General features: G+C 58.9%; 59 protein-coding genes, 2 tRNA genes and 2 pseudogenes (1 of these 63 cut by a window edge). 23 read left to right on the top strand and 40 right to left on the bottom strand.

Features of this window, described 5'->3' with window-relative positions; all coding sequences use genetic code 11:
* The 3 genes from CKW14_RS27840 to pdeM all read left to right on the top strand — a co-directional run.
* Nucleotides 1–703, top strand: the 3' portion of a protein-coding gene (locus CKW14_RS27840) for an ABC transporter ATP-binding protein (RefSeq protein WP_095049113.1). The gene continues 62 nt to the left of window position 1, outside the view; only the last 703 of its 765 coding nucleotides appear in the window; its start codon lies off the left edge, out of view; the stop codon is at nucleotides 701–703.
* A 178-nt stretch (nucleotides 704–881) separates the two neighbouring features.
* Nucleotides 882–3371, top strand: coding sequence for a ligase-associated DNA damage response DEXH box helicase (locus tag CKW14_RS27835; RefSeq protein WP_095126540.1), 2490 nt, complete (start codon nucleotides 882–884; stop codon nucleotides 3369–3371).
* Nucleotides 3368–4024, top strand: coding sequence for a ligase-associated DNA damage response endonuclease PdeM (gene pdeM / locus CKW14_RS27830; RefSeq protein ID WP_093436351.1), 657 nt, complete (start codon nucleotides 3368–3370; stop codon nucleotides 4022–4024). The genes CKW14_RS27835 and pdeM overlap by 4 nt, the downstream gene beginning before the upstream one ends.
* A gap of 46 nt (nucleotides 4025–4070) precedes the next feature.
* On the opposite strand, the gene CKW14_RS27825 is transcribed toward pdeM, so the two are convergent.
* Both CKW14_RS27825 and dcd read right to left on the bottom strand, forming a co-directional pair.
* Entirely contained in the window at nucleotides 4071–4280 is a 210-nt protein-coding gene (locus CKW14_RS27825) for a hypothetical protein (protein WP_007918615.1), read from the bottom strand.
* A gap of 107 nt (nucleotides 4281–4387) precedes the next feature.
* Nucleotides 4388–4954: a dCTP deaminase gene (gene dcd / locus CKW14_RS27820; protein ID WP_093436360.1), complete on the bottom strand. Its 567-nt coding sequence runs from the start codon at nucleotides 4952–4954 to the stop codon at nucleotides 4388–4390.
* Nucleotides 4955–5308: 354 nt separating this feature from the next.
* Between dcd and CKW14_RS27815 the strand changes: the two genes are divergently transcribed.
* The gene (locus CKW14_RS27815) at nucleotides 5309–5518 is read left to right on the top strand and encodes a cold-shock protein (protein ID WP_002554837.1); all 210 of its coding nucleotides are present in this window, start codon (nucleotides 5309–5311) and stop codon (nucleotides 5516–5518) included.
* Nucleotides 5519–5681: 163 nt separating this feature from the next.
* Here CKW14_RS27815 and CKW14_RS27810 read toward each other — a convergent pair whose 3' ends face one another.
* Nucleotides 5682–6689 carry a DUF481 domain-containing protein gene (locus CKW14_RS27810; protein WP_095049110.1) on the bottom strand — a complete coding sequence of 336 codons (1008 nt, stop codon included), beginning with the start codon at nucleotides 6687–6689 and terminating at the stop codon, nucleotides 5682–5684.
* 165 nt (nucleotides 6690–6854) lie between these two features.
* Between CKW14_RS27810 and CKW14_RS27805 the strand changes: the two genes are divergently transcribed.
* From CKW14_RS27805 to CKW14_RS27790, 4 genes are all read left to right on the top strand, one after another.
* Entirely contained in the window at nucleotides 6855–7208 is a 354-nt protein-coding gene (locus CKW14_RS27805) for an MGMT family protein (RefSeq protein WP_016985281.1), read from the top strand.
* A gap of 43 nt (nucleotides 7209–7251) precedes the next feature.
* Nucleotides 7252–8811 (top strand): AmpG family muropeptide MFS transporter, encoded by a 1560-nt coding sequence (locus tag CKW14_RS27800; RefSeq protein WP_095126539.1) that lies wholly within the window; start codon nucleotides 7252–7254, stop codon nucleotides 8809–8811.
* Between the two features lie 129 nt (nucleotides 8812–8940).
* Nucleotides 8941–10656, top strand: a complete 1716-nt coding sequence (locus tag CKW14_RS27795) for a proline--tRNA ligase (protein WP_093436373.1) — start codon at nucleotides 8941–8943, stop codon at nucleotides 10654–10656.
* Between the two features lie 17 nt (nucleotides 10657–10673).
* Nucleotides 10674–11627: a hypothetical protein gene (locus tag CKW14_RS27790; RefSeq protein ID WP_095126538.1), complete on the top strand. Its 954-nt coding sequence runs from the start codon at nucleotides 10674–10676 to the stop codon at nucleotides 11625–11627.
* 88 nt (nucleotides 11628–11715) lie between these two features.
* On the opposite strand, the gene dinB is transcribed toward CKW14_RS27790, so the two are convergent.
* Entirely contained in the window at nucleotides 11716–12777 is a 1062-nt protein-coding gene (gene dinB / locus CKW14_RS27785) for a DNA polymerase IV (protein ID WP_095049107.1), read from the bottom strand.
* Nucleotides 12778–13056: 279 nt separating this feature from the next.
* On the opposite strand from dinB, the gene CKW14_RS27780 reads away from it, so the two are divergent.
* From CKW14_RS27780 to CKW14_RS27755, 5 genes are all read left to right on the top strand, one after another.
* Nucleotides 13057–13133: transfer RNA gene (locus CKW14_RS27780), tRNA-Met, on the top strand.
* A gap of 222 nt (nucleotides 13134–13355) precedes the next feature.
* Nucleotides 13356–13432: transfer RNA gene (locus tag CKW14_RS27775), tRNA-Met, on the top strand.
* A 279-nt stretch (nucleotides 13433–13711) separates the two neighbouring features.
* Complete coding sequence (gene mprF / locus CKW14_RS27770; RefSeq protein WP_095049105.1) at nucleotides 13712–16351, top strand: bifunctional lysylphosphatidylglycerol flippase/synthetase MprF; 2640 nt, start codon at nucleotides 13712–13714, stop codon at nucleotides 16349–16351.
* Nucleotides 16351–17646 carry a virulence factor family protein gene (locus tag CKW14_RS27765; RefSeq protein ID WP_095126537.1) on the top strand — a complete coding sequence of 432 codons (1296 nt, stop codon included), beginning with the start codon at nucleotides 16351–16353 and terminating at the stop codon, nucleotides 17644–17646. Before mprF ends, CKW14_RS27765 begins: the two co-directional genes overlap by 1 nt.
* A gap of 731 nt (nucleotides 17647–18377) precedes the next feature.
* Nucleotides 18378–18689 (top strand): DUF3077 domain-containing protein, encoded by a 312-nt coding sequence (locus tag CKW14_RS27755; protein ID WP_176471351.1) that lies wholly within the window; start codon nucleotides 18378–18380, stop codon nucleotides 18687–18689.
* A gap of 162 nt (nucleotides 18690–18851) precedes the next feature.
* Here the strand turns inward: CKW14_RS27755 and CKW14_RS27750 are convergent, their stop codons facing one another.
* Nucleotides 18852–20753, bottom strand: a complete 1902-nt coding sequence (locus CKW14_RS27750; protein WP_095126536.1) for a potassium transporter Kup — start codon at nucleotides 20751–20753, stop codon at nucleotides 18852–18854.
* 290 nt (nucleotides 20754–21043) lie between these two features.
* Here CKW14_RS27750 and rimO point away from each other — a divergent pair, with 290 nt between their 5' ends.
* The 6 genes from rimO (at nucleotide 21044) to tsaA (ending at nucleotide 26504) form a co-directional block, all read left to right on the top strand.
* Nucleotides 21044–22381: a 30S ribosomal protein S12 methylthiotransferase RimO gene (gene rimO, locus CKW14_RS27745; RefSeq protein WP_095049100.1), complete on the top strand. Its 1338-nt coding sequence runs from the start codon at nucleotides 21044–21046 to the stop codon at nucleotides 22379–22381.
* Nucleotides 22382–22805: 424 nt separating this feature from the next.
* The gene (locus CKW14_RS27740) at nucleotides 22806–23279 is read left to right on the top strand and encodes a GNAT family N-acetyltransferase (RefSeq protein ID WP_095050448.1); all 474 of its coding nucleotides are present in this window, start codon (nucleotides 22806–22808) and stop codon (nucleotides 23277–23279) included.
* Nucleotides 23280–23468: 189 nt separating this feature from the next.
* Entirely contained in the window at nucleotides 23469–24179 is a 711-nt protein-coding gene (locus CKW14_RS27735; protein WP_095126535.1) for an rRNA pseudouridine synthase, read from the top strand.
* 72 nt (nucleotides 24180–24251) lie between these two features.
* Nucleotides 24252–24722 carry a DUF1456 family protein gene (locus CKW14_RS27730; RefSeq protein ID WP_095126534.1) on the top strand — a complete coding sequence of 157 codons (471 nt, stop codon included), beginning with the start codon at nucleotides 24252–24254 and terminating at the stop codon, nucleotides 24720–24722.
* A gap of 129 nt (nucleotides 24723–24851) precedes the next feature.
* Complete coding sequence (locus CKW14_RS27725) at nucleotides 24852–25622, top strand: SDR family oxidoreductase (protein WP_093436415.1); 771 nt, start codon at nucleotides 24852–24854, stop codon at nucleotides 25620–25622.
* Between the two features lie 183 nt (nucleotides 25623–25805).
* Entirely contained in the window at nucleotides 25806–26504 is a 699-nt protein-coding gene (gene tsaA, locus CKW14_RS27720) for a tRNA (N6-threonylcarbamoyladenosine(37)-N6)-methyltransferase TrmO (RefSeq protein WP_095050446.1), read from the top strand.
* A gap of 101 nt (nucleotides 26505–26605) precedes the next feature.
* Here tsaA and fpr read toward each other — a convergent pair whose 3' ends face one another.
* Complete coding sequence (fpr, locus tag CKW14_RS27715; protein ID WP_007908723.1) at nucleotides 26606–27385, bottom strand: ferredoxin-NADP reductase; 780 nt, start codon at nucleotides 27383–27385, stop codon at nucleotides 26606–26608.
* 133 nt (nucleotides 27386–27518) lie between these two features.
* Between fpr and CKW14_RS27710 the strand changes: the two genes are divergently transcribed.
* Nucleotides 27519–28445: a LysR family transcriptional regulator gene (locus CKW14_RS27710; RefSeq protein WP_095050445.1), complete on the top strand. Its 927-nt coding sequence runs from the start codon at nucleotides 27519–27521 to the stop codon at nucleotides 28443–28445.
* On the opposite strand, the gene CKW14_RS27705 is transcribed toward CKW14_RS27710, so the two are convergent.
* A complete protein-coding gene (locus CKW14_RS27705) occupies nucleotides 28442–28804 on the bottom strand; it encodes a diacylglycerol kinase (protein WP_003222276.1) in 363 nt (120 codons plus the stop codon). The two genes, CKW14_RS27710 and CKW14_RS27705, sit on opposite strands and share 4 nt — an antisense overlap.
* Nucleotides 28805–28878: 74 nt before the next feature.
* A complete protein-coding gene (gene erdR, locus CKW14_RS27700) occupies nucleotides 28879–29529 on the bottom strand; it encodes a response regulator transcription factor ErdR (RefSeq protein ID WP_095050444.1) in 651 nt (216 codons plus the stop codon).
* Between erdR and CKW14_RS30075 the strand changes: the two genes are divergently transcribed.
* Nucleotides 29522–29680 (top strand): hypothetical protein, encoded by a 159-nt coding sequence (locus CKW14_RS30075; RefSeq protein ID WP_156685511.1) that lies wholly within the window; start codon nucleotides 29522–29524, stop codon nucleotides 29678–29680. The two genes, erdR and CKW14_RS30075, sit on opposite strands and share 8 nt — an antisense overlap.
* 72 nt (nucleotides 29681–29752) lie before the next feature.
* Here the strand turns inward: CKW14_RS30075 and CKW14_RS27695 are convergent, their stop codons facing one another.
* Complete coding sequence (locus tag CKW14_RS27695; RefSeq protein WP_034154936.1) at nucleotides 29753–30499, bottom strand: tRNA-uridine aminocarboxypropyltransferase; 747 nt, start codon at nucleotides 30497–30499, stop codon at nucleotides 29753–29755.
* Nucleotides 30500–30688: 189 nt separating this feature from the next.
* On the opposite strand from CKW14_RS27695, the gene CKW14_RS27690 reads away from it, so the two are divergent.
* Nucleotides 30689–31114, top strand: coding sequence for a PA3611 family quorum-sensing-regulated virulence factor (locus tag CKW14_RS27690; protein ID WP_016985722.1), 426 nt, complete (start codon nucleotides 30689–30691; stop codon nucleotides 31112–31114).
* On the opposite strand, the gene CKW14_RS27685 is transcribed toward CKW14_RS27690, so the two are convergent.
* The gene (locus CKW14_RS27685; protein WP_077571372.1) at nucleotides 31115–31309 is read right to left on the bottom strand and encodes a hypothetical protein; all 195 of its coding nucleotides are present in this window, start codon (nucleotides 31307–31309) and stop codon (nucleotides 31115–31117) included. It lies immediately after the preceding gene.
* Between the two features lie 350 nt (nucleotides 31310–31659).
* Between CKW14_RS27685 and CKW14_RS27680 the strand changes: the two genes are divergently transcribed.
* Nucleotides 31660–32778, top strand: a complete 1119-nt coding sequence (locus CKW14_RS27680; RefSeq protein WP_095050443.1) for a TIGR00730 family Rossman fold protein — start codon at nucleotides 31660–31662, stop codon at nucleotides 32776–32778.
* A gap of 55 nt (nucleotides 32779–32833) precedes the next feature.
* Here the strand turns inward: CKW14_RS27680 and recX are convergent, their stop codons facing one another.
* From recX to CKW14_RS27530, 30 genes and pseudogenes are all read right to left on the bottom strand, one after another.
* Nucleotides 32834–33304, bottom strand: coding sequence for a recombination regulator RecX (gene recX / locus CKW14_RS27675; protein WP_095050442.1), 471 nt, complete (start codon nucleotides 33302–33304; stop codon nucleotides 32834–32836).
* Between the two features lie 8 nt (nucleotides 33305–33312).
* Nucleotides 33313–34368 carry a recombinase RecA gene (recA, locus tag CKW14_RS27670; protein WP_007908746.1) on the bottom strand — a complete coding sequence of 352 codons (1056 nt, stop codon included), beginning with the start codon at nucleotides 34366–34368 and terminating at the stop codon, nucleotides 33313–33315.
* A gap of 83 nt (nucleotides 34369–34451) precedes the next feature.
* Nucleotides 34452–34952, bottom strand: a complete 501-nt coding sequence (locus tag CKW14_RS27665) for a CinA family protein (RefSeq protein WP_095126533.1) — start codon at nucleotides 34950–34952, stop codon at nucleotides 34452–34454.
* Nucleotides 34953–35019: 67 nt separating this feature from the next.
* Nucleotides 35020–35538: a lysis system i-spanin subunit Rz gene (locus tag CKW14_RS27660; protein WP_095126532.1), complete on the bottom strand. Its 519-nt coding sequence runs from the start codon at nucleotides 35536–35538 to the stop codon at nucleotides 35020–35022.
* Nucleotides 35517–36083, bottom strand: a complete 567-nt coding sequence (locus tag CKW14_RS27655) for a glycoside hydrolase family 19 protein (protein WP_095126531.1) — start codon at nucleotides 36081–36083, stop codon at nucleotides 35517–35519. The genes CKW14_RS27660 and CKW14_RS27655 overlap by 22 nt, the downstream gene beginning before the upstream one ends.
* Before the next feature lie 36 nt (nucleotides 36084–36119).
* Complete coding sequence (locus tag CKW14_RS27650; protein ID WP_095050438.1) at nucleotides 36120–36338, bottom strand: hypothetical protein; 219 nt, start codon at nucleotides 36336–36338, stop codon at nucleotides 36120–36122.
* A 10-nt stretch (nucleotides 36339–36348) separates the two neighbouring features.
* Entirely contained in the window at nucleotides 36349–37551 is a 1203-nt protein-coding gene (locus CKW14_RS27645; RefSeq protein WP_095126530.1) for a carbohydrate-binding protein CenC, read from the bottom strand.
* A gap of 32 nt (nucleotides 37552–37583) precedes the next feature.
* Entirely contained in the window at nucleotides 37584–38015 is a 432-nt protein-coding gene (locus tag CKW14_RS27640; protein WP_095050436.1) for a phage tail assembly chaperone, read from the bottom strand.
* A gap of 2 nt (nucleotides 38016–38017) precedes the next feature.
* A complete protein-coding gene (locus CKW14_RS27635) occupies nucleotides 38018–38758 on the bottom strand; it encodes a hypothetical protein (protein ID WP_095050435.1) in 741 nt (246 codons plus the stop codon).
* A gap of 351 nt (nucleotides 38759–39109) precedes the next feature.
* A pseudogene (locus CKW14_RS30290) lies at nucleotides 39110–39239 on the bottom strand (phage tail protein); the annotation flags it as partial.
* A 175-nt stretch (nucleotides 39240–39414) separates the two neighbouring features.
* Entirely contained in the window at nucleotides 39415–39993 is a 579-nt protein-coding gene (locus tag CKW14_RS29860) for a phage tail assembly chaperone (RefSeq protein WP_141231839.1), read from the bottom strand.
* A gap of 8 nt (nucleotides 39994–40001) precedes the next feature.
* Nucleotides 40002–40724 carry a phage tail protein gene (locus tag CKW14_RS30095; RefSeq protein ID WP_218233222.1) on the bottom strand — a complete coding sequence of 241 codons (723 nt, stop codon included), beginning with the start codon at nucleotides 40722–40724 and terminating at the stop codon, nucleotides 40002–40004.
* Nucleotides 40725–40956: 232 nt separating this feature from the next.
* Nucleotides 40957–41556 carry a YmfQ family protein gene (locus CKW14_RS27615; protein WP_016985041.1) on the bottom strand — a complete coding sequence of 200 codons (600 nt, stop codon included), beginning with the start codon at nucleotides 41554–41556 and terminating at the stop codon, nucleotides 40957–40959.
* Nucleotides 41544–42590 (bottom strand): baseplate J/gp47 family protein, encoded by a 1047-nt coding sequence (locus CKW14_RS27610; RefSeq protein WP_093436475.1) that lies wholly within the window; start codon nucleotides 42588–42590, stop codon nucleotides 41544–41546. The genes CKW14_RS27615 and CKW14_RS27610 overlap by 13 nt, the downstream gene beginning before the upstream one ends.
* Complete coding sequence (locus CKW14_RS27605; RefSeq protein ID WP_093436478.1) at nucleotides 42580–42978, bottom strand: phage GP46 family protein; 399 nt, start codon at nucleotides 42976–42978, stop codon at nucleotides 42580–42582. Before CKW14_RS27605 ends, CKW14_RS27610 begins: the two co-directional genes overlap by 11 nt.
* Nucleotides 42978–43487, bottom strand: coding sequence for a phage baseplate assembly protein V (locus CKW14_RS27600; RefSeq protein WP_093436481.1), 510 nt, complete (start codon nucleotides 43485–43487; stop codon nucleotides 42978–42980). The genes CKW14_RS27605 and CKW14_RS27600 overlap by 1 nt, the downstream gene beginning before the upstream one ends.
* A 137-nt stretch (nucleotides 43488–43624) precedes the next feature.
* Nucleotides 43625–44674, bottom strand: a complete 1050-nt coding sequence (locus tag CKW14_RS27595; protein WP_095126529.1) for a phage baseplate assembly protein — start codon at nucleotides 44672–44674, stop codon at nucleotides 43625–43627.
* A 2-nt stretch (nucleotides 44675–44676) separates the two neighbouring features.
* Complete coding sequence (locus tag CKW14_RS27590; protein ID WP_095126528.1) at nucleotides 44677–45915, bottom strand: DNA circularization protein; 1239 nt, start codon at nucleotides 45913–45915, stop codon at nucleotides 44677–44679.
* The gene (locus CKW14_RS27585) at nucleotides 45902–47674 is read right to left on the bottom strand and encodes a phage tail protein (protein ID WP_095126527.1); all 1773 of its coding nucleotides are present in this window, start codon (nucleotides 47672–47674) and stop codon (nucleotides 45902–45904) included. The genes CKW14_RS27590 and CKW14_RS27585 overlap by 14 nt, the downstream gene beginning before the upstream one ends.
* Nucleotides 47675–47804: 130 nt before the next feature.
* Nucleotides 47805–48101 carry a phage tail assembly protein gene (locus CKW14_RS27580; RefSeq protein WP_095050430.1) on the bottom strand — a complete coding sequence of 99 codons (297 nt, stop codon included), beginning with the start codon at nucleotides 48099–48101 and terminating at the stop codon, nucleotides 47805–47807.
* Nucleotides 48098–48445: a phage tail tube protein gene (locus CKW14_RS27575; protein WP_007908779.1), complete on the bottom strand. Its 348-nt coding sequence runs from the start codon at nucleotides 48443–48445 to the stop codon at nucleotides 48098–48100. Before CKW14_RS27575 ends, CKW14_RS27580 begins: the two co-directional genes overlap by 4 nt.
* Before the next feature lie 67 nt (nucleotides 48446–48512).
* Entirely contained in the window at nucleotides 48513–50009 is a 1497-nt protein-coding gene (locus CKW14_RS27570) for a phage tail sheath subtilisin-like domain-containing protein (protein WP_095126526.1), read from the bottom strand.
* Nucleotides 50009–50188 (bottom strand): DUF2635 domain-containing protein, encoded by a 180-nt coding sequence (locus tag CKW14_RS27565; RefSeq protein ID WP_034154909.1) that lies wholly within the window; start codon nucleotides 50186–50188, stop codon nucleotides 50009–50011. The genes CKW14_RS27570 and CKW14_RS27565 overlap by 1 nt, the downstream gene beginning before the upstream one ends.
* Nucleotides 50185–50769, bottom strand: coding sequence for a hypothetical protein (locus tag CKW14_RS27560; RefSeq protein WP_095126525.1), 585 nt, complete (start codon nucleotides 50767–50769; stop codon nucleotides 50185–50187). Before CKW14_RS27560 ends, CKW14_RS27565 begins: the two co-directional genes overlap by 4 nt.
* Before the next feature lie 141 nt (nucleotides 50770–50910).
* Nucleotides 50911–51939 (bottom strand): phage tail protein, encoded by a 1029-nt coding sequence (locus CKW14_RS27555; RefSeq protein ID WP_095050427.1) that lies wholly within the window; start codon nucleotides 51937–51939, stop codon nucleotides 50911–50913.
* A 9-nt stretch (nucleotides 51940–51948) separates the two neighbouring features.
* Nucleotides 51949–52161 carry a tail protein X gene (locus CKW14_RS27550; protein WP_095050426.1) on the bottom strand — a complete coding sequence of 71 codons (213 nt, stop codon included), beginning with the start codon at nucleotides 52159–52161 and terminating at the stop codon, nucleotides 51949–51951.
* The gene (locus CKW14_RS27545) at nucleotides 52154–52537 is read right to left on the bottom strand and encodes a phage tail protein (RefSeq protein ID WP_095050425.1); all 384 of its coding nucleotides are present in this window, start codon (nucleotides 52535–52537) and stop codon (nucleotides 52154–52156) included. The genes CKW14_RS27550 and CKW14_RS27545 overlap by 8 nt, the downstream gene beginning before the upstream one ends.
* Nucleotides 52537–54750, bottom strand: coding sequence for a phage tail tape measure protein (locus CKW14_RS27540; protein ID WP_095126524.1), 2214 nt, complete (start codon nucleotides 54748–54750; stop codon nucleotides 52537–52539). The genes CKW14_RS27545 and CKW14_RS27540 overlap by 1 nt, the downstream gene beginning before the upstream one ends.
* 129 nt (nucleotides 54751–54879) lie before the next feature.
* Complete coding sequence (locus CKW14_RS27535; protein WP_095126523.1) at nucleotides 54880–55461, bottom strand: phage tail assembly protein; 582 nt, start codon at nucleotides 55459–55461, stop codon at nucleotides 54880–54882.
* Nucleotides 55462–55552: 91 nt separating this feature from the next.
* Nucleotides 55553–55648 (bottom strand): annotated as a pseudogene (locus CKW14_RS27530) (IS110 family transposase); the annotation flags it as partial.

The raw sequence follows: 55648 nt of genomic DNA, 5'->3' as shown, positions 1-55648 counted from the left end.
CGTTTCGCTCAAGGCCAAGACCGGCGACGTGATCAGCCTGATCGGCGCCAGCGGCTCGGGCAAAAGCACCTTTTTGCGCTGCATCAACTTTCTCGAACAACCTAACGATGGCGCCATGAGCCTCGATGGCCAGGCGATCCGCATGGTCACCGACCGCCACGGCATGCACGTCGCCGACGCCGATGAACTGCAGCGCCTGCGCACGCGGTTGGCGATGGTGTTCCAGCACTTCAACCTGTGGAGCCACATGACCGTGCTGGAAAACATCACCATGGCCCCGCGCCGGGTGCTGGGTTGCAGCAAACAGGAAGCCGACGAACGTGCGCGGCGTTATCTGGACAAGGTTGGCCTGCCGGCACGAGTGGCCGATCAATATCCGGCGTTTCTCTCAGGCGGTCAGCAACAGCGCGTGGCGATTGCCCGGGCGCTGGCGATGGAACCGGAGGTAATGCTGTTTGATGAACCGACCTCGGCGCTCGATCCGGAATTGGTGGGGGAAGTGTTGAAGGTGATTCAGGGGCTGGCTGAAGAAGGTCGGACCATGATCATGGTGACCCACGAAATGAGCTTCGCTCGTAAGGTTTCCAGCCAGGTGTTGTTCCTGCACCAAGGCTTGGTGGAAGAAGAAGGCGCCCCCGAAGAAGTGCTCGGCAACCCGAAAAGCGAACGCCTCAAGCAATTCCTCAGCGGTAACCTCAAGTAGCCCACGTTCCCCTGTAGGAGCTGCCGAAGGCTGCGATCTTTTGATCTTGTTTTGTAGAGATCAAGATCAAGATCAAAAGATCGCAGCCTTCGGCAGCTCCTACACGGTCACCCTGATTAAACCTTTCGCCAACTGATGTGGTCACTGGAAGAACACCTCCAGAGCGCGCGCAGCCCGCATGGCGAAATCTTCCGACCTTGCAACAACCTGGTTCAGCGCCCGCAACTGGAAGCCGTTCGCCTTTCAGAAACAGGTCTGGGCGGCGGTGAAAAACGGCCAATCCGGTCTGCTCCACGCCAGCACCGGCGCCGGTAAAACTTATGCGGTGTGGTTTGCCGCGCTCAATCGCTTCGCCAAACCCGCCGCTGTTGTTGAAACCCCACGCAAGCGCAAACCACCGGCCGAACCGCTGACCGTGCTGTGGATCACGCCCATGCGCGCCCTCGCCGCCGACACCGCTCGCGCCTTGCAAGCGCCGGTAGATGATTTGCAGATCCCATGGAGCATCGGCCTGCGCACCGGCGATACCAGCAGCAGCGAACGCGCCCGGCAGAGCCGGCGCCTGCCGACCACGCTGATCACCACCCCGGAAAGCCTGACCCTGCTGCTCGCCCGCGCCGATGCCCAAGTGGCGCTGGCGAGCCTACGCATGATCGTCGTCGATGAATGGCACGAACTGCTGGGCAACAAGCGCGGCGTGCAACTGCAACTGGCCCTCGCCCGCCTACGGCATTGGCAACCCGAACTGATCGTCTGGGGGGTGTCCGCCACTCTCGGTAATCAATCCCACGCCGAACAAGTGCTGATCCCACAGGGCGGCGGCGTCAGCATTCAGGGACAAAGCGAAAAAGCGCTGAAGGTCGACACTCTCCTCCCACCGGCCATCGAGCGTTTTCCATGGGCCGGACACATCGGCCTGAAGATGCTGCCGCAAGTGGTCGCCGAACTGGAGGCCTGCGCCAGCAGCTTGGTTTTCACCAATACCCGAGCGCAATCGGAAATCTGGTATCAGGCGCTGCTGGAGGCACGGCCGGACTGGGCCGGGTTGATCGCTTTGCATCACAGTTCGCTGTCTCGCGAGACTCGCGACTGGGTCGAGCAGGCCTTGAAAGACGGACAACTCAAAGCCGTGGTCTGCACCTCAAGCCTGGATCTGGGCGTGGATTTCCTGCCAGTCGAGCGCGTGCTGCAAATCGGTTCGGCCAAAGGTGTCGCGCGCCTGATGCAACGCGCCGGTCGTTCAGGCCACGCGCCGGGACGCACCTCGCGAGTAACGCTGGTGCCGACTCACAGCCTTGAGCTGATCGAAGCCGCTGCCGCCCGTGATGCCGTCGAACAACGGCGTATCGAACCACGCCAGTCACCGCACAAACCGCTGGATGTGCTGGTCCAGCATTTGGTCAGCATGGCCCTCGGCGGTGGATTTTTACCCGATGAGCTGTACGAAGAAGTCCGTGGCGCCTGGGCTTATCGTGACCTGACAGCTGCTGACTGGGCCTGGGCGCTGGCTTTCGTACGCCATGGCGGGATGTCTCTGACAGCCTATCCGGATTACCGCCGGGTCGAGCCAGACGAGCACGGCGTCTGGCGAGTGCCGGATGCGCGATTGGCGCGGCGCCATCGCATGAGCATCGGCACCATCGTCAGTGACGCGAGCATCCATCTGAAATTCTGGAGCAAGGGCGGCGGTGGCAAACAGTTGGGCAGTGTTGAGGAAGGTTTCATCGCGCGGCTTAAACCGGGTGACGGTTTTCTCTTCGCCGGGCGTTTGCTGGAGTTGGTGCGAGTGGAAAACATGACCGCTTACGTCAAACGCAGCACCGCGAAAAAAGCCGCCGTGCCGCGCTGGAATGGCGGGCGCATGCCGCTTTCCAATGAGCTCGCCGCCGCCGTCGTCAGTCGTTTCAGCGCGGCCGCGCAGGGTGAGTTTGTCGGGCCGGAAATGCACGCATTGCGGCCGTTACTGGAAACGCAGATGCGCTGGTCTGGACTGCCCACCACCGAAAACCTGTTGGCCGAGGTGCTGAAGTCCCGCGAAGGCTGGCACCTTTTCCTCTATCCCTTTGCCGGGCGCCAGGTGCATCTGGGACTGGCGAGCCTGTTGGCATGGCGCGTCAGTCAACAGCAGCCTGTGACGTTTTCCATCGCGGTGAACGATTACGGCCTGGAATTGCTCAGCGCCACGCCGATCGACTGGGCCGAGTATTTGAATGCCGATCTCTTCAATGCCGATGATTTATTAGCGGACGTTCTGGCCAGTCTGAACGCAGGCGAACTGGCCTTGCGCCGTTTTCGCGAGATCGCGCGGATTGCCGGGCTGGTCTTCGCCGGCTACCCCGGCGCACCGAAAAGCACCCGACAGGTGCAGGCGTCCAGCGGACTGTTTTTTGAAGTGTTCAAACAATACGACGCAGATAATCTGTTGCTGGCCCAGGCCGGGGAAGAAGTCCTGCGAGAAGAACTGGATATTCAGCGTCTGGAGCAGACATTGGACCGGATCAATCAGATGAAACTGGACGTGCATCAGGTTAACCGTCCTACACCACTGGGCTTCCCGCTGCTGGTGGAGCGCATGCGCGAAAGCATGAGTTCGGAAAAACTCGCTGATCGCATCAGGCGAATGGTTGGTGATCTGGAGAACAGCGCAGACAAGGATAAATCCTCATGAGTTCAGGCTACCCAGTACGCCTGGCCGGCGAAGAACTATGGCTTTTGCCGGAAAAAGCCCTGTACTGGCCCGCGCAACAGGTCCTGCTAATTGCCGATGTGCATTTCGGCAAAGCGGCGGCTTACCGTAGTCTGGGTCAACCGGTTCCGCACGGCACCACGGCGAGCAATATCGCAGTGATTGATCGGCTGCTGGCGAAGCTGCCCTGCCGGTTATTGATCTTTCTCGGTGACTTCCTCCACGGGCCCGGCTCTCATGCGCCAGGTACGCTGGACGCGCTGGCACAATGGCGCGCGCGCCACGCTGATCTGCCGATGACACTGATTCGCGGCAATCATGACAAACGCGCCGGTGATCCACCTGAATCGCTGAATATCCGGGTGGTGCCGGAACCGCTGCTGCTCGGGCCGTTCGCCTTGCAGCATGAGCCTGATCCGCACCCTGAAAGGCACGTGCTGGCGGGTCACGTACACCCGGTCTATCGGCTGCGCGGCAAGGGTCGGCAAAGCTTGCGACTGGCGTGTTTCAGGCTCGGCGAACGCCTCAGCCTGCTACCGGCATTCGGCGCCTTCACCGGCGGCTATGCGGTCGAGCGCGAAGAGAGTTGCAGGATTTTCGTCATCGGCGATAACGAAATATGGCCAGTCAGTTGAAGTCCTTGCAGACCTCATCTGACTGGCCATTGGTTTTCAATGCAGATCAGGCAACCGGTGCCGGTGGCGGCTCGTCCGGAAGCGTCGGTTCGCCAGGCTCGGTGGGTTGTTCGTTGGGGGTATCGGGATCGGGCTGTCCGGGAATTCCGCCGGCCATGCTCAGTGGCGGATGCGCCAACAAGGACCAGGCCAATACGCCAATCTGATTGGGCTCGAGCCTTGCCAGTTCGGCAGTGATTTGCGGATCGATCTTCATAGGGCACTCCTCGGCGAAGGCCCGTTTTGCCGAAAGCAAAAACGGGCAGTACACCCCATAGAGTGTCTGCCCGCCAAAGAATTCCCGCGATCTGTCGGATGGACCGATCAGGTGCGCGGCAAGGTCACGCCACGCTGGCCCTGGTACTTGCCACCGCGATCCTTGTAGGACACTTCACATTCCTCGTCGGATTCGAGGAACAGCATCTGCGCCACGCCTTCGTTGGCGTAGATTTTCGCCGGCAGGTTGGTGGTGTTGGAGAACTCCAGGGTCACGTGGCCTTCCCACTCAGGCTCAAGCGGCGTGACGTTTACGATGATGCCGCAACGCGCGTAGGTGCTTTTGCCCAGACAGATGGTCAGCACATTGCGCGGAATGCGGAAATATTCGACGGTGCTGGCCAGGGCGAAGGAGTTCGGCGGAATGATGCAAACGTCGCTGTGGACGTCGACGAAGCTGCCCGGATCGAAGTTTTTCGGGTCGACGATGGACGAGTTGATGTTGGTGAACACCTTGAAGTGATTGGTGCAGCGCACGTCGTAGCCGTAGCTCGACACACCGTAGGAGATCACTCGGCTGTCATCGCTGCCGCGCATCTGGCGCTCGACGAACGGCTCGATCATGCCCTGTTCCTGCGCCATGCGGCGAATCCACTTGTCCGATTTGATGCTCATGGCGGGGTGTCCTGAATAGCGAGGTGGAAAAATTCTGTCCGGCATCTTACCGGGCGCGCCGCCCGGTTCAAAGTGCGCGGTGCAATTCTCGCCGAACACCCATGAAATACGGGCTTTGGCGACGAACCGTCACACCGCCGATCCCGAAAACAGAGAAACCTTCGCAAGAAGCATTGGCACTTCTCGGAAACTGGGTTAAGGTGGCGTCACTGTGTTGCTTGTGTCACTGAGAATCTCTACACGATATGTTGAATTTCGATCCAACCATCTACAAGAATTTTTCCTGCTCTTTGCACTCAGTCTCGGCCAGGGTTCTTCCTGAGTCGCAGTTATCTTTGTTCAAGGAGTTACACCATGTCTAATCGCCAAACCGGTACCGTTAAGTGGTTCAACGATGAAAAAGGCTTCGGCTTCATCACTCCACAATCCGGTGACGACCTGTTCGTTCACTTCAAAGCTATCCAATCCGACGGCTTCAAAAGCCTGAAAGAAGGCCAACAGGTTTCTTTCATCGCTACCCGCGGTCAGAAAGGCATGCAAGCTGAAGAAGTACAAGTTATCTAACTTGTAGCTTCTTTAGAAAAGAGCCCCGCCCTTAAAAGCGGGGCTTTTTTGTGGGCGCCTCTTTTCCGGGCGTAAAAAAAGATCGCAGCCTTCGGCAGCTCCTACAGGATGTACATCAATTCTCTGTAGGAGCTGCCGAAGGCTGCGATTTTTTGTGGGTGCCTTACCAGGCCACGCCAAACCCGGCGGTATAACGGGTCTTGTTCAGATCGGCATCGTTGGTGCCGCTGATGATGTCGCGTTCAGCCTTGAGGTTGAGCGATGCCCAGTCGGTGACCTTGTAGCGCAGCCCCAATTCAGCATCCAGCGCGTAATCGGCGACACCGGACAGCGGCTTGCCCACTTCACCGTTGGTGAAGAACTCGACTTTCTTGCCGATCAGGTAACGGTTGTAATCCCACTTCATCGCGACAGAATAGAAGTTGTCCTTGCTGCCATCGCGATACTCGTAGTCGGTGCGGTTAAGCAGCGAGCCCAGCGAGAACGCGCCCAACTCGTCATCCCAGAACTGATAGCCGGGACCGGTACCGACCACACGCTGGCGTGCCAGCTCTTCGATGTGATCACGCTTGTAGTTCAGACGGCCCTGCCAAAACCATTTATCGGTCAGGAAGCGGTCGAGTGCGTACTCGGCGCGCCAGTTATTGGTAGTGGTCTCGTCGTCTTGCACTTCGCGGTTGTACTCACCTTCGGCGGTATGACGCCAGCGACCATGACGCGCCGTGGTCTTGAAGCCGACATCGTAGTCATCGGTGTCTTTCTCGGCGCGTTGATAATCCAGCGCCAGGTCGACATTGCCCTTCCACACCAGATCTTCGACCACCGGTTTCGGCTTGAGAATCTGCTGAATGCTCGCCAGCTCAACGGTTTTCGGCGCCTCACCATTGGCCAGGGTGACCTTGCCATCTTCGGCAGCCGTCAGCGACTTGGACACTTCACCGCTGTAGGCATCCTGCTTGACCAGCAAGTGCTGATCACTGTCCAGCGTCTTGACCTCTTTCCAGTCAATGGTGACCGCACCGGCGTATTTGGTCTGGATCAACAGCTTGCCGCCATCGAACACGGTGATGGTGCCGCTCAACTTGTCACCGTTCTTCAACCAGACGGTGTCGGCAAGCAGGGGCGTGGACGCACTGAAAACAGCAAGGCACAGCAGAGATCTGGACAACATAAGCAAATCGAAGGCTCAAGTTTGCGAAAAAAGGTCGGCATTATCCGTAGGAATAAGACCCTGACAAGGACTGACCGGACTATTTCCGATGAGTTCATTTCTCAATTGCGCGATCACCGATTACTCTGAAAGCCATCAAACTGTTCATGCTCAGGAACCGCGCACGTGAAAGACCCGCTCGACAGCGTTGAAAACGATGCGCAAATCCGACGCACGGCGCTCTACTCGACGCTCGCCCAAGTGCCCGAAGGCAAAGTCGTCAGCTATGGTCAGTTAGCTGAACTGGCCGGATTGGGGCGCGCCGCCCGCTGGGTCGGCCGCACCTTGAGTCAGTTACCCGGCGATACAAAGCTGCCCTGGCACCGCGTGCTGGGCGCCGGCGGTCGGATCAGCCTGCCGGTGGGCAGCCCGTCCGGCGATGAACAGCGGGCCCGATTGCGCATGGAAGGCATCACCGTCCTGAACAATCGTGTGGATATTCAGCGCCATGGCTGGCGTCCGGTAGAGCACAGCGGTTAGAGTGCGCGCTTTGTTTCCGCAATCTTGAGGCAGACTTCAGCCCATGCCCCGTAAAACCTGGCGCGCCGCGCTAGCCGCTTATGCCAGTCCTTCGACGCTCGTGCTGTTGTTGCTCGGTTTCGCCGCCGGCCTGCCGTACATGCTGGTGTTCTCTACGCTATCCGTCTGGCTGCGTGAAGCCGGTGTCGCCCGTGAAACCATCGGCTACGCCAGCCTGATCGGCCTGGCCTATGCGTTCAAATGGGTCTGGTCACCTTTACTCGACCAATGGCGCCTGCCGTTGCTGGGCAAACTTGGCCGTCGCCGTTCGTGGCTGGTGCTCTCACAAGCCCTGGTCATCCTCGGCTTGATCGGCATGGGTTTCTGCGACCCGCAAAAGCACCTGTCCTGGTTGATCGCCATTGCTGTTGTTGTCGCCTTCGCCTCCGCCACCCAAGACATCGCGGTCGACGCCTATCGCCTGGAAATCGCCGAAGACAACCGCCAGGCCGCCCTCGCCGCCAGCTATATGTCCGGGTATCGCGTGGCTGCACTGCTGGCCACTGCTGGTGCGCTGTTCTTCGCTGAGGGCTTCGGCTCCACTGGCTTCAACTATCAGCATTCGGCCTGGGCCGGCACCTACGCGCTGTTCGGTGCACTGATGATTCCCGCGCTGCTGACCACGCTGTTCATGCGCGAGCCGCCGGTGCCGCTACGCACTCAGTTACAGGCCGGGCGTTACACCTTCATGCACCAACTGATGTCGGTGTTTGTGCTCATCGTGTTGCTGGTCTCGGTACCGGCGATGTTCACCCAGCTCTACAACACTGATTTCGCCAGCGTACTGTTCGGCGGCATGAGCCCGCTCGACCTGCTGCTCGAAGACCGCGCGTTCCTGCGTGCCATTCTGTATACGCTGCTGACCGGTCTGTGCCTGTCGACCATGGGCCGTCGCGGCCTCGCCCCGGTGCTGACGCCGGTCAACGACTTCATTCTGCGCTATCGCTGGCAGGCACTGCTGTTGCTCGGCCTGATCGCCACCTATCGAATGTCGGACACGGTGATGGGCGTCATGGCCAACGTGTTCTACATCGATCAGGGTTTTACCAAGGATCAGATTGCCAGTGTCAGCAAGATCTTCGGCCTGATCATGACGCTGGTCGGCGCCGGCATGGGCGGCCTGCTGATCGTGCGCTTCGGCATTCTGCCGATCCTGTTCATCGGCGGCGCGGCCTCGGCAGCCACCAACCTGCTGTTCGTCATGCTCGCTGACATGGGTCCGAACCTGCAGATGCTGATGGTGACCATTTCCCTCGATAACTTCAGCTCCGGCCTGGCGACGTCGGCGTTCGTTGCCTACCTGTCGAGCCTGACCAACCTGAAGTTCTCGGCCACGCAATACGCGCTGCTCAGCTCGATCATGCTGCTGTTGCCGCGCCTGATGGGCGGGTATTCCGGTGTCTTGGTGGAAAAGTTCGGCTATCACAGCTTCTTCCTGATCACCGCTCTGCTCGGCGTGCCGACGCTGATTCTGATCGCGTTGCACTGGTTCCAGGAAAGCCGCCGCGAAGGCCCGACGCCAACGCCCGAGCCTGTGCCGACGCCGGTCGCAGAAGAATCGTAAGACGTTTCGGCAACGGCGGGAGGAATCTCGCCGTCGTGCCTCCCCACTGACCTCACGCCTGTACGTCGGCAAATCTCGCCGGTACACTGCGGAGTCATTTCCAGTCATAGCAACCGACAACGGCCAACCATGCGCACCAGTCAATTTTTGCTCGCCACACAGAAAGAAACGCCTTCCGACGCGGTCGTGATCAGCCACCAGCTGATGCTGCGCGCCGGCATGATCCGCAAACTCGCCTCGGGCCTGTACACCTGGCTGCCCATGGGCCTGCGAGTCATGCGCAAGGTTGAAGCCATCGTTCGCGAAGAGATGAACGCTGCCGGTTCTCTGGAAGTGTTGATGCCGAGCACCCAACCGGCCGAGCTGTGGCAGGAATCGGGGCGCTGGGAAGAGTACGGCCCTGAGCTGCTGCGCATCAAAGACCGCCACGGTCGCGACTTCTGCGCGGGCCCGACCCACGAAGAAGTGATCACCGATCTGATGCGCAACGAGTTGAGCAGCTACAAACAGTTGCCGATCAACCTGTACCAGATCCAGACCAAATTCCGTGACGAAATCCGCCCACGCTTCGGTTTGATGCGTGGCCGTGAATTCATCATGAAAGATGCTTACTCGTTCCACGCTGATCAGGCATCGCTGCAGGTCACCTATGACCGCATGCACCAAGCGTACTGCAACGTGTTTACCCGCTTGGGCCTGAAATTCCGTCCGGTTGAAGCCGACAACGGTTCGATCGGTGGTGCCGGTTCGCACGAATTCCACGTACTGGCCGAATCCGGCGAAGACGACATCGTCTTCAGCAACGGCTCCGACTACGCGGCGAACATCGAAAAAGCCGAAGCCGTGCCACGCGAAACTTCGCGCCCTGCTCCGACCGAAGAGCTGCGCCTGGTCGATACGCCAGACACCAAAACCATCGCGGCGCTGGTGGAAAAATTCAATCTGCCGATTGAAAAGACCATCAAGACCCTGATCGTGCGCGCCGAAGAAGAAGGCAAGCTGATCGCACTGGTCATCCGTGGCGACCACGAGCTCAACGAAATCAAGGCTGCCCAGCAACCTGGCGTAGCCAGCCCGCTGGTCATGGCCACCGATGCCGAACTGCGTGACGCCATCGGCGCCGGCGCCGGTTCGCTCGGCCCGCTGAACCTGCCGCTGCCAATCATCATCGACCGTTCGGTCGAGCTGATGAGCGACTTCGGTATCGGCGCGAACATCGACGACAAGCACTACTTCGGCGTGAACTGGGAGCGTGACCTGCCAGTTCCGACCGTGGCTGACCTGCGTAACGTGGTCGCTGGTGACCCAAGCCCGGACGGCAAGGGCACGCTGGAAATCAAGCGCGGTATCGAAGTCGGGCACATCTTCCAGCTTGGCAACAAGTACAGCAAAGCGATGAAGTGTGAAGTGCTGGGCGAGAACGGCAAGCCAGTCACCCTGGAAATGGGTTGCTACGGCATCGGCGTGTCTCGCGTGGTGGCTGCGGCCATTGAGCAAAACAACGACGCCAACGGCATCATCTGGAGCGACACCCTGGCGCCGTTCCAGATCGCTCTGGTACCGCTGCGCTATGAAACCGAGCAGGTGCGCGAAGCCACCGACAAGCTGTACGCCGAACTGACAGCCGCCGGCTTCGAAGTGCTGCTGGACGATCGCGACAAGAAAACCAGCCCGGGCATCAAGTTCGCGGACATGGAGCTGATCGGCATTCCACACCGGATCGTGGTCAGCGACCGCGGTCTTGCCGAAGGCAACCTGGAATACAAGAGCCGTACCGAGCCGGAAGCGCAAGCGCTGCCGGTCGCCGATGTGGTGTCCTTCCTTCAGGCCCGTATCCGCCGCTGAAACCAGATAGAGACGTCATGTTCAAGCGAAACACCTTAGGCCTAGGTGGCACCGCCCTGTGCGGTGCCCTGCTGGTCAGCGGCTGTGCCAATCACATGTCACAACGCAGCGAGCACGAAGAGCGGGTCGAGCGAAAGTTGCTCGACCACAGCCTGCAGATCGATGTCGGTGAGCCTAAGGAGCTTGAGCTGCCGCAGCGACGCGTAAAGATCAACGAGCAGAAGACCTTCGAAGTCACCGAGTTCGAAGTGACGCGTCGCTACGATCGCTACACGCCTTACCAGCCTTGGCGGGAGATCTATGAGATTCCGCTGGGCGCGGTAGCCGTGGTGGGCGGCATCGGCGCCAACGTGGTCAATGTGTTCGCCCTCGGCAACTTGCCGGACAGCGTCACCAGGGACTGGCTTAGCTATGGTTTTGCCGGGCTCAACCCGTTCATGAACGCGCAGTCCAACGGTCGCGCGCAACAGAACCTGGCCGGCATCGATGAAGTCCAGCGCGACAAGCGTACGGAGTATTCGAGCCTGCCGTGGAGCGAACGTCCGGTGCAGGTCAAGGCTGGCAAACAGACCTTCGACATGACCACTGATCGTAACGGTGTACTGCGCCTGAACCTGCTCGACAGTCCGTTTGCCGAAAATGACCTTAATCATGTCGGCAAACTGCAGATCAGCGTCGAAGACGCCAAGGATGACGTGCACTCTGACTCATCGCTGGTGATCAGCAGTCATCTGCGTGGCAAGTTGCTGGAAGCGCACGGGCTGATTTATGACGACCTGGAAGACGACGAAGTGAGCCAGTGGGTGCTCCGGGTCAAACGTCTGTCGGAACTGGGTCTGGAAGAAGAGGCCAGCGAGCTGGAACAAAGCCTCATCGAACTGACGCGTAACGATCCTGAGTTGCAGGCTGAGTTTCTCAAGTCGCTGACCAAGGATGCCGGACGTCTGGTGGCGGATCCGGGACCGAATTAAGGCCCCATAAAAGATCGCAGCCTTCGGCAGATCCTACATTGGAACGCGTTTTCCTGTAGGAGCTGCCGAAGGCTGCGATCTTTTGACTTTAACGTTCAAACAACTCCATCTGCTCAAACCCACCCCGCAAATCCTCCAGCCTTACCCCAACCCCCAACAACCGCACCGGTTTCCCGCCGCGATTGAACGCCTGCGTCAGCATCAACTGATAACTACCCAGATCCCGCCCTGCCCCGGCCTGCTCGAGTGTCGTCTGGGTAAAGTCATGAAACTTCACTTTGACGAACGGCTTGCCCGGCCGATAACTGCTGTCGATCCGCGCCATACGGGTTTTCAGGGTTTCGAGCAGTTCGGGCAATTTATCCAGGCAACTGCGCAGATCCGGCAGATCAACGTCGTAGGTATTTTCCACACTGATCGACTGACGCCGACTGTCGTTGTGCACCAGCCGGTCATCGATCCCACGGGCCAGACTCCACAGTCGCTCGCCAAAACTGCCGAACTCGCGCACCAGCGCCAGCTTGTCCCACTCGCGCAAGTGCTGGCAGTCGACGATCCCCAGCTTGCCGAGCTTGTCGGCGGTGACCTTGCCGACGCCGTGCAACTTGCTCACCGGCAAACCGCTGACAAACTCCTCCACCTGATCCGGCGTAATAACGAACAAGCCGTTGGGCTTTTTCCAGTCACTGGCGATTTTTGCCAGAAACTTGTTCGGCGCCACGCCCGCAGACACGGTGATGTGCAATTGATTGGAGACCCGCCGGCGAATGTCTTGGGCAATGCGTGTGGCACTGCCGCCGAAATGCGCGCTATCGGAAACATCCAGATAAGCCTCATCCAGCGACAGCGGTTCAATCAGGTCGGTGTAGTCGCTGAAGATCGTGTGTATTTCTTTCGACGCTTCGCGATAGGCGTCCATGCGCGGCTTGACGATGGTCAGGTCCGGGCACAGCTTCAAAGCATGTCCCGAAGCCATCGCCGAACGCACGCCATAGGCCCGCGCTTCGTAATTGCAGGTGGCGATCACCCCGCGCCGGTCCGCCGAACCACCCACCGCCAACGGCTTGCCGGCCAGACGCGGGTCATCGCGCATCTCGATGGCAGCGTAGAAACAGTCGCAGTCAATGTGGATGATTTTTCGCTGAGTCATGTCAGAAAAGGAAACGTGGCGAACCGGATCGGCAGTATCTCACTGACACCTGTATATAGCACCAGTGGTATGAATGTTCTTTCCAAGCGGTAGGAAATGTCCTTTGAATTTATTTTCTCAATCGACGAGCGGCCGCCAATAGAGCTGAAAGCCTTGCCCCGCCTGACCTGTAGCGTGACAAACACCCGTAAAAATGCGCTAACCGATTGAACCTCAACAGATTTATCCAGATTGCGGGTTGACACCCCTGCGTTCCTCTGTAGAATGCCGACACACAGACGCGGGATGGAGCAGTCTGGTAGCTCGTCGGGCTCATAACCCGAAGGTCGTCGGTTCAAATCCGGCTCCCGCAACCAAACATCAAAAAAGGCTACTCGAAAGAGTGGCCTTTTTTGTGCGCGTCTGTTTTGTCGATTTCCTCTTCTTATAAAGAAGCGATCGCCAAACAGGAATTCTTTGCATTTCCGAAACTTAACGCATCAGCTGCGACCGTTTGACGCGAATGCACACTTATTTGACCCTTTATGGGATTAGCGGTTGACACCTCGCCGTTCGCCTGTAGAATGCCGCCACACAGACGCGGGATGGAGCAGTCTGGTAGCTCGTCGGGCTCATAACCCGAAGGTCGTCGGTTCAAATCCGGCTCCCGCAACCAAACATCAAAAAAGGCTACTCGAAAGAGTGGCCTTTTTTGTATCTGTTGAAAAAGTCCTTTCGCAACAATGATCTGTCACTGTGCAGTGAACCGCTTGGGATCTTCAGAAGTACTCACTTGCGACTATGCTTGAGTCGCAGGCAAGGCCTCTGCAATCCAGGAACTGCCCTCGCCGATGCCCGGTGAGAGGCGTAGTATTTTGTGATTATTTTTTTCTACAGGGATTGGTAACTTGGCTGGATACCTCCATCCTGTCGCGCACAATCCAAGAGGTGATTGATGCGCGCCAACTCGTCTGATCCACAAGACACCGTCACAGCGGAACACCCGATCAAACCCGAGCGCCTGCGCTTGCTGGATCGGTTGAGCAAATACCGTCAGCCCATCGGGCTGGGGGTCACCTTGCTGTTGTTCGCCATTGCGCTGATTGCCTGTCGTCATCTGCTCGCCGAACTCGATCTCGATGCGTTGCACGACTCGATTCTTGACGTGCCGAAACCCGCCCTGCTCGGCGCCTTCGGCGCGACCGTGGTCGGCTTCATTATTCTGCTTGGCTACGAATGGTCGGCCAGTCGCTATGCCGGCGTGACCTTGCCGCCGCGCACATTGGCGCTGGGCGGCTTCACCGCGTTTGCGATTGGCAATGCGATCGGTCTGTCGCTGCTGTCCGGCGGTTCGGTGCGCTACCGTTTATATGCACGATTGGGTCTGGGGGCGTCGGAAGTCGCGCACATGACCTTGTTCGCCAGCCTGTCGCTGGGTTGCGCCCTGCCGCCACTGGCTGCATTGGCAACGCTGAGCGACCTGCCTGCTGCCTCTCAAGCCTTGGGTTTGTCCGAAGGTCTGCTCGGCACAGTCGCCACTGTCGTGCTGGCGCTTGGCGCAGTACTGGCTGTTGGCATCTACCGTCGGCGCCTGCCGGAACAACCGTTGCGCGACAACCTGCTGGTCAGGGTTGGCCGCCGCACGTTGCGCTTGCCGGGGCGTCGCCTGACGTTCCTGCAACTGATCATTACCGCCCTCGACGTTGCCGCTGCCGCGACCGTTCTCTATCTATTGCTGCCGGAGGCGCCGCCGTTCGGCGCATTCCTGCTGGTGTACCTGTTGGCATTGGCTGCCGGTGTACTCAGTCATGTACCCGGCGGCGTCGGTGTGTTCGAAGCGATTCTGCTGGCCGCTTTCGCCGACACGCTAGGTGCCGCACCACTGGCCGCGGCGCTGCTGCTGTATCGCCTGATCTACGTGGTGTTGCCGCTGCTGGTGGCCTGCGTATTCCTGCTGATCAACGAAGGTCAGCGCCTGTTTCAAACCCAGACCATGCGCGCCGCGTCTGGTCTGGCCGCGCCGATTCTGGCGGTGTTGGTGTTCCTGTCCGGCGTGGTGCTGCTGTTTTCTGGTGCGACGCCCGAGATCGATACACGTCTGGAACACATCGGCTTTCTGATCCCGCATCGTCTGGTCGACGCCTCGCACTTCGGCGCCAGCCTGATCGGCGTGCTCTGCCTGATGCTGGCCCAGGGCCTGCGCCGGCGCCTGTCGGCGGCGTGGATGCTGACCACCATTCTGCTGCTGGTCGGCGCCCTGCTCTCGCTGCTTAAAGGCTTCGACTGGGAAGAAGCGACGCTGATGACCCTCACCGCAGCCTTGCTCGGTGTGTTCCGTCGCTCGTTCTATCGCCCGAGCCGCCTGACCGAACTGCCCTTCTCCCCCCTGTATCTGGTGGCCAGCCTCTGTGTGCTGGGCGCTTCGACGTGGCTGCTGCTGTTCGCCTATCAGGACGTGCCGTACAGCCATCAACTGTGGTGGCAGTTCACCCTCGACGCTGACGCCCCGCGTGGCCTGCGTTCGCTGCTTGGCGCTGCCGTGCTGTTGCTGGTGATCGCGCTGACCTGGCTGCTGCGCACCGCGCGCCCGGTCATTCACCTGCCAACGCCAGACGAACTCGATCGTGCGGCAAAGATACTGATGGCATCGTCGCAACCCGACGGTGGCCTCGCGCTGACCGGTGACAAGGCGTTGCTGTTTCACCAGAACGACGAAGCCTTCCTGATGTACGCACGCCGTGGCCGCAGCCTGGTGGCGCTGTACGACCCGATCGGCCCCGGCCAGCAACGCGCCGAGATGATCTGGCAGTTCCGCGACCTTTGTGACATTCACCACGCTCGCCCGGTGTTCTACCAGGTGCGCGCGGAGAACCTGCCGTACTACATGGACATCGGCCTGACCGCGATCAAACTCGGCGAAGAAGCCCGGGTCGATCTGCTTCGCTTTGACCTGGAAGCCAAGGGCAAAGAGATGAAGGACCTGCGTTACACCTGGAACCGTGGCACCCGCGACGGCTTGTCGCTGGAAATCCACGAACCGGGCCAAGCGCCGATGGATGAGCTGAAAGTGATTTCCGATGCATGGCTGACCGGCAAGAACGTGCGTGAGAAAGGCTTCTCCCTCGGCCGATTCAGCGACGATTACCTGAAGCATTTCCGCATCGCGGTGATTCGCTTCGAAGGTCGCCCGGTGGCATTCGCCAACCTGCTCGAGACTTACAGCCATGACCTGGCCAGTCTCGACCTGATGCGCGCGCACCCGGACGCCCCCAAGCTGACCATGGAATTCATGATGGTCGGCCTGATTCAACACTATAAGAGTCACGGATACGCGCGCTTCAGCCTGGGCATGGTGCCGTTGTCGGGGTTGCAACCCCGGCGTGGTGCACCGCTGACCCAGCGTCTGGGCTCGATGGTTTTCCGCCGTGGTGAGCAGCTGTACAACTTCCAAGGTTTGCGCCGCTTCAAAGACAAGTTCCAGCCTGACTGGGAACCCCGTTATATGGCCGTGCCCGCCGGACTTGATCCGCTGGTGGCGCTGGCCGACACTGCTGCCCTGATCGCGGGCGGCTTGACTGGATTGGTGAAACGCTGATGATTCAACGCTCCCTGAAGTACATCCTGGCCGCACTGATCGTGCTGGCCGTGATTGCCGGCGGCGGTTTCTGGTACCTCAAACGTCCGGCACCAGAACCGACGCTCGAACCTGTTACGGCGGCAGACGGCACCGTTTTGACCCGCGTCATCCCCGGCACCAAACCCAAGGCGCAGGTGCTGGTCGCGGTCAACGACGACCAGAAACTCTCTGAAAAACAACTGACCACCCTGAGCCGCAGCGCCTCGGCGCAAATCGTTCAGGTGATTCTGCCCAAGGACTGCCTGCTGCAAAGCCGCGCCCTGCAAACCGGTCTGCGCGAACTGAACGGCCCGGCTACGCTGGTCAGCGGTATCGGCCCCGGCGCGGTACTGGCCTGGCGTTGGTTGTCTGAGCAAAAGGACGACAAGGCCCAAGCGATTTCCGTGGACCTGGCGCTGGAAAAACCCGGCTGCACTCACCTGTTGCCGAAATCCGCCGCCCACGGCCACTGGCTGGTGGCGTGGAACGACAACCCGGACGACGCCAGCGCAGGTTTCGTGCGCGATCAACCGAACGCCGAAACCAGCATCAGCGACTACGACATCAACCTGCCGCAAGTGCTGAACAACGAACTGCGCAAGATCCTCGTCGGCGGCGACAAGGCCAACGGCGGTCTGGCGATCCCGGTGGTTGAAGTGCCGGCCGGCCAGGCCAAAGACACCGTGACCCTGTTCCTCTCCGGTGACGGCGGCTGGCGCGACCTCGACCGCGACGTGGCCGGTGAAATGGCCAAGATCGGCTACCCGGTGGTAGGCATCGACACCCTGCGCTACTACTGGCAGCACAAGAGCCCGGAGCAAAGCGCACTGGACCTGACCGAACTGATGCAGCACTACCGGCAGAAATGGGGCACCAAGCGCTTCATCCTCACCGGTTACTCGTTCGGTGCCGACGTGTTGCCGGCAATCTACAACCGCCTGCCAGAAACCGAGCAGCAGCGCGTCGACGCAATCATCCTGCTGGCCTTCGCCCGTACCGGCAGCTTCGAAATCGAAGTCGAAGGCTGGCTGGGTAACGCCGGCAAAGAAGCCGCCACCGGCCCGGAAATGGCCAAGCTGCCAGCGGCCAAGGTCGTGTGCATCTATGGTGAAGAAGAGACGGATGAAAGTGGCTGCACCGACAAGACGGCAGTCGGAGAGGCGGTGAAACTGCCTGGCGGCCACCACTTCGACGAGAACTACCCGGCGCTGGCCAAGCGTTTGGTGGACTTGATCGAGAAGCGCCAGAGCAAGGACTCGGTCGCCGAAGAGTGATCTGAGCCACGCCCACAAAAAGCCCCCGCAACTTCACAGTTTCGGGGGCTTTTTACATTCCAGCGGCCACGAAAATCCCCTGTGGGAAATCCCCTGTGGGAGCGAGCCTGCTCGCGAAGCGGTGGGTCAGTTTACAGATTCGTCGACTGACACTACGCCTTCGCGAGCAGGCTCGCTCCCACAAGGGAATTGCGCTGGATCAGCGGTTTTGTGCCAAGGCTCGTAAATCTCTTGACTCTTCAGGAAGCTAAAAACGCCAAGTGTCCACATTCCATAAAACGTGGACACCTGCTTGATTGGCATTATCGAATCGTCAACTCCACACTCATTCATCTGCTGAACAAATACCCGCAAAACCGCCAGCAACGTTTAGTTTCGTTTACTTCTGGTCTCGCAATATCAGATGACGCCCACAGACCTTGTAGGCAAACTCCGAAACTCGTGCTTGGACGCTCTGCCGCTCTATTGCGCTGTTTTTTGACGGGATACCCTCCGGACGTTGCTGACCCATTCAGCGATCGGGCTTGGTAACCCGGTGGAATAAGGCGCAACAGCGCACCCGACACGACTCAGGCGAAATCCCGTCCGAGCCCCTGTGTTATGGCAGCTGTGTGTGGGACGCTTTCGAGCGTGCCGGTTTCCTTGGTTCCCCGGTTTACCAACCTGCGCACAGCTGCCACCCATTCGCTTGGTATCGGATGCGGCAGCTCTCAAAATCAAGGGAACTGACAATGAACAATCCATCTGATCTTAAAACCATCGGCTTCACCCCTTGCCTCTACAACTCGGATCAAGCGTTTTTCAACGTCCGCTCCGGCATCCCGATCATCGATGCCTTGTCCCAATCCTCCGACCTGCTGTCCCTCGCCAAATCCTTCGCAGAAGACGCCGCCTTCATCAGAGACACTGACCGCAATGCCTGGGCCGCGTATTACCTGACGGTGATGGGCAAAGCCTTGATTGATGATGTGATCCAAGCGCTGATCCCACGACCTGCGCGGACGAAGACCGAGTCTGAAGCAGAGATACCTGAAGGCTTGTAAAGGTTTGAAGATCAAAAGATCGCAGCCTTCGGCAGCTCCTACATGGAATGCGAAACCTGTAGGAGCTGCCGAAGGCTGCGATCTTTTGATCTGAAGTTGCCGCCCACAAAAAAGCCCCCGCCAACCACAAGGCTGACGGGGGCTTTTCGGTTGAGGCCAGGCTTACATCTCCACCTGCGTCCCCAACTCAATCACCCGGTTCAACGGCAAATTAAAGAACCGCAAGTTGCCATTGGCATTCTTCAACATGAACGCGAACAGCGCTTCACGCCAACGCGCCATACCCTCGAGCTTCGAGGCGATGACCGTTTCACGGCTGAGGAAGTAAGTCGTGCGCATCGGGCTGAAATCCAGATCATCCAGATGACACAGCTTCAGCGCTTGCGGCACGTCCGGTTCGTCGGTGAAGCCGAAGTGCAGGATCACCCGGAAGAACCCCTCCCCGTGCGCTTCCACTTCGAAGCGTCGGGATGGTGGCACACGCGGGATGTCTTCGTAGACCACGGTCAGCAGCACCACTTGCTCGTGCAGCACTTGGTTATGCAGCAGGTTGTGCAACAGCGCATGGGGCACGGCGTCGGAGCGCGCGGTGAGGAACACGGCGGTGCCCTGCACACGATGCGGCGGTTGCACGCGAATGCTGCTGATGAAGATCGGCAGCGGTAGCGCGCCTTCGTCGAGACGATCGACCAGCAGTTCCTTGCCGCGCTTCCAAGTGGTCATCAGGACAAACAGCACAATACCCGCCAACACCGGGAAGGCACCGCCCTGGATGATCTTCGGTACGTTGGCAGCAAAGAACAAACCATCGACCAACAGGAACCCGAGCAGAATCGGCACCGCCAACAGCGGCGGCCATTTCCATAGCAGCAGGATCACCGCCGACACCAGGATGCTGGTGATCAGCATCGTGCCGGTCACGGCCACACCGTAAGCAGACGCCAGCGCGCCCGAGGATTCGAAGCCGATGACCAGCAGGATCACGCCCACCATCAGCGCCCAGTTCACCGCGCCGATGTAAATCTGGCCCTGTTCGGCACTGGACGTGTGCTGAATGTGCATGCGCGGAATGTAGCCGAGCTGAATGGCCTGACGAGTCAACGAGAACGCGCCGGAAATCACCGCCTGCGAAGCAATGACCGTGGCCAGGGTCGACAACACCACCAACGGCACCAGTGCCCAGTTCGGCGCCAGCAGGTAGAACGGGTTACGCGCCGCTTCCGGGTTTTCCAGCAGCAACGCGCCCTGACCGAAGTAGTTCAGCACCAGGGCCGGCAGCACCAGAATCAGCCAGGCGCGGGCGATAGGCTTGCGGCCGAAGTGGCCCATGTCGGCGTAAAGGGCTTCGGCACCGGTCAGCGCCAGCACCACCGCACCGAGGATCGCTACGCCCATGCCAGGATGTACGATAAAGAAGCGCACGCCCCACACCGGGTTCAATGCGCTCAGCACTTCAGGGTGTTTGACGATACCGTTAACACCCAAAGTGCCCAGCACCAGAAACCACGCCACCATTACCGGGCCGAACATCTTGCCGATGCGATCGGTGCCGTGCTTCTGAATCAGGAACAAGGCAACCAGCACGATCAACGACAGTGGCACCACCCAACGCTCAAGTCCGTCGAACGCCAGCTCCAGGCCTTCAACCGCCGACAGTACGGAAATGGCTGGCGTAATCATGCTATCGCCATAAAACAGCGCTGCACCGATCAGCCCCAGAATCACCAGCACCGTTTGCAGTTTCGGGTAGCGGCTGGATGCACGTCGCGCCAGAGCGGTCAGCGCCATGATCCCGCCTTCCCCCTGGTTGTCAGCGCGCAGTACGAACAACACGTACTTGATGGTGACGACCCAGATCAGCGACCAGAAAATCAACGACAGAATCCCGAAGACTCCATCGTGGTTGACCGGCACACCATAATGACCGGCGAAGACTTCTTTGAGGGTGTACAGCGGGCTAGTGCCGATGTCGCCGTAAACCACCCCGACCGCGGCGACCAGCATGCCGATCGGCTTTGCCGTCGAATGCTCGGCGCCCGCCGCCTGACTACTTGCCTGACCCATCCAACACTCCTACTTCTCAGAACCGGCTTCTTGGAATGAAGCACTATGCTTTGTGGTGCAGCATGCGCTGTTTTACCTGCTGTTACAGACGTTTTGTTGACTGTAAATAATCGGTAAAGCTCAACGGCGCGAAGCATAGCGCAGCACTCGTCGCATTTCCCGGCATAAAGCTGGTCAAGTGCGCTCCTCACCGCTAGAATTGCGCACTTTTTGATCAGAGGCGCGCCCTAAGCGCCCATCCGTCGGCTTGCCCACACGGCAAGCGGCGTCACAAAATACCGAGGTTAGACATGTCCACCACTCCTGCGCCGGCCAATCCAAAGGTTGGCTTCGTATCTCTGGGTTGCCCGAAAGCACTGGTCGACTCCGAGCGCATCCTTACCCAGCTGCGTATGGAAGGCTATGACGTGGTGTCCACTTACCAGGACGCCGACGTTGTGGTGGTCAACACCTGCGGCTTCATCGATTCGGCCAAGGCTGAATCGCTGGAGGTGATCGGTGAAGCGATCAAGGAAAACGGCAAGGTCATCGTCACCGGCTGCATGGGCGTGGAAGAAGGCAATATCCGCGACGTGCACCCGAGCGTGCTGGCCGTGACCGGTCCGCAGCAGTACGAGCAAGTGGTCAACGCTGTGCACGAAGTGGTTCCACCGCGTAAGGATCACAACCCGCTGATCGACCTGGTGCCGCCACAAGGCATCAAGCTGACCCCGCGCCACTACGCCTACCTGAAGATTTCCGAAGGCTGCAACCACAGCTGCTCGTTCTGCATCATCCCGTCGATGCGCGGCAAACTGGTCAGCCGTCCGGTCGGTGATGTACTCGACGAAGCTCAGCGCCTGGTCAAATCCGGCGTTAAAGAGCTGTTGGTGATCTCGCAAGACACCAGCGCTTATGGCGTTGACGTGAAATACCGCACTGGTTTCTGGAACGGCGCGCCGGTGAAAACCCGCATGACCGAACTCTGCGAAGCGCTGAGCACTCTCGGCGTCTGGGTCCGTCTGCACTACGTTTACCCGTACCCGCACGTCGACGAGCTGATCCCGTTGATGGCCGCAGGCAAGATCCTGCCGTACCTGGACATCCCGTTCCAGCACGCCAGCCCGAAAGTGTTGAAGTCGATGAAACGCCCGGCGTTCGAAGACAAGACCTTGGCGCGCATCAAGAACTGGCGCGAAATCTGCCCGGACCTGATCATCCGTTCGACCTTCATCGTCGGCTTCCCGGGCGAAACCGAAGAAGATTTCCAGTACCTGCTGAACTGGCTGACCGAAGCCCAGCTCGACCGCGTTGGCTGCTTCCAGTACTCGCCGGTTGAAGGCGCTCCGGCCAATGATCTGGATCTGGAAGTGGTGCCGGACGAGGTCAAGCAAGATCGTTGGGATCGCTTTATGGCGCACCAGCAGGCGATCAGCTCGGCCCGCCTGCAAATGCGCATCGGCCGTGAGATTGAAGTGCTGGTCGACGAAGTTGACGAGCAAGGCGCGGTTGGCCGCTGCTTCTTCGATGCGCCGGAAATCGATGGCAATGTGTTTATCGATAACGGCAGCAATTTGAAGCCTGGCGACAAGGTCTGGTGCAAGGTTACTGACGCTGACGAATATGACCTGTGGGCTGAGCAGATCTGATCTGAAGATCAAAAGCCCCTCACCCTAACCCTCTCCCGGAGGGAGAGGGGACTGATCTATGTGTTCTTGCGAGCTGCACCGACCTGAACGTTCGAGTCGAACTCAGGTTTTGAACAGCACGAAGATCAGCTCCCTTCCCCCTCGCCCCCTCCCAGAGGGAGCGGGGACTGATCGAGGTGTTCTTTCGAATTGCGGCGACCTGAAATATCGAGTCGGACTCAGGCTTTGAACAGCACGGAGATCAGCTCCCTTCCCCCTCGCCCCCTTGGGGGAGAGGGTGAGCTCTTGCTGGCGACAGAAGTATCCAGCAAGACACCGCAAAAAATACAAAAAGCCCCGCTCTTTTTACGAGATGCGGGGCTTTTTTACGGCTATCGTTTAGCGGGGGACGGACTCCCTTGAAACGGACAAGAGGCAGACGGGCATGCGTCACCATTCGGTCATCCACACGCCGAAACTCAGCGATTATCAGGAACTGACCCGGGTCTGGGAGGCCTCGGTTCGCGCGACCCATGATTTTCTGCCAGACAGCTATATCGAGCTGCTGCGCAATCTGGTGCTCACCCGCTATCTCGATGCAGTAATGCTGATCTGCACCAAGGACGCTAACCAGCGCATCACCGGGTTTGCCGGAGTTGCAGCGGGCAAGATCGAGATGCTGTTCATCGACCCCGCCCATCGCGGTCAGGGCCTGGGTAAAAAGTTGCTGACTTACGCCCTGCAGCATCTGAACGCCGATGAACTGGATGTGAACGAGCAGAACCCGCAGGCGCTGGGCTTTTACTTCAAGCAGGGTTTCGAGGTAATCGGCCGTTCGGAGGTGGATGGCATGGGGCAGCCGTATCCGTTGCTGCATATGCGCTTGCGGCAGAACCAGCAGCGCACCAGCAATGGCTGACACACCATAAAACCCTGTGGGAGCTGGCTTGCCAGCGATGCGGGCGCTGCGGTCTGCAAGAAATACCGAGGTGATGCCATCGCTGGCAAGCCAGCTCCCACAGGTAAAGCGAACAGCCTGTAAATGGAACCGGGCTTAACCGGCGCCACACAGGTACAATGCCCACCCCTTTTTTGTTACGGCCCTGTCATGACTGACCCGATTCGCCTCTCCAAACGCCTCATCGAACTGGTCGGTTGCTCCCGCCGGGAGGCCGAGCTGTTCATTGAGGGCGGCTGGGTCACCGTGGACGGCGAAGTGATTGACGAGCCGCAATTCAAGGTCGGCGACCAGAAGGTCGAGCTCGACAAGGACGCCAAGGCCACCGCGCCGGAGCCGGTGACCATCCTGCTCAACGCGCCGGCTGGCATGGATGTCGAGACCGCCATGCAATCGCTGAGCGCCGAAACCCTCAGCGAAGAACACCGCTTCAGCAAGCGCCCGTTGCGCGGGCACTTCCTGCGCCTGACCGCCAGCGCCGACCTGCAAGCCAAGGCTAGCGGCCTGCTGGTGTTCACCCAGGACTGGAAAATCCTCCGCAAGCTCACTGCCGACGCCGCGAAGATCGAGCAGGAATACGTGGTTGAAGTCGAAGGAGACATGGTCGCCCACGGCCTCAACCGTTTGCAGCACGGCCTGACCCACAAGGGCAAGGAGCTGCCGCCAGTCAAGGCCAGCTGGCAGAACGAAAACCGCCTGCGCTTCGCCTTGAAAAACCCGCAGCCCGGCATCATCGCCCAGTTCTGCGAAGCGGTTGGCCTGAAGGTTATCGGCATCCGCCGCATCCGTATCGGCGGCGTCTCGATCGGCAAAGTCCCGGTCGGCCAATGGCGCTACCTGTCCGGCAAAGAGAAGTTCTAAGACTTCCACTGCCGCCACACATTCCGGCAGTGCGCCCGCGCGCTGCCCACAACGCTTATCAGGATTACTCACATGATTCATAACGACGTATTGCGCAGCGTGCGCTACATGCTCGACATCAGCGACAAGAAGGTTGTCGAGATCATCCAACTCGGTGGCATGGACGTGGCCCTCGCCGACGTGATCACCTGGCTCGACAAGAAAGAAGAAGACGAAGAAGGTTTCGTGCGCTGCCCGGACGAAGTGATCGCACACTTCCTCGATGGCCTGGTGATCTTCAAGCGTGGCAAGGACGAAAGCCGTCCGCCGCAGCCGATCGAAGTGCCGGTGACCAACAACATCATCCTTAAAAAGCTGCGCGTGGCCTTCGAACTGAAAGAAGACGACATGCACGCGATCCTCAAGGCCGCCGAGTTCCCGGTGTCCAAACCTGAGCTGAGCGCGCTGTTCCGCAAGGTCGGCCACACCAACTACCGCCCGTGTGGCGACCAGTTGCTGCGCAACTTCCTCAAGGGTCTGACCCTGCGCGTTCGCTCGGCCTGATTCCCTTCTGCGGTGGCGACGGATGGTCGCCGCCGCAACGCATGACCGCTCATTCCCTCTGAAAATAGTGGCTCCGCTTTTCGCGGCTGACGACTAGGGTGTATTGATCCCTAGCACTCAGGACTCGCCATGCACCCGTATTTCTCCCTGCAAGGCCGCACCGCTCTAGTGACCGGCGGCACCCGTGGTATCGGCAAAATGATCGCCAAAGCCTTTGTCGAGGCTGGCGCGCGTGTCTACGTGTGCTCGCGCGACGCCGAAGCCTGCCATCAAACCGCGGAAGAACTCAGCGCCTTGGGCAAGTGTCACGGCGTGGCGGCGAATCTGGCGACGGAAGAAGGCGTGCAGGAACTGGCCGCGCGCCTGGGCGAGCAGATCACGCATCTGGATATTCTGGTGAACAACGCCGGCACTACTTGGGGGGCGCCGCTGGAGAGCTACCCGGTCAAGGGTTGGGAAAAAGTCATGCAGCTCAACGTGACGTCGGTGTTCAGTTGCATCCAGCAGTTTCTACCGTTGTTGCGCAAAGCGGGTTCGGCGGCGAACCCGGCGCGGATCATCAACATCGGTTCGGTGGCGGGGATTTCTTCGTTTGGCGAGCAGGCGTATGCCTATGGGCCGAGTAAAGCTGCCCTACATCAATTGTCGCGGATTCTCGCGCGGGAACTGGTGAGCCAGCACATCAACGTCAACGTGATTGCGCCGGGGCGCTTTCCGAGCAAGATGACCCAGCATATTGGCAATGATCAGCAGGCGTTGGCCGAGGATACGGCGCTGATTCCGATGAAGCGTTGGGGGCGTGAAGAGGAGATGGCGGCGTTGGCGATCAGTCTGGCGAGTACGGCTGGGGCCTATATGACCGGGAATATTATTCCGCTGGATGGTGGGTTCAGCCTCTAGGTCGGCGGTGAAGCTATCGCGAGCAGGCTCACTCCTACAGGGATTTTCAGCGAACACAGATTTTGTGTACACCCATGCCCCTGTAGGAGTGAGCCTGCTCGCGATGGCGTCAGCCCAGTCACCACCTGCCATAAGGGCTACCGGGTTATCATGCCCACCCCTGCCCCGCGTCGAATACACACCATGACTTACAGCGTCTCCCCCATCGGCTTCGTGCGCTCCTGCTTCAAGGAGAAATTCGCCATCCCCCGCCAACCGCAACTGGCCCCCGCCGCCCGTGGCGTGCTGGAACTGGTGGCGCCGTTCGATCAGGGTGACGCCGTGCAGGGTCTGGAACAGGTCAGCCATGTCTGGCTGCTATTCCTGTTTCATCAGGCACTGGAAGACAAACCACGGCTGAAAGTGCGCCCGCCACGTTTGGGCGGCAACAAGTCCATGGGCGTGTTCGCCACCCGCGCCACCCACCGACCAAACGGCATCGGCCAATCGGTGGTGAAACTGGACAAGGTCGAAGCCAATCGGTTGTTCATTTCCGGGATCGATTTGCTCGACGGCACGCCGATTCTCGACATCAAACCCTACGTGCCTTACGCCGATATCATTCCCGACGCCGCCAATAGCATCGCCAGCGCCGCGCCGCAGTTGATTGACGTGCAGTGGACGGACGCTGCACTGAAACAAGCGCACACACACGCTCAGCGCCTCCAAGAGCCGTTGGTCGAGCTGATCGAGCAGTGCCTGGCGCAGGATCCTCGCCCGGCGTATCAAACCCCGGCGCCTGAACGCGAGTACGGCGCGCAATTCTGGGATCTGGATGTGCGCTGGCATTACCCGACGCCTGAGCAGATCCGCGTACTCGAAGTCATTCCTGCCACAGCCTGAGGCAGCTCCTACATGGATTGTGGCAGGCATGAAGGAAATGTTTCGGGCATAAAAAAGCCCCCATTGCCTGCATAGGCAATGGGGGCTTTTTAAGGGGGGGCTTACTTCTCGACGAACGCACGCTCGATCAGGTAGTCACCCGGCTCGCGCATCCGCGCCGAGATCTTCAGGCCGAAGCTGTCGAGCACTTCGCTGGTCTCGTCGAGCATGCTCGGGCTGCCGCAGATCATCGCGCGGTCGTCCTGCGGGTTTATCGGTGGCAGACCGATGTCGCTGAACAGCTTGCCGCTGCGCATCAGGTCGGTCAGGCGGCCCTGATTCTCGAAAGGCTCGCGGGTCACGGTCGGGTAGTAGATCAGCTTGTCACGCAGCGCCTCGCCGAAGAACTCGTTCTGCGGCAAGTGCTCGGTGATGAATTCGCGATACGCGACTTCGTTGACGTAACGCACACCGTGAACCAGGATCACTTTTTCAAAGCGCTCGTAGGTTTCCGGGTCCTGGATCACGCTCATGAACGGCGCCAGACCGGTGCCGGTGCTCAGCAGGTACAAGTGCTTGCCCGGGTTCAGGTCGTCGAGAACCAGGGTGCCGGTAGGCTTCTTCGAGATGATGATCTCGTCGCCTTCCTTCAAGTGCTGCAGTTGCGAGGTCAGCGGGCCGTCCTGCACCTTGATACTGAAGAACTCCAGATGCTCTTCCCAGTTCGGGCTGGCGATCGAGTAAGCGCGCATGAGCGGCCGGCCGTTGGGCTGTTGCAGGCCGATCATCACGAACTGACCGTTCTCGAAGCGCAGGCCCGGATCGCGGGTGCACTTGAAGCTGAACAGAGTGTCGTTCCAGTGATGAACACTGAGGACACGCTCGTGGTTCATGTTGCTCATGTACGTTTGACTCCTGGATATTGGGTCTGCGCTGGCTTTTGAAGGCGACGGTGCGCAATTGCATCGCATTCTAATAGCGACGACAATATCTGTTAACTGGATTATTAAGATAAGGGTTATCGGTTATATCGATATGCGATTTACTCTCCGTCAACTGCAAGTCTTCGTCGCCGTCGCCCAGCAGGAAAGCGTATCCCGTGCTGCGGGTCTGCTCAACCTCTCGCAGTCGGCCGCCAGCACCTCGATCACCGAACTCGAGCGCCAATCCAGCTGCCAGCTGTTCGACCGTGCCGGTAAACGGCTGAGCCTCAACGCCCTCGGCAAACAGCTATTGCCGCAGGCGGTGGCCCTGCTCGATCAGGCCAAGGAAATCGAAGACCTGCTCAACGGCAAATCCGGGTTCGGCTCGCTGTCAGTGGGCGCGACGCTGACCATCGGCAATTACCTGGCGACCCTGCTGATCGGCAGTTTCATGCAGCGCCACCCGGAAAGCCAGGTGAAGCTACACGTACAGAACACGGCCAATATCGTGCAACAAGTCGCCCACTACGAAATTGATCTGGGTCTAATCGAAGGTGATTGCAGCCACCCGGACATCGAAGTGCAGAGCTGGGTTGAGGATGAGTTGGTGGTGTTCTGCGCTCCGCAGCATCCGCTGGCCAAGCGCGGCAGCGCGACCATGGAAGAACTGACTCGCGAGGCATGGATTCTGCGTGAACAGGGTTCCGGCACGCGGCTGACCTTCGATCAAGCCATGCGTCACCATCGCAGCGCATTGAATATCCGTCTTGAGCTGGAACACACCGAAGCGATCAAACGTGCGGTGGAATCAGGACTAGGGATTGGCTGCATCTCGCGGCTGGCGCTGCGTGATGCGTTCCGCCGCGGCAGTCTGGTGCCCGTGGAAACGCCGGATCTGGATCTGGCGCGACAGTTCTACTTCATCTGGCACAAACAGAAGTATCAGACTTCTGCCATGCGCGAATTTCTCGATCTGTGCCGCGCTTTCACCGCCGGGGTGCAGCGCAGCGACGAGATCGTTTTGCCGACAATCGCTTAAAGCAGAATCACTGCCCACACCAGCGCGATCATGCTCAATGCCACGAATTGTGCGGCGCTGCCCATGTCCTTGGCATTCTTCGACAGTGGATGCAGTTCCAGCGAGATGCGGTCGATGGCCGCTTCCACCGCCGAATTCAGCAACTCGACGATCAGCGCCAACAGGCACACGGCAATCAACAACGCTTGTTCGACACGGCTGACATTAAGGAAGAACGTCAGTGGAATCAGCACCACATTGAGCAGTACCAATTGGCGGAAGGCTGCTTCACCGGTAAAAGCTGCGCGCAGGCCATCCAGCGAGTAACCGGAGGCATTGAGGATACGTTTCAGGCCGGTCTGGCCCTTGAAAGGTGACATAAAGTAGAAACCAACCAAAAAGGAGTGGGAAAGCTAGATCAACAAAAGTCAAAAAAGCGTGAAGACGCCAGCCATTATTGGCTCGGAATTGACTCAAGTTGTTGCAGCAGTAAAGCCGCCTGCGTACGAGTGCGCACATTCAGCTTGCGAAAGATCGCCGTGACGTGGGCCTTGATTGTCGCTTCCGACACGCTCAGTTCATAGGCAATCTGCTTGTTCAACAGGCCTTCGCAGACCATGGTCAACACGCGGAACTGCTGGGGCGTCAGGCTGGCGAGGCCATCGCTGGCGGCTTTGGCTTCGTCGGAAACACTGACCGCCTCGAACGCTTGTGGCGGCCAGAACACATCGCCATCGAGCACTTTGCGCACGGCTTCCTGAATCACGCTGAGGTCGCTGGACTTGGGAATAAAACCACTGGCGCCGAACTCACGGGACTTGACCATCACCGAAGCTTCTTCCTGCGCCGAGACCATCACCACCGGAATCTGCGGGTACTGTCCCCGTAGCATGACCAAACCGGAAAACCCGAAAGCGCCTGGCATGTTCAGGTCCAGCAGGACCAGATCCCAGTCAGCCTTTTCGGTCAGACGCGTTTCCAGCTCGGCGATGCTCGCCACCTCCACGAGCCGAACATCCGGGCCAAGGCCCAGCGTCACCGCTTGATGCAGGGCGCTACGAAACAGAGGGTGATCATCGGCAATCAGGATGTCGTATGTGGCCATTTTTCAAATGATCCTGTTTTTGATGGCAGACCCGGAGCATTCCGGTCTGGCCAAAGCAACTCAAGATGCCGCTTTCAAGCGATATCCACAGGGGCACGTTCAACGCCAATCATCAGCAAACACGGCGTTTCAAACCTTGGCCGCACCCTAATCGGCGCCAAGCATGCCCAGCGAAGACGGGGTGGTCAAGCAGCACGGCCGCTGGCTTGTACAGTATGGGCCACTATTGGGCCAACTCCGGCTGCGGCTTTCGTATATAGGGCAGCAACTCGGCGTGAGCCGGCGTCGATTCATTCATGTCCAGTTGCTGTTTGGCGCCGAGGTAATGCTGGCTGAACACGTCGAAATAGGCGTCCAACGCCGAGGCGGCGTCGCTGTCACCGGCCAGCTCTAGGCACAACGCCGCGACTTCGGCGGTGCACAGGTGCTCACTGCGGGTCGAACGGCGCAAGCGGTAGCGCGAGAGCTTGTCGGGCAGCAGGCTGAGGATTGGCAAACGGTCGAAATACGGGCTCTTGCGGAAAATCTTCCGAGCCTCGGTCCAGGTGGCGTCGAGCAGAATGAACAGCGGGCGCTTGCTGCTATCGATGGCGACGGTGTTGGTTACTCGCGAGGGCTCCACGTATTCGCCGGGAAACACCAGATACGGTTGCCATTGCGGGTCATTGAGCAGCGCCAGCATCTGCGGATCGGGCTCGGTACGCGACCAGATAAACGCATGGTTATCGCGAACCACATCGGCAATCAGCCAACCGGTGTTGCTCGGTTTGAACACTTCCTTGCCGGTCATGATCAGGCATACGCCGGAACGCGTTTCGACGCTCGGCCGCCACGCGCACAAACAATGGCTGATGATCACCCGGCAGTCGCGGCAACGCTCGGAGCGAAAGCCACGAGCCTGAATCGGCTTGATGCCTTCATCTTCGCGCTGATCGCGCAGACGGGCGACGGCGTTAGGGGCATGGTTCATCGCGGATAACGCCGAAAAGCAGGAAAACTCGACACGAACAACACTCGGCAGGGCAATAAAGGCCGGCAGTTTACCAGAGCGACGGGCACAAGCCTGTACCCTCCCGACCGGCTCCCCTATAATTCGCCGCCACTGAACGCACAGTCACGTGGCTGGTCGAACCACCAGTCACTGAACCAGGAGAGTTTCATGCTGCGCCTTATCGTTCCCACCGCTGCCATTCTGCTGGCGTCGTCCTTCACCGCTCAGGCTGCATCGCTGAGTGAGCAGAATCTGAACCGCGAGCTGCGCAACGTCGCCGCACAAAGCAGCGTCGGCACGCCACGCGCCATCAGTGAAGACATTCTTGATCAGGGTTTCACCGTGGAAGGCACGCAGTTGATCAACCACCTGAGCGTGCAGAAGAGCCACGCCGACAAAATGCGCGCAGACCCTAAAGCCGTGTATTTCCAGTTGGGCGCCTCCGTGTGCAACAACCCGTCGTTCCGCAAGCTGATGGCCAAGGGTGCGATCATGCGTTACGACTTCACTGAAGTGAAAACCAACAAAGCGATCGGCTCCGCCAGCTACCAGGAATCGGATTGCCCGAAAGCCGCCCCGGCGAAGAAGAAGTAATCATCGCGAATTGGCGCGCCGCTGTTCATCCTCGGCGCGCAGTTCGGCCAGCAAGGCCTGTAGATAGTGTGAACGGCGCTCGCCGCCCGCCAACCGCCGGCAGCACTCCTCTTCGAGACTGAGTTGATTGGTCTCGGCTGCCGCTTTCAACATTCGATACAGCTGCGTATCGATCTCCAGAATCACTCTGGCCATATGTCCCGCCTCCTTGCCACCCACGAATCCTTGAATTGCATGCGCCTGGCGTACGATCGTTGACGCAAAGCTGTCGTACGGCGCCTGTACGTTAGTTAATCAGAGGGATTGCCCCTCGGCGCACGTTCGGACGAGCGGTGAAGCAACACGCGGAAAATCAATAAACGATTGCCAGCCAAAACTTTACAGCGCAATGATCAAGTCAGCGCAAATGCGCGCGAGGGTCTAGATTCAGTGTATTCCCGATCTTTTTTCAACGGCAGGCAAGGAACTGCCGATCGTGTGTTTTTTGCAGCGCGGCACTGACGCCGCTCGTCAGGGCCGACGCCCTGTGCAGAAGGAGACGTTGAATGCCTTACCAACCGAATGACTTGCTCAGTCGTCATTTTCAGGAAAGCGGCCCCGACCTCATCAGCAAGGTCGAAGAACAACTCAACCGTGTTTCCCCCAACAGCCCGAATATCCCTATCTACCGCGACATGATCCTGACCGTGCTGCGCATGGCCCAGGAAGACCACAACCGCTGGAACGCCAAGATCACCTTGCAAGCCCTGCGCGAACTGGAGCAGGCGTTTCGGGTACTGGAGCAATTCAAGGGCCGACGCAAAGTCACCGTATTCGGTTCGGCGCGCACACCGGTCGAACATCCGTTGTATGCGATGGCCCGCGAACTCGGTGCAGCCTTGACCCGCTCGGGAATGATGGTCATCACCGGTGCTGGCGGCGGCATCATGGCCGCCGCGCACGAAGGTGCCGGCCGCGATCACAGCCTCGGGTTCAATATCACCCTGCCCTTCGAACAGCATGCCAACCCGACGGTGGACGGCACCGGCAATCTGCTGCCGTTCCACTTCTTCTTTACCCGCAAGTTGTTTTTCGTCAAAGAGGCCGACGCACTGGTTTTATGCCCCGGTGGCTTCGGCACGCTGGATGAAGCGCTGGAAGTGCTGACATTGATCCAGACCGGTAAAAGTCCATTGGTGCCGGTGGTGCTGTTGGATGCGCCAGGCGGCACGTTCTGGCAGGGCGCGATGGACTTTATCCGCCAGCAACTGGAGAGCAACCGCTACATCCTGCCGACCGACATGAAACTGATGCGACTGGTCTACAGCGTCGACGAGGCGGTGGAGCAGATCAACCAGTTCTACAGTAACTTCCACTCCAGTCGCTGGCTCAAGCGACAATTCGTGATCCGCATGAATCATAAACTCAGCGATCAAGCGCTGGAGCACATGCAGGAGGCCTTTGCCGATTTGTGCCTGAGCGATCGGTTTCATCAACAGGCCTACGCCGGCGAGGAACACGATGAAGCGCAGTTCAGCCATCTGGCGCGACTGGCCTTCGCTTTCAACGCGCGCACTCACGGGCGTCTGAGGGAGTTGATCGATTACATCAACCTGCCGGAAAACTGGGCAGATTCCCAACCGCAAACAGCGCAACGCAGCCGCGAACCGTCAAAGGCAATTTGAGGGCAAAAAAAAACGGCCCGCTATTTTCATAGCGGGCCGTTTTTATTGAATCGGTTTAATCGTCTATCCCTCGACCGCTGAACAAGCGGTTGATCATCTCCATCGAAAACCCCCGATAGGCCAGGAACCGGCCCTGTTTGGCCCGTTCTTTCGCATCAATCGGTAAATGCCCGGAGAACTTGCGTTGCCACGTCTCCTGCAATTGCTCCTGCCAACTGATACCGCTTTCGCGCAGGGCGAGTTCGATATCGGCGCGCTGCAAACCGCGCTGGCTCAGCTCTTCGCGAATCCGCAGAGGGCCATAGCCGGAACGGGCACGGTAGGAAACAAAGCTTTCAAGGTAACGGGCTTCGGAAAGCAGCCCCTCTTCCGTCAAACGGTCGAGGGCTGTTTCGATCATCTGCGCCTCAGCGCCGCGTTGACGCAGTTTGCGCGTCAACTCGACTCGACCATGCTCGCGACGTGCGAGCAGGTCCATGGCAGTTCGCCGCACCGCGACGAGGGTATCGAGTACTGCAGTGGTCATCGCTGCAATCAGATGTCAGCGTCGGCCAGGTCGTCTTCAGTCTCTTTGACTGCTGAGGCCTTGGAGTCGATCACGGCTGGAGTAAGCAGCTTGTCACGCAGTTGCTTCTCGAGCTTCGCGGCAATTTCCGGGTTGTCCGCCAGGAACTTGGCCGAGTTGGCCTTGCCCTGACCGATCTTGGTGCCTTCGTAGGCATACCAGGCGCCGGACTTCTCGACGAAACCGTGCAGCACGCCCAGGTCGATCATCTCACCGTTGAGATAAATGCCCTTGCCATAAAGAATCTGGAACTCGGCCTGACGGAATGGCGAAGCGACCTTGTTCTTCACAACCTTGACGCGGGTTTCGCTACCAACCACTTCGTCGCCTTCTTTCACCGCGCCAGTACGGCGGATGTCGAGACGGACCGAAGCGTAGAACTTCAGCGCGTTACCACCGGTAGTGGTTTCCGGGCTGCCGAACATCACGCCGATCTTCATACGGATCTGGTTGATGAAGATCACCAGGCAGTTGGCGTTCTTGATGTTACCGGTGATTTTACGCAGCGCCTGGGACATCAGACGGGCTTGCAGGCCCACGTGCATGTCACCCATTTCGCCTTCGATTTCAGCCTTTGGTACCAGAGCTGCCACGGAGTCGACGATGATCACGTCAACCGCGTTGGAACGCACCAGCATGTCGGTGATTTCCAGTGCCTGTTCGCCGGTGTCCGGCTGGGACACCAGCAGGTCGTCGACGTTGACGCCCAGCTTGCCGGCGTATTCAGGATCGAGGGCGTGTTCGGCGTCGACGAATGCGCAGGTCGCGCCGGCTTTTTGCGCCTGAGCGATCACGGACAAGGTCAGTGTGGTTTTACCGGAGGATTCAGGACCGTAGATTTCAACGATACGGCCTTTTGGCAGGCCGCCAATGCCGAGCGCGATGTCCAGACCCAGAGAGCCAGTGGAGATAGCCGGGATCGCCTGACGGTCTTGATCGCCCATACGCATCACGGCACCCTTGCCGAATTGACGTTCGATCTGACCCAGGGCCGCAGCCAAGGCTTTCTTCTTGTTGTCGTCCATTAAAGTCCTCACGTAATCAATAAGGCCTGACGGCCAACACCTGTATAAGTAGCCAGTATTATTCCACAGCGTTCGCGGATCGCCTACCCCTGATTTTCGATTTCTCGTGCCGCTAGTCGCAGGAGCCCCTCTAGCGCGGCCTTCACCGTTTGTCGGCGGACGTCATCGCGGTTGCCGGAGAAGTGCTGAACCTCACTGGTGACCGTTTCACCAACGCCCCACGCCAGCCACACCGTGCCGACCGGTTTGTTGGGCGATCCACCGTCCGGCCCGGCCACACCACTGACGGCTACGGCAAATCGCGCCAGGCTTTTGTCCTGAGCGCCACGCACCATCGCCTCGACCACCTCGCGACTGACCGCGCCCACCGTTTCGAACAACTCGGTCGGCACATTCAATTGCTGGGTTTTCTGCCGATTGGAGTACGTGACGTAGCCAGCCTCGAACCACGCCGAACTGCCCGGGATCCGCGTAATGGCTTCGGCAATCCCGCCACCGGTACACGATTCAGCGGTGGTGACGTGGGCATTGAGCAGTTGCAGACGTCGGCCAAGGTCGGCGGCCAGTTGAGTGATCTCTTTCACGGCGTGCTCCGGATCGTGTGGAATGCCTCCACCGTACACGAGCCGGTTGCGCTTTCAATACACAGACTCATTCAAAATGTTCGGGCGCCAGCGCTCTGACATAGGCCTGACAAGCCTGCAAGGCGATCAGTCCACGGTCGCCGGTGTCGGTGATGGCGATAATTCGTTGAGCATGCGCCGGGTCAAGTCGGGCGCGTACGGTTGCATGATCCACGCCGCTGGCGCCGGCGGTGGCTGGCACGTTGCAGCCTGGGGCAACGTCGCTGGCGTCGAGAAGGACTGACAGGCGCACATCAGTAGTGGCAAGACGATCGCGCAGGCGATCCTGATCACGTTGGGCATCGCTCAGCGCTCGGTAGTGGGTTTGTTCACTGGTCGCGAGCCGTTGCTCCAGCGCCAGACGTTTATCCTGCTCAGCCTGTTGCGCAGTGGCGGCGGTCTGCGTCAGTTGATTGAGGGTTTCGGCGTTTAACCGGGCCTGCTCGGCCAGCTGTCGGCCGTAGTGCCACTCCTGAAATTGCCAGGCCGCTGCAAAGGCACCAGCAGCCAGCAACACAACAGCGATCACTCGCCAGGGGATTGGCATAGCACCGCCCTCGCCCGTGCCCAGATTTCCAGGCGATCCTGTAAACCGTTCAACCCGCCGTTGATGCGACGGGTAATGGTGTTGAACTGATCGCGATCAGCCAGTTCGTTCAAGCCGTTCTGCTCCCAGAACCATGCCGCAGACTCGGCGGCCCATTGTGGCTGTTCGAGCAGTTCGGGCAGGGACAACAGACGCTCATCGCCGAACAGGCCAACGCTGCACTGGCGATAGTTGCTGCGGCCAGTGATCTGGATCAGCCCGCGCCCTCGGTATTTTTGCCCGTCGCCGTCAGCCTCTGGTGTGTTGCCCAGACGCAAGGCCAACGTACCGGTGTCGTATTTGCTCAGGTATTGGTTGTTGCCCAGTTCGCGCACGTAGCGCAATTGCCCGGACTCGTGACCGACTTGCGCAAGGAACGCCGCGACGCGTTTGGGCGAGTCGATATGACGGCGCGTCATCGCGCTGTTGAGTGCAGAAACAAAAACGCCCGCTTGGGAGCGGGCGTTGGGCATGATGTCGATAAGGTTGTTTTCAGTTATTTGCATAATGCTTGATCCTCCCTGGATATTGCCCCGATTGAATCACGGTTGACGGTTAATGCCTGTCAGCCATTTTTTTGCCAGAGTTTTCAGGGTGCTCTGCTCTACGGCCTCTCCAAGTGCTCCCCCGGGGGACTGCACTTGACCGCCCGATAAAAGCCACTCCTGATATTCAAGCCAGTCACGATTGGTTGGATCGGGTGGGATGAACGCGAAATCCTCCGTGCGCAGCACACCGCAAGCGGTCAACTGATAGGTCATGAATTCTCTCCTAGATTTCTGCGTCTGCTGTCCATTCCAGTTGCAAGGTTTGCCCAGGGGCACTTCCTACAGGCGTGACAGTTGCGAATGAGATACTGCGATCCGTTACACCTTGCAATGTAGTGCCAGTGCACGCCTTGCTAATTGTTTGATTCCAGACTTGATTGCTGCTGTCAGCCGGGCAATACGCGGTCACGGTGGGCTGAACTCTTTTCTGCACCAGAAAACCGATGGTCATACCGTATTGCCCCATGTTGCCTGACGGTACTTGGGTGAACGTCGAAATACAGGTGCTGGTTCCGTTGTTTGCCTTGACCGGTATTCCGCTCGCAAAAGACTTTTCGTAGTAGCGCTGACATAGCATCAGTTCTTCGACAATTGGTCGAACTTCGAAAGGCGTGGAAACAGGTCCCTCCTCTAGCTGCACAAGGGTCAGATCGACCGTCTGCAAAGCATTCAAAGGCAGGTCGAAAGACAATGTCAGGCAATCGCTGGCCCCTTGCATCTTTCCGGAAATGGCAGGCACTTGAAACGTTGCTGTATGTCGGCTCCACGTTGTACTTAGCTGAAAGACGTCAACAACCCTCACAACCGCGGCCGATCCTCCCACACCGAATTGTTGGGCGATGGCGACTTGTAATGGCCGCGCGGCATCGGATCGCGCCCAGAACGTCAATGTTGCAGTCCTACCGGCGAGTGTTCTGACCGATTCGATACTTTGTGAAATCCTGTGAATCGTTGCCCCTGCGCCTGCCGCAGTTTGTTGCCAGCGCAAGAAGCAGGCAGGTTCACCAGGAACCTCCCCTTGGCCGAGTGGAAACGTCTGGCGAGTGATGCTTACCCCGGCGTTGCCGTTCCAGTCGCAACGAAAACGGTCCGCCACATAACCACCGATATTAGGAGCCTGATTGCTCGCCCCACGTTGCCAGATTCGGAAGTCGCCATTAATGAGCAAATTCCTGCGATACACCTGCACAGGGAATTGTTGCATCGGGTCGGGTCTGGACAACTGCCGGATCGCTTGAGCCAATTGGTCGGTCTGCTGCTCATCCGGGCTCAACCCCGCTGCGGTAATCGCGCTGAGAATTTCCTGGGTGACACTGTTGCCCCAGCTCGCTGGGATCAATGATCCCGGTGTTCCAGCGATGGCATCTTCATCGACAAACTTGCCGTCAACCAAGCCTGAGCCGGGGACACTTCTTGGGTAATCCATGTATATCTATCCTTGATTGAAGGGCGAAGCGCTCAGCCATTTGCCCGTAGCAAACCGTCAAGCCAGTCAGGTTCGAACGGGCGCGAGCGGGCATCCGGGAAGTCCGGCTGATTGGGCCAGTCGCGCAGTGCTTGCCGGTAGACCAGAAGCTCTTTGAACTCCTCGGTACGCAGGGTTGTGCCCTCGCCCATTTCCAGTTCTTCGGCATCGCGAAGGACTAGCCACTGAGTCAGCTCCAACGCCTTGTCGCGCCACATTCGTTCTTGCGCGTCACTGGACGGTTCCGCCAAAAAAAACCGCTCCGGTCGTCCTTCACTATTCAACGACAGAACCGTACCTTTCGGAGCATTCGATACCAGCCCGCAGTACTCACCTTCGCTGAGTGCAAACGCGTCGGAAGGAATACTCACTCCGTGTACATCCGAATGATAAAAACCAGAAGTTGCCGGCGAAAAATAATACATAGTCAGTACCCTATTCCTATGATTCGGGCGGAAATGGAAGAGTTGGAATAATCAGGACAGCGCACATTGATGCCCACTTTCCTACTTACTGTTGAAGTATCGTTCCACGTCAAGAAGGTTGCCGTTGAACCACCTTCATGGGTGGCGACCGCGAGAAACATCGCATTGGGAAATGCGAGTGGCCATAAATTCAGGTCACCACAATTGTTGTTGCCTGACTGACTGGCGCTGCCGTTAATCCACTGGATGATCAACCCTCCCATCCAAGAGGGAAAAACGATGTAGCCTGAAATGCCCAGATTTACCTTGAATCCAAGTCTAAGTTTTTTCGGAGTCACAATAGACGCGTCGCTAACGCCAGCATTGACCTCTGCCTGAGAAGCAACTCTTGCTATGCCTACGATGGACTCTGTCGCCTGTTGGATTTTCTTCGCAATGGATTGGACTACGCGCAACGGTGTCATTAACTTGGTGGTACTGGCACCAGACTCCGCGTCTTCTTGACTGGCCAGGCTTTCACTGTATTTCTTCGAGATCAGCGTATTAATTGCTGCTCTTAACTGAGTGTTATCGGCTTCGTCCGCGACTGCTCCCGAGGTTCTGATGACTTCAAGAATTTCCTGCGTAACGCTATTTCCCCAACTCGCTGGAATCAACGATCCCGGCCTACCACTCAGCGGGTCTTCATCGACAAACCGACCGTTTACAAGACCGGCACTGGGCACACTATTTGGGTAATCCATTAAATTTCTCCCGTTTTTTAAACAAGCCACTCTGGCCCTGAAGGCCGCCAATCTGCTGTCAACAAACGCGCATCGTTGCAGACCCTCCACGCCATAGCCTTCAAGCTCTGACAGGCAGCCGAATACCGACAGCACCAGGCCGTCTACGAGGCTTTAATCAATTGAGTTGCGCTTATGAGATTGGTGAAACAACCTGTTCGGCAGGCGTCGCGGGCTATTCACTCGCTTTTGAGTTCGTGTCGATGAGCGCGGAACATGTCCACCTGCCAACTACCAACCGAGCGACCGACATCAACCCCACGCCCCTCATCGCACACTCTGATGAGCTCACCTCGACCCTCCGGCCCGCGAAAGGTCCTCTGTGACCGCATTGCCCCATACCGCCGGAATCAAAGACCCCGGCGTTCCCGCCACCAGGTTTTCATCAACAAAACGGCCATCGACCAGACCGACGCTGGGGACGCTTACTGGGATAATCCATAGGTTGCTCGTTCCTTTGAAATGACAAATGACCGGCGCCGGCACAACGATCTCTGTGGACCTGTTCACGGTCTGTTTTCTGAAAAAAAGCCCACACGGGTGCGGGCGTTGAGTATTTTTTAATATTTCGACAACATCTTTCGGCCTTAAATAATGGAAGGTAGATTTTCAACACTTCACGATACTTTCAGCATAAGCAAAGCAGGTACTACCGGACGATGTGTTCGTACTGGAAAAAGCTCCGACCCAGGCCAATCCCGTAGGGTCTGTATATAAATAAGCAACTCAGTGAAGCTATTAGAGTCCAGCGTGCAAGCTCTGCCTATTTCGCTCTCATCCCGATGGCGCTCAAACAGCCACTGAACGCGCTGTATTTCTGCATTTCGCCATATCCTCTCAGCTTTACACAACTCAGAAAATTCGAAGTCACCGTTTTTAACCCACCCCTTACCATTCCAAATATGAAACTCTGTCGGTCGAGGCTCCAAGGTAAATTCAGACGGCAACTCACCTAGGATATCCAGTTCGACACGATCTCCATTATCCGTTCGATATGCAATGCCGTGATATTCAGGAACAATTTTCCACTGCCCCCCCTCTCGAACCGCACACTCGCGAACTCTGACAGACGGTGGGGGGTCAAGATAAGCATTTGCCGGAATAAGCCAGACACCCTCCTCCATCGGAGAAACATCAGCCTGACTTGAAAACAAAAACTTCCCTGTGGCGGGATCACAGTTATAAATAATTTTCATAAAAGCCCCTAGTATTTGATACACGCAAGTAGCGCTATATTTCGCGGGCGAGTCTCCGCGCCTCCAACACTCGAGGTCGAAAAATTATAAGGCCCACTATAGAAATCATCCGTAGAAGTAATCCCACCTCCGGAATTAAAATCGTTTGCCTGATAAGCCGTGACGGTATGCGAATGACTTTGAATCGCATGAGCCTGACTGCTCCCAAATTGGCGACCACTATCCACAGCACGACCATCGTCCCAGCAACGCAAAAATTCACCGCGCAAATCCGGAAGCTTGAACGTACTTGTTCCATCACCCGTTCCATAAGTTGTGCCAACAGCAGAAAACAAAGAGGCGTACGCAACTCTATTGACCGATGCGCCATTTGCTTTCAACCAACCAGCGGGAGCCCCAGGCATTGCGAAATAAGCAACCATACCAGGTGGAGCCAATATGAGTGCTTGCCCGACCTCAAGCGCATCAGTAATCCCATACCCACCTAAAGTGACAGGTTTGTTCTTCATTATCGTAAAGTCAACAAACAACTTAACAGCCGAAACCAATTGATCCTCTTTAACCTCATCAGGTGTTAATCCTGCAGCTTTAACTACATTCAAAATCTCCTGTGTCACTAAGTTCCCCCAACCTGCCGGAATCAATGATCCCGGCGTACCCTTCTCCGGATCCTCATCAACAAACCGCCCATTAACCAAACCAGCACTCGCAACACTTTTTGGGTAATCCATATCTACTCCTAACCCACTATTCTTACACCATCAAAGATCGATCTACAGCGACAACTTCAAGAAAACGAACAACCAAAAGAAAATACCGCGCACACCCACTTTCCTTTTGACACCGTTTTCAACTTCCGTTGAAGGAAAAAACAATCTCCACTCACTTCCGTCATCACTCGCAATCCGTTCACCAGCCCAGAACCGGGCACACTCTTCGGATAATCCATCCCCTCATCCCTCCCTAGTCATAATTGATGTGCACCTTGGTATGCGCCGGTGCGCTGCGGTGAATCAGGCATTCCAGCGCCGAACCCGGGTTGACGCCGAAGCGCTCACCCCAATAGCTCGCGCCGAAACGCCGGCCGAGCAGCAAGCGGCCGCCGGTGTTGAGCGTCCACATGAACTGCGCCTCCCACGTGCCCCAGTGCGCCGAGCCGAAACGCGAGCGGCCCATGCGCGGGGCTTCGAGTTCGGTGATGGTGGCGTTGGGGTAACCCTGGCTTTTGGCGATTTCGAGGTAATAGCCGACGGCCTGGCTGCCGACCGCGAGCAAGCGACGGCGGACGGCGAGGCGGCGGTCGTCGAACAGTGGCGTGGCGCCCAGGCACGGGTCGGGCAGGTTCATCACCCGCTCCCAGTCCGGCACCAGTTCGCTGACCCCGGCCGGGTCCATTTCGTTGAGCAGGTCGGCGGCGCGGGCATCGAGGCGGGCCAGTTCGACGGCGACGCCTTGCAGCACTTCTTCGAGTTCCGGCACGCGTTCCGGGTCCCATGCCGGGCCACTGGGCAGCAAGGCGCGCAGTTGCGCCTGATATTGCGCGGCGGTTCTTATGCCCCCCATACGCAGCCTCCGAAGGTGAGCAGTTCGCTTTGCCCGGCAGGCACGTCAGCGGCCGGCGCGGTCAGGGTGTGATCGTACTCACCACCGGCGCTGCTGATGGCTTCGCGGATATGGCTGATCAGCAACGGCACACCCAGATCGGCCTCACGGTTGTGCAGGTCGCGCAATTGCGCTTCAACGGCGGCACGCACGGCGGTGGTGTCCGGATTGACGCTCTTGAAGCGATACACCACCGGCACCTGAATCGGCCGCTGCACGTGCACTTCCGCAGTCACCGGACGCAGCGGTTCGATGTAGTCCTGAACCTCCGCCAATTGCTCATCGTTGGGCACCGGTTGCGGGTCTTCATCACGCATGATGAACACCGTCACCGTGCCCGGCCCGAGCAGGCCGCCACGACACCAGGCGCGCGTTACGCCCGGCACTTCCAGTGCCCAGGTCTCGTAGTCACTGGCCGAGCCGCCATGGGGAATAACGCGGTAGGAACGGATCACCCGCGAACGCAGCGACTCCAGACTTTCCCGCGCTACGCCGCCGCTGAGTCCCGGTGCCAGCACGACAAAGCTGTTGCCGACCACACCGGCAATCGGCTGCACCGGTGTCAGCGCCAGACCGGCGTCGGCATTGCCCAGACTGCCGGCATCGAGCGCGGCGATCGTGGTGGTGTTGCTGCCATTGACGGTCGTGCGTGCGGTGGTGACTTTGTAGGTGCGGCCATCGCTCGCTTGGAGCAGCGTGTCGACATCCAGCACGGCACCGGCCGTGGCGGTAAAGCTGACGCTGCCGGTGGCGACTTGCGCGGGTTTGCGCGGCTGGTTCAAACGCAGTGCGGCGATGCGCTCCAGGGTCGACTCATCAGCCTTGTCGGGCAGGATCTGCTCGGCAATCCAGTCGAGATAACCGTACAGACCATAAGCCGCACCACCGAGGGTACGGGCCAGCACTTGCGCATCGGACTGGCGCAGCGAATCGCCGGCCAGGTCGCTTTGGGTGCGCTTGATCAGCACCGGCAGCGAAGGGGTTTCAAACGGCATAGATCACCTGCCAACTGTTATCGGGGTTGATGTCCAGACGTTCGCCGTCGGCCAGGGTCAGGACCGTGCGCAGGTTCAGGCGCTGGGCGTCGAGGCGTTCGCTGATGATGTCGATGGCGCTGCAGTGGCCGTCGTCGATCAGCCACTGCAAGGCTTCGCGGGCGTAGAACTCGGCGTCCATCTGCGTTTGTCGGGTCAATTTCACCCGCCTCAGTAGCCATAGCCGCGAGCCGATGCGGTCGTCGGCAACGGTGGGAAAGGTATCGCCCCACCAGCCGAAACGTTCTTCGTCGTCGAGGGCGTCGTCATCGGCGGCGCGGCGCCAGGTGAACAGGCTGATGAGTACGGCGCGGGTCAGCGCGGCGTGGAGGTTCGGGCTGATCAGCATCACTTGCCTCCTGCCGGCGCGCCGGTCTGGCCGCTGCCGGCCTGTACGCCGACGTGCACGTGTTTGATCTGGCTGATGCCGCCGGCCAACTGATCGCCGGTGGAAACGATCTTGCCGGTCTGGTTGATCACCGGCGTATCGAAGTTCACCGCGCTGCTGGCGCGGATGTTCAGCGTGGCGGTTTCGATGTCGATGATCCGCCCGCGTTTGAAATGAATCTTGTCGCCCTCGTCGGTGTAGATCGCCACTTCGCCCGACGCCAGCGATTGCAGGCGATAGCGGCGGTCGGCGATGACCAGCGCGATGGCGTGGGAGCGGTCGCCACCGAGAAAAGTGACGACACCTTCGGCGCCGGCCAGCGGGTTACTGGTGAAGCCGTAGGGTTCGAAATGCTCCATGTCGTCGTTCACTTCGCCGGCGGTGAGGCGCATTTGCAGCGATTGCAGCTTGGATGCCGAATTGGCGAGCACGACAGTGCCGCGCGCCAGCAGGCGTGTCAGTAGGCTCATGGGGTGTCCTTCAAAGAGGCGGCCACGACGCGATCAACTGTAGGAGTGAGCCTGCTCGCGATGGCGGTGGGTCAGGCACTGTGATGTTGAGGCTGCCGACGCTATCGCGAGCAGGCTCACTCCTACAGGGTTCGGTGTCAGGCCGGGGATTTTTTCGGTGGCATTGGATTGGCATCGAAGGTATGCGGCGGCGCCACTTGCAGCGTGGTCACCGAGCCTTGCGCCGACAGCGAATACGTGACTTTGGAAATCAGCATGTCGCCATCAAATCCAAGCACCGGATCCGTGACCTTGACCAGCGTGTTGTGGCGCCACAGATCGCCGTTGGACTGGCGCCAGCCCTGCACCTGATAAGTGGTGGTCTGCGCCCGCCCCATACGGGTGGCGCACTCCCACTGGGCGCGTTGCTGGGCTAGTTCGAACGTCAGCGCGGTGCCCTCGTTGATGATCGTGGTGCGTCGACGTTTGAAGCTCAGATCGGCCGCGCTGGATTCAACCTCGCTGACCGCCGCCCCGCTCTTCTTGTCCGAACCTTTCTGCTGGCCGATCACCCGGTATTCGGAAAACACCTGGCTCTGATCCATCGACGCGCTGGCGGACAAAATATTCTTGCCCAGCTCCAGCGCATCACTGGCCCGCCCACCGCTGCCCGGCTTGGCCAGCACCAGCCGACCCTGCTCGTCATCGGTGGAAAACACCCGCAGCAGCGAGAGCAAACGGTCGATCGACTGAAACACCGTTTCTCCCGGCACAATCGTGTGTTTGGTCAGCCGCGCGGTCTCGGGGATTTCATTGACCACCATCAGCCCGTACTCCATCGCCAGCGCCTGAACAATGCTCAGCAGCGGTTGTTCCTGCCACTGGTTCGGCGTGTTCCTGGCAGCGCAATCGACCAGATCCTGAGTCTTGGAACTGCCCTCGATGCTCAGGCTGATCTGGCGTCCGTCATAGCGAATCGGGGCCTTGAACACATAGCCGGTGAGCACCAGGTCCTGGCCGATTTTCACTTCGCAGGGGTCACCCGGTTTGATCCGCTGATCCACCGTCTGCCCTGGCCACTGCCAGGTGATGTCGAGTTTGAAGGTGCGGAACTGGCGCTCCAGATCAGCGGTGATTTCCACGTTTTTCCAGCCGCCGTATTCCATGTTGTTGACGGTCAGCGTGACATGGTTGTCCATTACGTCCATGACTACTCCCGAGAGACTTTCACGTCGTTGGGTGGCAGGTACAACGGGTTGGTCGCTCCGTTACGCTGGACCACTTCGGTCACCCGTGTCGCATCACTGAATTGTTTGTAAGCCACTACCAGTGCCGGCAAACTTTCCTGAAACGACTTGGTGACCAGACGCACCCCCGATGACGCTACGGCTTTGAGGTGCGCCACCAGAGCATCCTGCACGTCGCTGATAGCCTGATAGTGCGCTGGACCGGCTTTGTTTTTGGCCATTTGGAGCGCCTCGACCAAGTCCTTTTGAAGCGCCTGTAAATCGTCGGTAGCCGGCACTTCCTGTCGAGAAATCGGCTGCTTCGACTGCTGATCCAAGGAAGGGGTCGACAGCAACTTCACCGGTTTCGCCGCCACCGGCATTGAGGCAACCCATTGCGCCACTTTGACAATCAGAGTGTCCTGCACCAGATCGGCCATGGCTTGCGCCGCCGCATTGGTGTCCTTGCCCGTGGTGATCTTCGGCGCATCAGCCTTGCGGATCGCTTCGAGTTGTTGGGACACGTCGGCAATCACGCCACGGTAGCCCTCCTTCGCGAACGCCTTGAGCTCCTTGATATCGCCGAGCAACCCCTTGAACTCCGCCGCCACTTCCTTGGGCAACTCCTTGACGGCTCTGACCAGTTCAGTGATTTCCTTGTATTGCGCGATCAGTGGTTTCAGCTGTTCCTTAATCACATCGAACACCCCGGTCAGGCTGTTTCGCAGATTGTTAATGCCAATCCGTGCCGCTTGAATCCGGACAATGACCTCTTCGAAACGCGACACTGCTGACCCCAGCAAAGTGTCAGCCTTGGCCAACAGGACTTTTTGCGTACTGACGGTGGCAGTCGGAAACGGCAACGGCCGGTCGGGGTAGAACTTCAGACTGAACGTCACCAGCCCGCCGTCCTGGCGGGTATGGGTCATGTCGCACTCACCGACCTTGACTTGCAGGCGCCCGAGCCACGGGTGCACCAGCTCACCATTGCCCGCCTCCAATGCCTTGAGCAGCTTGTCGCGCTGCTCCAGGCAGTCGGCGCCGATGATGAATGCCGTGATTTCGTGAGTCTTGGCCTGCTGGCCCAGATCCTCGAAATACGGCAGGTCGCGTTGCGGGTATTCATGCAACTGACCTTTGCGACCGACCGGGGTTTTCGCCTGATCGATCCAGAAGCCGACACCACGAAAAGATGCCGGCAACAAACGGTCACGCCAGTTCATTGGAACCTCCTGCCGACAGCGAGCGATAGCCGATGCGCGAAGACAGCGCCAGCCCTGGTTGATTGGTTTGCGGTTGATCGGTACGCAGCCCTGCCGGCGCATTTTCGAAGCGCACGGTCAGGCCGCCTTCGAGTTGCGTGCGGTTGTTGATTGCGCTTTGTTGAATCAGTGCGCCAGAACTCTGTGGCAACGAACCACTTTGCAGTGCACCGTTGGCTGCTTGCGGTGTTGCTCCGAAGAACGCGGGTGCCAGTTCGCCTTTGCCTTCGGCATTGGTCTGGCGTTGCGCTTCGGTGAACGTTTCAACCTTGCCGGTGACCTTGGCGATCAGTCCGGCAAAGCCGCCGTCGAACAGCTCTTTGATCGGCGCAATCACGGTTTGCAGTTTTTGCCACAACTCGCCGAACCACTCGGTGATCGGCCCCCAGTTCTTGATGATCTGCCCCAACGGCGTCCATTCGAACATGTTGTGCAAAAACTCGAGTACCGGTGCGGCCAACGCCTGCACCACGCCCCACAGCGCCGAAAAGACTTCGCTGATCGGTTGCCAGTACATCGCGATCTGTTCCAGCGGCGACCATTCGAACAGGCTCTGGAAGAAGCTTTTGATCTGCTGCGCCGAGGTTTGCAATGCGGCCCAGATCGGTTCGAAGAACGTGACGATGCTGCCCCAGTTGTTGACGATCATCCCCAGTGGGGAATAGTCGAACAACGTGCCGAAGAAGTCCTTGATCGCTTGCGCCGCAGGTTGCAGCGCCGCCCAGATCGAGGCGAAGAACCCGGTGATCGATCCCCAGTTGTTGATGATCATCCCCAACGGTGTCCAGTCGAACAGACCTTTGAGGAACGTCATCACCGGCACACTCAAGGCCTTGAGCAAGTCCCAGATTGCCGAAAACAGACCGGTCAGCGGCGCCCAGTTTTCCAGGATCATGCCGGCGGGCGTCCACGAGAACACCGATTTGAAAAAGTCGATCACTGGCGCGGTGACCGCTTTGACCTTGTCCCAGATCCCGGAGAAAAATCCCTCGATCGGTGACCACAGCGCCGCCAGCGCATCCAGCGGTCGCCAATCGAGGATCGAGCGCAACGTCGCCATCGCACTCAAACCGATGTTTTTCACGCCCTCCCACATGCCTTTGAAGAAAAGGCTGATCGGCGTCCAGTTGGCATAAATCAAACCGGCTGCCACTGCGATACCCATGGCGATCAACATGATCGGATTGGTCTTGAGCACCATGCTCATGACGTCCATCACCTGGGTCATGCCGGTAACGGCGGTTTGCATGGCAGAGAAGGCAATCGCCCCCGCCGCCAGGCCTTCGACCAGTTTCGGGTTGTCGGCGAGCAGGCTGCCGACCTGGGTCAGCATCGGTTCCAGCCCGACCACCAATGCGCCCACCGCCGGCACCAGTGCGGCATCGACGGCTGCGGAAACCTTTTCCATCGATGCACTGAACACGTTCATGTTTTGCGCAGCGACTTTCGGCGTAGCGGGCAGGTCGACGGTTTTTGCCGTGTCGCTGACTTCGGTCAATTTGCCCTGAAACGCCGCCGCCGATTTGATCCCGTCCACGAACGGCGTGATCACGCTGCCGCCCTTGAACAGGCCACTGATGTCCAGCTTACCGAGGCCGGTCTGTTCGAGGTTGTTCTTGAAGCTCTCGACCTTGACTCGCAGGGCGCCAAGTTTGGGCGACAGTTCATCGATGCCCGTAATCAGCACCGGCGTTTTCACTTTGTTTTCTTCGTCTGCCATCACTGCACCTGCTGCATCGCATTGATCCGTTGCGCGTGCTCCAGCGATTCGCGGAGCACATCCAGTGGCCTGGCCATCATCTGTTCGGGGTCAACCTTCCAGAACCAGGCCAGGTCATAGGCGACGGCGATCAGGTCGGTGATGGCGCCGACGCCGCACTCATGAAAAAACTCGCAACGGCCCAGCTCAGCGCATTGAGGTCAGCCAGATCCAACTGGTTGACCGACGACGGTGGAATACCGGCGCACACAGCGATGTATTTGGCCGCCACGTCCATGTCGAGGCTGACTTCTTCGCTCTTGTCGATCTTGTACGGCAGCGCCTTGATCGCTCGCACCTCCTGCACCGTCGGACGGCGCAGAAGGAGTTCGGTCAGGGGCTCGCCGTGAGCTTCGATCGCAACCTGAAGCTTCACGGCGCCGCTCATTGCCAGGTCCCCTTGATGCCTTCGAATTTCAGTTCGATGGTGGCGTCATCACCTTTGGAGACTGGCTCCTCGACCAGATAGGCGCCGGCCAGTACGTAGACTTTGCCGTTGCTGAATTCGCAGGTGACGGTGATGTCGGTGCCTTCAATCAGCTTCTTCAGCGGGAAGTCGGCGGTGTGCAGCGCGGTCACTTTGAACGACGGCGCAATGTCGGTTTCCTTGTAGAAGCCGGGTACGACGGTTTCGCGTTTGACCGCCATCAGCGGGGCTTCGCAGCCGCCATTGATGGTCAGTTGTGCGCCGTCGACTTTGACGTAGCAGGTGCCTGCAATCAGTTGACCCATGGTGTTACTCCCTTGAATAAAAAAGCCCACACGCGGTGGGCTGAATGCTGGTGGTCAAACGCGGCGATCAAGCCGCGTCGTCGTACTGCAGACGGAACTGGTTGAGCAGTGCGAACACGCGCAGACCGTTGATGTAATCCGGCGGGAACAGCACGTTCACGCGGCTCGGGTCCTGCACGTCGCGCTCGACGATCAGATGCTCGGCGAACAGCTCGGCGTTCTCGACGTGACCTTCCAGTTCGAGCTTGGCGTACTGCGCGATCAGTTCACCGCGAATGGTCGCCGGGGTGACGATCGGCTGGCCGGCGCCGAAGCGGGTGCCGTCGGAGGCCAGTTTGTGCCGGCCGTACTTGCTGGTGATCACGCTTTGCAGACGGCGCACGATGAACGCCGACTGGTGCATGGTTTCGCTGTCCAGGTAGGAGTTGTCGGCCTGACCGTAAGCGTTTTTCTGGTAAGTGGTAATCGAGCGCTGGATGCGCACGTAGCCGCCTTCGTAGTACGCGGTGGCGATGCCGTAGTTGAGCAGCGACTGACGCTCGGTCAGGGTGAAGCGCTCACTCGCCGGTGCCGGGTCAACGCCCGGCAGGCTGCCGCTCTGGGTCGGACGGCTGGCGTCGGCAGAGATGAATACGGCGGTGCGTGCAGCCAGTGCGGCGGCTTGTACCCAGAACGGTTGCGGAACGCCCGGCTCCAGCGCCTGAATGGTCATGTGCTGGTCATTGCGTGCCTGGCCGGCAGCAACCAGAGTGCCGACAGTGCCGCGTTTGGCGCTGTAGACGTGACCGAACAGTTGCTTGGCCCACGACCAGCGACCGGTGCTGTCATCCATGACCGCTTGCCAGGTGTTGAGGGTCGACAGATCGGACCATGGCAGTGCGATGAACTCGAACGGTTCATCACCCAGGGCCGCGATGGCTTCAACCTGATCCGGCACACCGGCGCCGCCGGTCATGGCGGTGACTGCAGTGGTCAGGCCGGCCGGGGTGTCTTCGCCGTTGCTCTTGCCCAGGCGATTGAATTGCAGGCTGATGTCGTTACCGCTGTCGCCAGTCCATTTGGCATTCAGGGTGACCACACCTTCGGCAGCGGCAGCGCTGACCGGCAGGTCGGCGGTGGCGTTGATTTTCTGCGCCAGGGCGGTGGCCGCTTGGGCAGCGGTGGCACCGTTGACCACGGTGGCTTGCACACGCACGCCGCCGACATACAGATTGAGCACGCCGGCCTGAGTGGCGGTGCCGGTCAGGGTCAGCACGCCTTTGGCGATCGCGCCTTCGGTGTTGTGCAGCGGCAGGCACCAGATCTCACCGATCGGGTCGGCCTTGCGGAAGGTCTCGTACATCGAGGCGAGCATCGAGCCTTGGCCGCCGATGCTCTTGGCCAGCGCAACGCTGGACACCAGCACCAGTTTGCCGACTTCCGTCGGCGCGATGTTGTCGTTGACCTGAGCGACGATCAGACGACGCAGGGTCGAACTCGCGCTATTGGCGGCCGAGTTGTCCATTTCGGCATAGAACAGCGGTACACGAATGTCCGCGGGGATGTTGCTGAATCCGATCGCCATTATTTGGCTCCCTTTTGTTTGGCTGGTGCGGTTTTGAGGGTGATATCGCCGTCGGCCAGACGTCGGCGCCACCAGGCGCTGTCCAGCACTTCACGGCCTTCGAGCGGCAGCAGATCGCCGGCCTCCGGGTCCGGTACGACACGGCCAGCGGCCGGCAGTACGGTGATGCGATTGCTCATGGGGTTACGTCTCCAGAGAAAGTCATTTCCACGCGCCCATCGGGGCCCGGGCGTTTCAGGTTGGGGTCGGCGGGGTCGATCGCATCGACCCGCACGGTGACCCCGGTAAAGGACGACAAACCGTCCAGTTCGCGTTCGTGCCAACTCTCCGCAGGCTGACTCGGCAGATTGCGGCCAAGCTGGAACTCGGCAAAAAAGCGCAGCCGGTAAAAGGCGCGGCTGCTGTTGATCGAGACCATCTCGCCGCCGTCGTAAACGATGGCGCTGTAGGTCGAATCTGGTTTGAAACCGACCAGCGCGCGCCACAACTCGGCGCGCAGGTCGTGCAACAGATCCAGCGCTTTTGTAGCGTCGGTGGCGTCAAGCACCAGGACGATTTCGAAGCGGTCGCGGATCGGTTGAGTGGTGAGGTTTTGGGTGGTGCTTTCACTCGCCAAGTCGGCCAGTGGCAGCATGTGGGCCGAAGGTGTCGGCAGATCCGGGTTGCCTTGTAGCAGCGCCAGATCGACACCCACCGAAATGTGATTGGCAAAGCCAGGGCATTGCCCACGCAATTGCGTGAGGATCGGGGTGATCTTCATGGGGGTGTTCCAAAATAGTGGGAGTTACCGCAGGCCCCTGTAGGAGTGAGCCTGCTCGCGATAGCGGTGTGTCAGGCGCGTTGGTTTTGAATGTGGCACCGCTATCGCGAGCAGGCTCACTCCTACAGGGTGGCTCGTGGGTCAGTCTTTGGACTCGGCTTTGGGGTCGAGGCACGACGCATCGATCAGGCAGCGATAGCTGTTCTCTCGATTGCCACTGGCGGTGACCCTGTCGATCGACCAGCGTCCGCGCATGAAGTCCGGCCAGGTGTCATCGAGCAGCACCAGGCCTTCGGCCGCCAACCGTGGATCGCCCGGGCAGGTGATCTTCACCTTGAACTTTTGCCGGAGCATCTTGCGCACTTCACCCTCGCCGACGGCGATGGCATCCGCTTCGTTGGGTTGCTTCTGGCGGATGGTCTTGAACGGCGCAAGCCCGGTTTCGACCCAGCGCAACACGCCTGTCGCCGCATCGACAAAACAGGTCTTGCAGCCTTTGGCCTGCTCGCGGGCGGATTCTTCCAGAGTGGCGCTGATAAAGGCATGATCGCCGGGGCGGTTGTTGCGGGTCACCGACAAGGTCACATCCGCCAGCGTCTGCCCCGACAACGATTTGGTCTGGCCGGACCGCGCCAGCACGTAAATCTGATCGTACGGTTTGGCGACCACGTTGTACTTCATCGCCAATCGAGTCAGAAAGCCCATGTCGGTTTCGTTGGTCTGATCAATGTGCTCGATACGGATCAACGACACATCGGGAGCGACCCGCGGTGAAAAGCCGTGTCGCAATACCAGCTCGCGAAACAATCCACCCAGCGTCGTTGGCCCGTGACTGGCGGTACGTCGCTGCTTGAAGCCGGTTTCATCATCCTTGCTGAATGGCGCCGCAGTGGCTACCAATGTCAGGCGGAACGGGAACAGCGTCGGCGTCAGGCGAGTGACTTTGAATTGGCCTTTGTCGACCATGCCCGATTCCAGGTAACCGACTTTCAGGCCGATTCGGCCACCGAGACTCGGCAAACCGTCGAGACCTTCAAGGTCCACCGTCAACGTCAGTTGGTCCGACTCGATGCCCGCGGCATCGATATGTTCCCAACTGATCAGACGCTGATTGAGCAGGGCCGCATGGGCGCCGTAGATTTCTACCGCCGGGGTAAAACCCAGTGTCATGCGACCTCCTTAATCCCAGGCTGTGAGCGGTTTGATTGCGGCGGGTTTGCTGTCGAGTTCAGGCAGTGCGATCCAGATGCCCGCAGGCAGGATCGGACCATGCTCGGCCAGCGTCGGATTAAGTTTCCACAGCGCTTCTTCAGCCACATCATCGCTGCGCCCCGTTTCGCGGTAGAGCAGCAGATTCACCGAATCACCGGCCACGCTTCGTACCTTACGCATTGTTGAACTCCGCCAATTCGATGACCCAATCGACCACCATCGCCGTACCGTCATCGATGATCTGGGTCTGGGTTTCCTGAACGCTGTTGATCCGCCACAAGCCCCAATTGCGACCGATGCCGTCAATCAATGGCAGCGGTATGCGCAGTGCCTGTAAGGCGCGCAATTCATCCAGCCGATCCATGGCCACGGCGTACATCGACTTGCCGGTGATGGTCAGGGTTTCCGGCTTCTGCCCGGTCTGACTGGATTTGGGTTTGCTAGTGAGAATCTGTATTTCTGTCCAGCCGCCATCGGACTTGCGCAACAACGAGTGGTACGCAAACTGGCGCGAGAGGCCAAAGATGAAACTGCCCAATGCCATTTGTTGTTTCATCAGGCGACTCCATCGGTCAGAGCTGCGTCACGGCGGGTGGCGAGAGGGTTGTTGGTCAACAGCGGCAGGAACTGGCCGTGGAATTGCCCACTCAGTTGCTGCCCGATGATTGTGCGGATTTGTTCAGCCGTGTCCGGAGCCGGACAGGTGACCTGGATCAAGGGCGAGAAGGTGACTTGCTGGTTTTGGCTTTGGGAGGGAGCGTTGACCAGATTTTTCGCGACATCTCCCGGCGCAGAGAGTTTGTCGGCGGGCGGGCTGGCGAGTTTTTCCCCCAGGTATGATCCCGCTAATCCACCCAGGACTCCCCCGATGGCTGTACCGACAACGGGAAGAAAAAGCGAGCCGACGGCCGCGCCAATGGCTGTACCCGCTAACTCACCTGTTGCCGCTCCCACGGCTTTGTCATCGCCCTCACGCCAGCCTTTCAGGCCTTTGTAAGCGGCGTGTGCAATCATCAATGGTGCAGCGACTTTACCTACAATAGGCGCAGCTCGAGACAGCATAGGCATAACCTTGGCGCCTGCGCTCCGCACTGCGGGCAAGACCTTGGCAGCCGTGCTTTTGATGGCAGGCATAACCTTGAGCGCTGCACCGCGTAAGCGATTGCCCAGGCTTTGGCGAGCAGTTGGAGTGCGCGGCGGAGCACTTTTCGCCGGGGTCTTGGCCCGTTTGCCTTGACCCGGCCTGCGTGCTGATCGTTTCTTTTTGCGACCGCCATTGTCGTCATCCTCACCGACGATCATTTCGCCGATTTCAGACGGTAAACGCGCAGCCGCCAAGCGCAAAAGTCTTGTCGAAACCGCGTCGAGCACTGAGGACACACCGGTCTTCAGCGCGCCCGCTACGAACGGCGTGGCAGCTACCCCAAGCAAAGTCAGTGCAGCGGTGACGAACGGGAAGGATTCGGCCGCCGCGCTCAGTTCATTGACCACAGCAGTCAGCGCCACTGCAAAGCCGTCTGTCATCGGGGCCAATGAATTGCCGACCGCCGTGGAAAGCCTGTTCAGACTCGCATCCAGCGCATTCCAGCGTCCCTGCGATGTATTGCCATAAGCCTCAGCGGTTTGCGCCGCCGAACCTGCATCCTCACCGCGTTTGGATGTTGCATACAGGGATTTGTCAGAAACCAGTTTGAACGCAGTTTGAGCATCCTCAGGCTTCTTCAACAACTCAAGGATTGCATCATCGTTGCCAAACAGCGTTTTTGTCAGTGAAGCCTGTTTCTCTTCAGGTTGTTTCCTGAGTTCTTCCAGAACCAACTTAATCGTTTGGGGGGCATCTTCACTCATCCCACGTGCCAGCGACTCGGGGTTCAGCCCCATTTCGGCCCAGGCCGAGCGCTGCGCCGATGAGGCGGACTGACCTTTACCCAGAACCGTCGTGAAACTCTTCAGCGCCGCTGCGGCATCTGTCTTATTAGCGCCACTGTTCAGAAATGCTGCCGCAAGTGCAGCCACTTGCTCGGGCGTCATCCCTGCAGCTTTGGCGCCCTCCCCGGCACTTTGAACGACGGAACCGATGTCAGCGGTTTTGACGTTCAGGCCACTGTTGCCAAGGTAGCTGGTCGCGTCTGCCAGATCCTGGCTCTGCACCCGATCAAGCTTCAGAGCGGTGCGCCAGCCCGCCAACATCTCGCCAGCAGCCTTGACATCGATCTTGAAGGCCGAGGCATTGATGGCGGCATCACGAGAGAAGTCCTGTAATGCCTCCTTTTTCTGCTCGCCCTTCAGACCATCACTGATGCCGGACCGCAGCGCTGCGAGTTGCACTTGCAGCAAATCCGCGCCAGTAGACCCACTAGGGGCAACCCGTTTATCACTGGCGATTTCCAGGTTCGTTTCCGAGAGCGCCTGAAGCGATTCGTTACTCAGGTGAAGCACCTGATTCAATTCAACCAGCACCGTTTCGTTGGCCATTGCCGACTGAGTGATTTTCGGCGGCGGACGCTGCTCGATCTCGGCGTTGAGTTTTGACTTTGGTTCGCTCGTGGCGGGGGCGGCGGCGCCAGCCTTGAACAACGACTGCTGGCTGACCAGTAGCTCGCGCAGCTTGACCTGCTCCTGAGTCAGCAAACGAATATCCACGCTTGCCAACGCCAATGTGACGTTCAAATCCTGCAGCGGTTTACCGAGGTTGTCGGGCAGCGACAATCCGCCCGTTGTATTGCCGCTCTCACCGGCGTATGTGAGCGCATATCTGTTCTCTGCCATTGCCGCTCTACTCCTGTTTCACGCCAAGGCGAGTGATCGCTATGTCGTAGCGGCGCAACGCCTTTTCGGCGTCCCATTCGAGAATTTCCGCTTCACTTACCGGGTAAATGAGCGGGACGATATCGAGGATTACTTCGATGTCGCGTTCCGAAAGTAGGCCGCCGGCTGGTTTAAAAAATCGTCGATGCGCACCTGCAATTGCGTCCAGTCCGGGACGGTCATCAGGGCCAGATCGGGGATCATCAGGCCGGTGCAATGGGCGGTGATGAACTCGGCGCGTTCCTTGGCCGTTTTCAGTTTCTTCATCACTTTGGTGGCGCGAAGTGCAGGCATTTCCAGCGACAGCGAGGTCACGGTGCGGCCGGTCACGGCGAGCGGTTGCAGCAATTGCACCTGGTCGGGATCGGCGGATTTTTCCGCCTCTTCGACCTGCTCCAGAAAGTATGACGCAGGGCGTGTCGACATCTCGTGCACGTACTGGGCGATGCTCACGTAGTCCGGGCGCTTGAGCTGGTCGAGTTCCTTGACCGACAGGCCGGTGGCGAGCAGGGCCAGTTCGAAGAACTGATCGTCTTCGTCATCGCCGGCGCGTTCCAGCGCTTCTTTCTGTGCGGCGTAGAACAGCGGTTTGAGCTGGATCTGGTTGATCTGCGAACCGTCATCACCGGTGATTGGCGACAGCAGCTCATGCTGGGGTGGCATCCACGACATGTATGAATTCCTTGGTGATTCTTGGGGGTTACTCAATTTCTGCCAGTCACACTGGCCCACTGTGGGAGATTCTATGGTTGAGGGGAAGCCCTCAACTGACTTTTGTCTGGTATTCGCTTTGCCCTTTCAGCAAGGCGAATACCACCCGAGCAAGTTTGCGAGCCAGCATCACCAACGCCTGCGTGGT

The sequence above is a fragment of the Pseudomonas sp. Irchel s3a12 genome (assembly GCF_900187485.1).
Taxonomy (GTDB): Bacteria; Pseudomonadota; Gammaproteobacteria; order Pseudomonadales; family Pseudomonadaceae; genus Aquipseudomonas; species Aquipseudomonas neuropathica.
The sequence above is the reverse complement of the archived record's forward strand: the minus strand, read 5'-3'. Positions and strand labels throughout refer to the sequence as shown.

Coding starts and splice junctions, on each gene's coding strand:
- CKW14_RS27835 (WP_095126540.1), top strand. CDS start 882: ATGGCGAAATCTTCCGACCTTGCAACAACCTGGTTCAGCGCCCGCAAC.
- pdeM (WP_093436351.1), top strand. CDS start 3,368: ATGAGTTCAGGCTACCCAGTACGCCTGGCCGGCGAAGAACTATGGCTT.
- CKW14_RS27825 (WP_007918615.1), bottom strand. CDS start 4,280: ATGAAGATCGATCCGCAAATCACTGCCGAACTGGCAAGGCTCGAGCCC.
- dcd (WP_093436360.1), bottom strand. CDS start 4,954: ATGAGCATCAAATCGGACAAGTGGATTCGCCGCATGGCGCAGGAACAG.
- CKW14_RS27815 (WP_002554837.1), top strand. CDS start 5,309: ATGTCTAATCGCCAAACCGGTACCGTTAAGTGGTTCAACGATGAAAAA.
- CKW14_RS27810 (WP_095049110.1), bottom strand. CDS start 6,689: ATGTTGTCCAGATCTCTGCTGTGCCTTGCTGTTTTCAGTGCGTCCACG.
- CKW14_RS27800 (WP_095126539.1), top strand. CDS start 7,252: ATGCCCCGTAAAACCTGGCGCGCCGCGCTAGCCGCTTATGCCAGTCCT.
- CKW14_RS27795 (WP_093436373.1), top strand. CDS start 8,941: ATGCGCACCAGTCAATTTTTGCTCGCCACACAGAAAGAAACGCCTTCC.
- CKW14_RS27790 (WP_095126538.1), top strand. CDS start 10,674: ATGTTCAAGCGAAACACCTTAGGCCTAGGTGGCACCGCCCTGTGCGGT.
- dinB (WP_095049107.1), bottom strand. CDS start 12,777: ATGACTCAGCGAAAAATCATCCACATTGACTGCGACTGTTTCTACGCT.
- mprF (WP_095049105.1), top strand. CDS start 13,712: ATGCGCGCCAACTCGTCTGATCCACAAGACACCGTCACAGCGGAACAC.
- CKW14_RS27765 (WP_095126537.1), top strand. CDS start 16,351: ATGATTCAACGCTCCCTGAAGTACATCCTGGCCGCACTGATCGTGCTG.
- CKW14_RS27755 (WP_176471351.1), top strand. CDS start 18,378: ATGAACAATCCATCTGATCTTAAAACCATCGGCTTCACCCCTTGCCTC.
- CKW14_RS27750 (WP_095126536.1), bottom strand. CDS start 20,753: ATGGGTCAGGCAAGTAGTCAGGCGGCGGGCGCCGAGCATTCGACGGCA.
- rimO (WP_095049100.1), top strand. CDS start 21,044: ATGTCCACCACTCCTGCGCCGGCCAATCCAAAGGTTGGCTTCGTATCT.
- CKW14_RS27740 (WP_095050448.1), top strand. CDS start 22,806: ATGCGTCACCATTCGGTCATCCACACGCCGAAACTCAGCGATTATCAG.
- CKW14_RS27735 (WP_095126535.1), top strand. CDS start 23,469: ATGACTGACCCGATTCGCCTCTCCAAACGCCTCATCGAACTGGTCGGT.
- CKW14_RS27730 (WP_095126534.1), top strand. CDS start 24,252: ATGATTCATAACGACGTATTGCGCAGCGTGCGCTACATGCTCGACATC.
- CKW14_RS27725 (WP_093436415.1), top strand. CDS start 24,852: ATGCACCCGTATTTCTCCCTGCAAGGCCGCACCGCTCTAGTGACCGGC.
- tsaA (WP_095050446.1), top strand. CDS start 25,806: ATGACTTACAGCGTCTCCCCCATCGGCTTCGTGCGCTCCTGCTTCAAG.
- fpr (WP_007908723.1), bottom strand. CDS start 27,385: ATGAGCAACATGAACCACGAGCGTGTCCTCAGTGTTCATCACTGGAAC.
- CKW14_RS27710 (WP_095050445.1), top strand. CDS start 27,519: ATGCGATTTACTCTCCGTCAACTGCAAGTCTTCGTCGCCGTCGCCCAG.
- CKW14_RS27705 (WP_003222276.1), bottom strand. CDS start 28,804: ATGTCACCTTTCAAGGGCCAGACCGGCCTGAAACGTATCCTCAATGCC.
- erdR (WP_095050444.1), bottom strand. CDS start 29,529: ATGGCCACATACGACATCCTGATTGCCGATGATCACCCTCTGTTTCGT.
- CKW14_RS27695 (WP_034154936.1), bottom strand. CDS start 30,499: ATGAACCATGCCCCTAACGCCGTCGCCCGTCTGCGCGATCAGCGCGAA.
- CKW14_RS27690 (WP_016985722.1), top strand. CDS start 30,689: ATGCTGCGCCTTATCGTTCCCACCGCTGCCATTCTGCTGGCGTCGTCC.
- CKW14_RS27685 (WP_077571372.1), bottom strand. CDS start 31,309: ATGGCCAGAGTGATTCTGGAGATCGATACGCAGCTGTATCGAATGTTG.
- CKW14_RS27680 (WP_095050443.1), top strand. CDS start 31,660: ATGCCTTACCAACCGAATGACTTGCTCAGTCGTCATTTTCAGGAAAGC.
- recX (WP_095050442.1), bottom strand. CDS start 33,304: ATGACCACTGCAGTACTCGATACCCTCGTCGCGGTGCGGCGAACTGCC.
- recA (WP_007908746.1), bottom strand. CDS start 34,368: ATGGACGACAACAAGAAGAAAGCCTTGGCTGCGGCCCTGGGTCAGATC.
- CKW14_RS27660 (WP_095126532.1), bottom strand. CDS start 35,538: ATGCCAATCCCCTGGCGAGTGATCGCTGTTGTGTTGCTGGCTGCTGGT.
- CKW14_RS27655 (WP_095126531.1), bottom strand. CDS start 36,083: ATGCAAATAACTGAAAACAACCTTATCGACATCATGCCCAACGCCCGC.
- CKW14_RS27650 (WP_095050438.1), bottom strand. CDS start 36,338: ATGACCTATCAGTTGACCGCTTGCGGTGTGCTGCGCACGGAGGATTTC.
- CKW14_RS27645 (WP_095126530.1), bottom strand. CDS start 37,551: ATGGATTACCCAAGAAGTGTCCCCGGCTCAGGCTTGGTTGACGGCAAG.
- CKW14_RS27640 (WP_095050436.1), bottom strand. CDS start 38,015: ATGTATTATTTTTCGCCGGCAACTTCTGGTTTTTATCATTCGGATGTA.
- CKW14_RS27635 (WP_095050435.1), bottom strand. CDS start 38,758: ATGGATTACCCAAATAGTGTGCCCAGTGCCGGTCTTGTAAACGGTCGG.
- CKW14_RS29860 (WP_141231839.1), bottom strand. CDS start 39,993: ATGAAAATTATTTATAACTGTGATCCCGCCACAGGGAAGTTTTTGTTT.
- CKW14_RS30095 (WP_218233222.1), bottom strand. CDS start 40,724: ATGGATTACCCAAAAAGTGTTGCGAGTGCTGGTTTGGTTAATGGGCGG.
- CKW14_RS27615 (WP_016985041.1), bottom strand. CDS start 41,556: ATGGGGGGCATAAGAACCGCCGCGCAATATCAGGCGCAACTGCGCGCC.
- CKW14_RS27610 (WP_093436475.1), bottom strand. CDS start 42,590: ATGCCGTTTGAAACCCCTTCGCTGCCGGTGCTGATCAAGCGCACCCAA.
- CKW14_RS27605 (WP_093436478.1), bottom strand. CDS start 42,978: ATGCTGATCAGCCCGAACCTCCACGCCGCGCTGACCCGCGCCGTACTC.
- CKW14_RS27600 (WP_093436481.1), bottom strand. CDS start 43,487: ATGAGCCTACTGACACGCCTGCTGGCGCGCGGCACTGTCGTGCTCGCC.
- CKW14_RS27595 (WP_095126529.1), bottom strand. CDS start 44,674: ATGGACGTAATGGACAACCATGTCACGCTGACCGTCAACAACATGGAA.
- CKW14_RS27590 (WP_095126528.1), bottom strand. CDS start 45,915: ATGAACTGGCGTGACCGTTTGTTGCCGGCATCTTTTCGTGGTGTCGGC.
- CKW14_RS27585 (WP_095126527.1), bottom strand. CDS start 47,674: ATGGCAGACGAAGAAAACAAAGTGAAAACGCCGGTGCTGATTACGGGC.
- CKW14_RS27580 (WP_095050430.1), bottom strand. CDS start 48,101: ATGAGCGGCGCCGTGAAGCTTCAGGTTGCGATCGAAGCTCACGGCGAG.
- CKW14_RS27575 (WP_007908779.1), bottom strand. CDS start 48,445: ATGGGTCAACTGATTGCAGGCACCTGCTACGTCAAAGTCGACGGCGCA.
- CKW14_RS27570 (WP_095126526.1), bottom strand. CDS start 50,009: ATGGCGATCGGATTCAGCAACATCCCCGCGGACATTCGTGTACCGCTG.
- CKW14_RS27565 (WP_034154909.1), bottom strand. CDS start 50,188: ATGAGCAATCGCATCACCGTACTGCCGGCCGCTGGCCGTGTCGTACCG.
- CKW14_RS27560 (WP_095126525.1), bottom strand. CDS start 50,769: ATGAAGATCACCCCGATCCTCACGCAATTGCGTGGGCAATGCCCTGGC.
- CKW14_RS27555 (WP_095050427.1), bottom strand. CDS start 51,939: ATGACACTGGGTTTTACCCCGGCGGTAGAAATCTACGGCGCCCATGCG.
- CKW14_RS27550 (WP_095050426.1), bottom strand. CDS start 52,161: ATGCGTAAGGTACGAAGCGTGGCCGGTGATTCGGTGAATCTGCTGCTC.
- CKW14_RS27545 (WP_095050425.1), bottom strand. CDS start 52,537: ATGAAACAACAAATGGCATTGGGCAGTTTCATCTTTGGCCTCTCGCGC.
- CKW14_RS27540 (WP_095126524.1), bottom strand. CDS start 54,750: ATGGCAGAGAACAGATATGCGCTCACATACGCCGGTGAGAGCGGCAAT.
- CKW14_RS27535 (WP_095126523.1), bottom strand. CDS start 55,461: ATGTCGTGGATGCCACCCCAGCATGAGCTGCTGTCGCCAATCACCGGT.